The following is a 40,456-nucleotide window of genomic DNA, read 5'->3' on the forward strand; positions in this document are numbered from 1 at the left end:
CCCATGGTCGAACACGATTTCCGCTATACCCTGATGAACCCGCAACACACCCTCACCGAATGCCGCGCCCTCGTTCCGGGCCGCTATCAGGTCACCGGCAATGGTGGCTCGATTCGCATCGGTGACGCGCTGTTGGTCACCCTCAAAGGCAGCAAGGACTTGTCCATGCGCCTGACCGTTGAAACCGTCCGCCACCTGATCAACCCGCCGGGCCAATGGACCGCGATGACCACTGGCCCGGTGTTCGGCGAACTGGCGATCCACACCTGGCAGGTCAATTGCGACAGCTGCGCCAAAGAGCTGAGCTTCGAATTTGCCGTGGACGCCAAACTCGGCAAGGCCGCAGAGAAACCGGCGGCCACCGCGCGCATCGCCGAGCTGGGCTGGAAAGCCGTGGGCGAAAAGCACCTGTGCCCGAAATGCCAGGAGCCTGCGTGATGAAACGGCTTGCCCTGACCGCTATGGTCGGTGTGGGTCTGGTGGGTTGCGCGGCAGAGCCTGTGCAACTGCAACAGAACCGCAGCTACATTCTGGAGTGGATCGGCGAGCGCCCGCTGATGGATTACAGCCATCTGACCGTGACCCTGGGCGATGATGGCCGCGCCTACGGCAACGGCGGCTGCAACCATTGGTTTGCGCCGTATACGCTGGACGGCGACAAGCTGACCTTCGGCAAGATCGGCAAGACCCGCAAACTCTGTGCACCAGCGTTGATGGAGCAGGAACAACGCTTCCTGCAGGCGCTGGAACACGTCGAGCGCTGGGATATCTCGCCGATCGAGCAGATGCGCTTCTGGCCGGCTGAAGGCAAGCCGCTGCGCTGGTGGCTGGAAGAGGGTTGATTGGCTAGTCCGCCGATGCCCTCATCGGAACGCCGCCCGCCTAGCCCTCTCCCAGGGGGAGAGGGGACTGATTGGGGGATATTGGGGAGCTACGCCGACCTGAAGGGTCTTCATCGAATCCATAATCGATCGAATCCCGCTCTTGCGACTGCCTAATCGAGCGGATCTGGTTTTGACGAATTCACAATCGACTCGATCTCTCAGGTCGATGTACCTCGCCAGACACCTCGGTCGGCTCCCTCTCCCTCTGGGAGAGGGCTGGGGTGAGGGTTGCTCTTTAGCGGCAACTCACTTGGTCGCTTGTAACGCCTCCAGCTTCGCCATCACCCCCGCCGCCGTCTGCTCCCCCATCAACTGCTCACGCACCTTGCCTTTGTTGTCGATGATGTACGTCACCGGCAGCGCCTCACTGCGCGGTAACTCAAACAACTCCGCCGGATCCTGCGCCAGCACGGTGAACTTGATGCCCAGTTTTTCACTGGCGTCTTTCAGCTCCACACCTTGCACATTGTCAAAGTTGACCCCGAACACGCCGACGTTCTTGCTCTTCAGCTCGTCAGCCAGATGGTTGAGCTCCGGGATCTCGGTGCGGCACGGGCCGCACCATTCGGCCCAGTAGTTGAGCACCACCCATTGTTTGTCGAGACGTTCGGACGCGACCTTCTGACCGTTCTGGTCAATCCCGTAATCATTGCCGCAGCCCCCCAGCATCAACGCCCCGATTATCGTCAATGCCGCTGCCAATCGCCGTGTCATGTCGTGTTCCTTGAGAAAATTTGAAGGCGCCTGCGACCCATTGCCTCCGAAGGTTCTGGATTGCGCGCTGCACAGTTAGAATAGCCGCCACTTTACGCCAGAAGCGACCCGCCATGACCGATCTGACGCTTTATCACAATCCGCGCTGCTCGAAATCCCGCGGCGCGCTGGAGCTTCTTGAAGCCCGCGGCCTGACCCCGAACGTCGTGCGGTACCTCGAGACCCCGCTGAATGCAGCGCAAATCAAGGCCCTGCTCGGCAAGCTCGGGATCAGCGCACGTCAGTTGCTGCGCACCGGGGAAGATGAATACAAAATGCTTCAACTGGCTGACGAAAGCCTCAGCGAAGCGCAATTGATCGACGCCATTGCCCAGCATCCAAAACTGATGGAGCGACCGATTCTCGAAGTCGGCGACAAAGCGGTGATCGGTCGTCCACCCGAAAATATCCTGGAGTTGTTGCCGTGAGCGCGCCGTACATTCTGGTGCTGTATTACAGCCGCAACGGCTCGACCAACGAGATGGCCCGGCAGATTGCCCGCGGTGTCGAACAGGCTGGCCTCGAAGCGCGCCTGCGCACCGTGCCGGCGATCTCCACCGAGTGCGAAGCCGTGGCCCCGGCCATCCCGGAGGACGGCGCGCTGTACGCAACGCTGGATGATTTGAAGAACTGCGCTGGCCTCGCCCTCGGTAGCCCGACGCGTTTCGGCAACATGGCCGCGCCACTGAAGTACTTCCTCGACGGCACCAGCAACCTGTGGCTGACCGGCGCCCTCGTCGGCAAACCGGCTGGCGTGTTCACCTCCACCGCCAGCCTGCACGGCGGTCAGGAAACCACCCTGCTGTCGATGATGTTGCCGCTGCTGCACCACGGCATGCTCATCACCGGCCTGCCGTACAGCGAGTCGGCGCTGCTGGAAACCCAGGGTGGCGGCACGCCTTACGGTGCCAGTCATCACGCCGGAGCGGACGGCAAAAAAGGCCTTGATCAGCACGAAGTTGCACTGTGCCGTGCGTTGGGTCTGCGGCTGGCCAAAACCGCTCAGAAACTGGTGGGCTGAGATGGCGAAGAAGCCGAAGATTCTGCCGAGTGTCGAGTGGCTTGAGCCACGGGTGAAGGCGATGCGGGTGCTCAGCCTGCTGAGCTTTTTCGCCCTAGCCGGTCTGCTCGCGGCCTACTATCTGCTGTTCGCCGACCTGCACGGCGCGCGGCCATGGGTGATTCTGCTGGTCGAGCTGATCCCGTGGATCATCCTCGCCCCGGCGATGATCATGGGCAGTGCCCGTGGGCATTCGTGGATGTGCTTTGTGGTGAATCTGTATTTCATCAAAGGCGCACTGGCGGCGTATGACCCGAGTCGACAGTGGTTTGGGGTGCTGGAGATGATCGCGAGCCTGGCGGTGTTCTGCTCGGCGCTGTTGTATGTGCGGTGGCGGTATCAGTTGAATCGCAAGCAGGCTGGCGAAGGCGAAGTCTCCGTCGCCTGACAGACCGCCATCGCTGGCAAGCCAGCTCCCACAGGGTCTGTGTTGAAACACAATATTGTGATCAATACAAAAACCTGTGGGAGCTGGCTTGCCAGCGATTGGGGCAACTCGGTATCAATGATTCACTGTGTACGCGAGCATCATCGAAATCTGGCTCATGGCCCGCCCGCCACTCTGCTCATGCCACTGGTTGAACACATCCTGCACGATCGCCAGGTCACGCAAACTGGTCGGCACCTTATCAACGATCTTCTGCGCATTCAGCACCGCGACCACGTCGTAGCTCGGCACAAACGTGTCCTTGCCAACCATGCGCAAAAACCGTGGCGCCGACAGCCCGCCCAGTTGATGACCGTGCTTTTTCAGGTATGTCCACAGGCCGACGATATCGGTCACCGGCCAGTCAGCGATCAACGCGCCGAAACTGCCCTTCTCTTTCTCGACATCGAGGATGAACTGCGCATTGCGCGGCACGCTCTTGAGTTTGCCCAGGTGACGGATAATCCGCGCATCCTGCATCAGGCGTTCAAGGTGTTCGGCGCTCATCAGCACGACTTTTTCCGGGTCGAACTTGAAGAACACCTCTTCGAAGGCCGGCCACTTGGCGTCGACCAGACTGTGTTTGAGGCCGGCGCGAAATACGCGCAGGGCCATGGTCGAGAGGTAACGGTCGTCGCTGATCTTGCGCAGTTGTGCCGGGGTCTTGGGAACGGGCAGATGGGCTTCCAGTTCAGCCGCCGAACCGAAGCGGTTCAGACAGTATTCGTGCAGCCACTTGTAATCGCGCATGCCCTCTCCTATTGAATGAAGCAAGAAACCAATGTGGGAGCGAGCCTGCTCGCGAAGTGGGAGTATCAGTCAACAAATCAGTTGAATGACGCACCGCTTTCGCGAGCAGGCTCGCTCCCACATTTGAAATGGGTTTACAGATTGACGACGTTGACGAAGCGCGAAGCCGCGGTCTCGTCGATCTTCAGGCTGGTGAAGTCGAACAGGTTGCGGTCGGCCAGTTGCGATGGAATCACGTTCTGCAGGCTGCGGAAGATGCTTTCGGTACGGCCCGGGGTCTTGCGCTCCCAGTCCTGAAGCATCTCCTTGACTACCTGACGCTGCAGGTTTTCCTGCGAACCGCAGAGGTTGCACGGGATGATCGGGAATTCCTTGAAGTCCGAGTAAGCCTGAATGTCTTTCTCGTTGCAGTACGCCAGCGGACGGATCACCACGTTGCGGCCGTCATCGGCACGCAGCTTCGGCGGCATGGCCTTGAGGCTGCCGTTGAAGAACATGTTGAGGAAGAACGTCTCGACGATGTCGTCCCGGTGGTGACCGAGGGCCATTTTCGTCGCGCCAATCTCATCGGCAAAGGTATACAGCGTGCCGCGACGCAGGCGCGAGCACAGCGAGCAAGTGGTCTTACCTTCCGGGATCAGTTCCTTGACCACCGAGTAGGTGTCTTTCTCGACGATGTGGTACTCGACGCCCAGCTCTTTCAGATAGGCCGGCAGCACATGCTCGGGGAAGCCCGGCTGCTTCTGGTCCATGTTCACCGCAACGATCTCGAACTTGATCGGGGCAACCTTTTGCAGGTGCAGCAGCACATCGAGCATGGTGTAGCTGTCTTTGCCGCCGGACAGGCAGACCATGACCTTGTCGCCATCTTCAATCATGTTGAAATCGGCGACCGCTTCGCCGGCCAGACGGCGCAGGCGCTTTTGCAGTTTGTTCTGGTTGACCGTAAGAGTGCCCATGACGCGAAATCCGTGAGGTGTGACGAAAGGCCGGCATTTTACGCAAAAACCCCGGGGTTGTGGGCACAGGTTGTCGCGGCCAGCCGACGGCGCGTTAACAGACCCCGAGGCGATTACCCGCACTGTTTACAGCGCGATTTGCTCTAAGCCCCTAATACCTGTACGGGTAAGACCTTTCTATACTGCGACATAAGGTCGCACACATCTGAAGACCTGTATTTGCTCGGCCACCTTGGCCCGTAGGCGCTCCGCTGGGGGGCGATGGCAATAACAAGAGGAGTGACTGGCATGATCCATCACGTAGTGGGACTTTTTACCCACCCCGATCAGGAATGGAAGGAAATCCGTGGCGACCAAGAGGAAAGCATCAGCCACATGTACCTCACCCACACGCTGATTCTGGCGGCGATCCCCGCTGTCTCGGCGTTTATCGGCACGACTCAGGTTGGCTGGGTGATCGGCAACCGCGCACCGGTGATGCTTACCTTTGAAAGCGCACTGTGGATGACGATCATGTCGTACCTGGCCATGCTCGGCGGCGTCGCGGTCATGGGCGCTTTCGTGCACTGGATGGCGCGTACCTATGACGCCAACCCGAGTCTGGCCCGTTGTGTCGCATTTGCCACTTATACCGCGACACCGTTGTTCGTCGGCGGTCTGGCGGCGCTGTATCCGCATATGTGGCTGGGGATGATCGTCGGTACGGCGGCCATCTGCTACACGGTTTATCTGTTGTATGTGGGGCTGCCGACGTTCATGAATATTCCGTCGGACGAGGGCTTCCTGTTTTCCAGCTCGGTGCTGGCGGTGGGTCTGGTGGTGCTGGTCGCCATCATGGCATTCACCGTGATTGTCTGGGGGCTGGGCGTCGGGCCTGTGTATACAAACTGACTCGACAGGCTGATAACAGGCCGCCGCAAGGCGGCCTTGTCGTTTCAAGGATGACCATTCGGCAGCTCGGCGATTCGCAAGTCCACAGGGTTGCGGCATACTCGACGCCTCTGGAGATCCATCAAGCATGCCCGAGCAACTCAATACCCGCGTCGAAGACTGTTACCAACTCGCTGAAGCCTTTTTCAAACGTTCTTTCCCACGCCCTGTCGTCAGTCTCAAGCTGCGCGGGCAAAAAGCCGGTGTCGCGCATCTGCACGAGAATCTGCTGCGCTTCAATCCGCAGCTGTACCGGGAAAACACCGAACACTTCCTCAAGCAGACCGTGGCCCACGAAGTCGCGCACCTGATCGCCCATCAGTTGTTTGGCGAGCGCATTCAGCCCCACGGCGAGGAATGGCAACTGATCATGCGCGGGGTTTACGAACTGCCGCCGGATCGCTGCCACACCTATGCAATCAAGCGCCGCAGCGTGACCCGCTATATCTACAAATGCCCGTGCGCGGACAGCGATTTTCCGTTTTCGGCGCAGCGCCATAGTCTGGTACGGCAGGGACGGCGTTACCTGTGTCGCCGCTGCCGGAACACGTTGGTGTTCAGTGGCGAGATGCGGGTGGAATAGTCAGTTTGTTTCGCCCTGACTGGCCCCATCGCTGGCAAGCCAGCTCCCACAGGTTTAGGTGTCTTACACAGAATCTGTGGACACCTCGAAAACTGTGGGAGCTGGCTTGCCAGCGATGAGGCCAGAACAGGCACTAAAGAATGACTTTGGCCCGGCGCAGCTCTTCAATTTTCGAAGGACTCAACCCCAACTCCCCCAACACCTGATCCGTATGCTGCCCCAACACCGCGCCAACATGCCGCGGCGCCGGCAACGCTTCGGAAAACTTCAACGGACAGGCCATCTGCGCCTGCGTCGTACCATCCTCACGCGGCACCTGCGTCACCAATTCCCGTGCCCGCAACTGCGGATGGCTTACCGCCTCCCCCAGACTCAATACCGGCTCGACACACGCATCAATCCCGGCAAACAACTCGCACAATTCAGCAAAGTCATGTTTTTCAAACTCGACCGTCAGCGCGTATTTCAACGCCCGCTGCTGTTCAGGCTTGGGCGACAGGCCCTGTGCGGCCAACTCCGGCCGCCCCAGCGCCGCACACAATTGCTGCATGAACCCCGGCTCCAGACTGCCCACCGACATCCAGCGTCCATCGCGAGAACGGTAATAATCGTAGAAGCTGCCGCCGTTGAGCATCTGCTCTTCCCACTCTGGCTCTTCGCCGCAAGCCAGATAGCCGGCACCGGCCATTGCATTCAGGCTGAACGCGCAGTCGGTCATGCTTACATCCAGGTGCGTGCCCTGCCCGGTTTGCTGCCGCGCAATCACCGCCGCCAACAAGCCGATCACCCCGTGCAACGAACCACCGGCGACATCCGCCACTTGCATACCCAATGGCAACGGACCGCTATCGGCGCGGCCGGTGTAACTGGCCAGCCCCGCCAGCGCCAAATAGTTGATGTCATGCCCGGCGCGATCCTTGTACGGCCCGGTCTGGCCGTAACCGGTGATCGACACGTAGATCAGCTTCGGGTTGATCGCCTTCAGCGCTTCATAGCCCAGGCCCAAACGCTCCATGACACCGGGGCGAAACTGCTCGAGGACGATGTCGTAATCGGTCAGCAATTGCTTGACCACGTCCAGCGCCTCGGGCTGTTTGAGGTCCAGGGCCAGGCTGCGCTTGTTGCGATTGAGGTAGGCATGACTGGCCGAAACTCCGCCATCATGCGGCGGCAATACCCGCAGCAGGTCCATGCGCGTTGGTGATTCGATGCGCAGCACTTCAGCGCCCATATCCGCCAGCAACAGCGAGGCGAACGGCCCCGGCAGCAATGTAGAGAAATCGAGGATCTTCAGTGAGGCCAGCGGTGCGGACATGGGCGAACTCCTTGGGCGATGCACTCAGCCTAGGCAGCGATACCGCGTACGGCAATCACCGGAAATGTCAGCGGGTGTGACCGTTACGCTCAAATCGCAGGCAAGAAAAAACCCGCCGAAGCGGGTTTTTCCAGGCAAGCAGTACTTACTTCACATTGCTTGGGGTTGGGCCTTCAGCCACACCCAGATCATCTTCAGGACGGGTATCAGCGATACCGCGGCCGCCCGAGGCCAGCTCGGTTTGCAGCTGATCGGTATCCAGCTCCTTGACCCACTTGGCAACCACGATGGTCGCTACAGCGTTACCAACCAGGTTGGTCAGTGCGCGGGCTTCGGACATGAAGCGGTCGATACCGAGGATCAGCGCCAGACCGGCCACCGGCAGGTGACCTACCGCCGACAGAGTGGCAGCCAGCACGATGAAGCCCGAACCGGTCACGCCCGCCGCACCTTTGGAGGACAGCAGCAATACCAGCAGCAGGGTGATCTGGTGAGTGATGTCCATGTGAGTGTCGGTCGCCTGAGCGATGAACACGGCCGCCATGGTCAGGTAGATCGAAGTACCGTCGAGGTTGAACGAGTAACCGGTCGGGATCACCAGACCTACTACGGATTTCTTCGCGCCCAGACGCTCCATCTTGATCAGCATGCGTGGCAATGCCGATTCCGACGAGGACGTGCCCAGTACGATCAACAGTTCTTCACGGATGTAACGCACCAGCTTGAACACGCTGAAACCGTGAGCACGGCAGATCGCACCCAGCACCACCACCACGAACAGGATGCAGGTGATGTAGAAGCAAATCATCAACTGGCCCAGTTGCACCAGCGAGCCGACGCCGTAGGCACCGATGGTGAAGGCCATCGCGCCGAAAGCACCCAGCGGCGCCAGTTTCATGATCATGTTGATGATGTTGAACATCACGTGGGCGAAGCGATCGATCATGTCCAGCAGCGGACGACCGTACGAACCCAGGCGATGCAGGGCGTAGCCGAAGATCACCGAGAACATCAGCACTTGCAGGATGTCACCGGTGGCGAACGCGCCGACGATGGTGTTCGGGATTACATTGAGGAGGAAACCGACAATGCTCTGGTCTTTACTGGCCGTCACATAAGTGGCGATTTTCGAGGCGTCCAGGGTGGTGACGTCGATGTGCATGCCGGCGCCCGGTTGCACAACGTTGACCACGATCAGACCGATCAGCAGGGCAATGGTGGAAACGATTTCGAAGTACAGCAGCGCGTAGCCGCCAGTCTTGCCCACGGATTTCATGTTCTGCATGCCGGCGATGCCGCTGACAACGGTGCAGAAGATGATCGGGGCGATGACCATTTTGATCAGTTTGATGAACCCATCACCCAGCGGCTTGAGGGCCACACCGGTCTGAGGGTAGAAGTGACCAAGCAGGATGCCGATGGCGATGGCAACGATCACCTGGAAATACAGGGATTTGTACAGTGGCTGACGAGTCGTCATTGCAGGTTTCCTCAAGCGTCCCGCGTGGCAACATCCATCTGTTGGCCGCGAAACCTTAATTGCGAACCCTCCTGCACTGGAGGGATTTGTTGTTGGAGCAGCGTTTTCCATCAGGGCCAAACGCACGCTTCTGTGGCTTGTATCGCAAACGTCGTGCCACTTTGGTGCGATTGCCTGCAAGCCTTTTGATATCAGGGATTACACCGTCATGGATGTCACCACTCGGTGACTCAAGTGTGGCGGATTTCCGCCAACTCGCCGCTTCTCGTCCTACAATTTGGCGGAAAACCGCCTTGTAGGCGTGTCCAGCCGCCGGCTACCATCCGGCGCCTGAGGAAGGATCTGCCGCTTATGCGCGAACGCACCATCGCCAGTCATTTCGCCCGTGCCGCCCTCGGTGGCGCGCGCCGCCAAGGGTTCGATTACTCGAGCCTGCTGCTGCAACTGGGCATCAGCCCGGAACTGCTCGACGAGCCGCGCGCACGCATCGCTCCGGAACAATTCACCCGGTTGATTCAGGGCCTGTGGCTGGCGCTGGATGACGAATACCTGGGTTTCGGCAACGCCCCGAGCAAGCCCGGCAGTTTCGCCATGATGTGCCACGCCTCGATTCACTGCCGCAATCTGGAGAAAGCCCTGCAACGGGGTTTATTGTTTTATAGCCTATTCCCCGAAGCCCCGCGCCTGAGCCTGACGCGCGAAGACGAATGGGTGCGCCTGAGCCTCGACGATTCGCAGATGTGCGACCCGGATCACTTTCTCACCGAGAGTTTGCTGGTGATCTGGCATCGCCTCGGCAGTTGGCTGATTGGCCAGCGAATTCGCCTCGAGCAGGCAACTTTCAGCTATCCCCGCCCCGATCACGGCGCTGAATATGACCTGTTGTTCCCCTGCCCGCTGACTTTCGGTACCGAGCAAAGCAGCCTTTTATTCCACAGCCGATATCTGTCTATGCCGCTGTTGCAGGATGAACGCACCCTCAAACACTTCCTCGAACGCTCCCCCGCCGACCTGCTCTCACGCCCGGACGACGGCGACAGCCTGAGCAGCCGCCTGCGCCGTTTGCTCAGTCGCGACACGGCACACTGGCCGGATCTGGAAGCGGTGGCGGCGCACTTGCACATCAGCCCGCAAACGCTGCGCCGGCATTTGCGTGAGGAAGGCAGCAGTTTTCAGGAGTTGAAGGATCAGTTGCGGCGAGATATCGCCATTTATCATTTGGGCCGTGCGGATCTGTCGTTGCAGCAGATTGCCGAGCAGCTCGGATTTTCCGAGCCGTCGGCGTTTCATCGGGCGTTCAAGAAGTGGACCGGGCTGACGCCGGGGGCTTATCGGGCGCAGGAACATTGAGCGTAAAAGATCACAGATCTTCAGCAGTTCCTGCGAATTGGAATGCAAACTGCTGTAGTCGCCGAGACTGCGATCCTTTGACTTCAGATCACCCCGGCAGACCGAGATACTCGTCCCCCGGAACCGGTTTCACAGAACCTGGTTCAACATGCTCGAGAACGCCTCCAAAAGGGGTATCGAGTCCCCCCGCTAATACCGGCTGCAAAGAGATCACCCAAACGGTCCCGTCCTCATGACAGGAAACATACCCGAGTGAATCATCGGGACTGATCGCCATACGAAGTGGCAGCCGTCCTACGGGTATTCTCTGGATGACAGCGCCAGATTGAATATCAATGGTCGAGACGGTATGCGTATGAGGATTACAGCAGTAAGCACGTGTACCGCGATGGTTGACCACGATGCCCCTGGCGAGCCCGGTAACGGGTATAGCCCTGATCAATGCGCCATTGTGAGCATTGACCTGCACGATTTCCTCCGTCGTGCTCACTACAACATCAGCAAAAATGCTGTTCCCGTCAGGACTCATTGCGAGACCGATAGGCGGCGCCTTCAAGCGGAATGCGGCAATTTGCGTCAGTGACCGGGAATCGATGACGACAATCGAGCTGCTGCTTACTACAGCGACATAAATTCTGCTGCCATCGGGATGAACAACAATCTGGTTCGGTGCCTGGCCAACCGTAATGGTTTTTAGCGATTGCAAGTTGCGCACATCTATCACGTTAACAGTGGCGTCATGCGAGTTACTGACAAACGCAAGCGCTTCGTCCTGGCTCAGGGTGACATTGAAGCAGGCTCTACCTACCGGAAAGCTCGCGATGGTCCGCTCGCTCTCCAGGTCGAGGATTTCCATTAGTTGAGTCTGGTAAAAGCCTGCAAAAGCCCGAGTACCGTCGCGACTCAATGCATGCTGACTCGATGAATCCTGACCGTTGATCGGGATATACCGTTCAACCTTGGCTTTTTCAGTGTCGATCACCGCCAGCGATCTCCCGTTAGCAGGCCCCACGTAGGCTCGTCTGCCATCGCTACTGATGGTAATTCCCTGAATCAGAGCGCCGACGGCAATTACGCCCGGTTGCGCATACGCCATGACAGTCAAAGTCTCGGTTGTCGTATGCCCGCCACTGGAGGCCATCAGAGTGTAAACCCCGCCAGCAGTCGCTCCTTTAATGCCCTCGATGATCAGGGTGCCGTCCGGCTGTGTCGAAAATTCGCGGGTACCGCCTGCCCCATCGGCATATTGGCTGCCTACTGGAAGCACTACCGTGATCTTGCCTACAGCTGGCTGCCCTGATCGCGTAAGGCTGAGTTTGACGTCTTTGACGCGTCCGCCAGGAGCGACGTCATACGGTCCGTTACTGAAGGCGACTTGAGTATCAAGTCGGCCAAGATGAACATCTATCAGCTTGGTTGATGACCGATTGAAATTTCCCAAATGATCGAATACCAGGTAGTCCAGCTGTACGTAACGGCTGTCCCCAATGCGCCGAAACGTGTCCTCGAAAAGCGTTCTGGTCACCGGTGCCGAAGCATCGGTGATCTCCCACTCATCCGTCTCATCACCGGTCTGAAAACGAATACGGTTATAGGGGCGTGGGTTGGAAAAGTTAAATCCGAACTCCACACCTTGCGCAGCCCGTGCAGCGTCGACCCCATCCTTCAGCACATCGGGGGGGATTACCAGATCCAGCCCCTGTGGCGCCGGTTCTCCCGGCGAGCGCAGGTAATACAACACGTTCAAATCCCGTGAGTCTTCGCTATGCCCACTGGGACGAGTGACTTTGTAATGAAACCTGGAAACTCCATTGGGCAACCGTCCGTGCGGTACGTACAGACGGATACGTGACTGCTCCTCTCCCTGTACGATGGTTTTTCCTGCAACCGGAGTGGTCTCGCTATTGATGTACAAGTCAACGCGATCATCGACAGCCATTTTCCACGAACGACTCTGGAGCTCCGCCCATGGATCGACCAGGCACTCCAGGCCCTGCGGCTGTTCATCGTAGAGCGATTTGGGAATGCCACCGTCAGCGGGATCGGCGGTTTTCAACGGAGAGATCCATCCTGGAATGATTACGGGATAAAGTACAAACAACTGGTTCAGCGCCGATGACTGGATATCCATCATGTTCTCCCGCAAGTGTGATTCAACCGAGCCCTCTCGGAGGCGCAACCATCACACACCTACCCCGTCCGACTGACAACTGTCACATCTGACAGGTAAGGTCTGATTTCCGACAGACGGTTATCCTCGTTATACCGCCGGAAAATGAATCCTGAACGCCGCCCCACCCATCGGCGAATCACCCAGCGCCAGTTTGGCGTTGTAGCTTTCGATAATGTCCTTGACCACCGCCAACCCGATCCCCTGCCCCGGATGCTGGGCATCCAGCCGCTCGCCACGCTCGAGAATCCGCGCACGCTGATCCGGCGGCACGCCCGGGCCGTCGTCTTCGACGCACAGTTCAATCCCGGCCAGAGTCTCACGCACGCTGATGCGCACCTCGCCCAGGCACAGGCGATAGGCGTTTTCCAGCAAGTTGCCCATCATCTCCAGCAACGCGCCCTGCTCGATCGGCACATAGCAGTGCTCAGGCAGATCGAATGCCACGCGCACATGCTTATCGCGATACACCTTGTCGAGGGTGTCGCAGAGGCTTTTCAGCACCGGTTGCAGGCGCACCTGATGTCGCACCAGTCCGCTTTTGCGCAAGCTGGCCCGTTGCAGTTGATAGCTGATCTGCTGGCTCATGCGTTCGATCTGGCTTTGCAGCACCCAGGCCTGATCGCGCTCTTCGGGACGCTGGGCCATGTCTTCGCTGACACCTTGCAACACCGCCAACGGGGTTTTCAGGCTGTGCGCCAAGTCATCGAGGGAATCGCGATAACGACTGCGCTGCTGGCGCTCGCTGTGCAGCAAACGGTTGAGCGAGCCGGTCAGGCGCAGCAGTTCGCGTGGATGTTGTTCGGTGAGGCTTTCACGGGTGCCGCCTTCGATTTCGTCGAGTTCCTGACTGAGCCGGCGCAAGGCTTTGAGGCCCCAGGTCAGGCCGATCCACAACAGCGCCAGCAACACGAGTAACGCAGCGCCGAAGCCCAGATAGAGATTTTCACGCAGGCCTTCGAGGGTGGTTTCGTACTCGCGCACCGGTTGCAGGGCGACGATGCTGAACGCCGCGCTTTTGCCGCCGAGCAATTTCACTTCAACGTCGTAGACGAAGAATTCCTGGCCGTTGGTTTCACGAATCCGCGCGAACTCGTTACCGAGGCCGTCATAGCGCGGCTTATAGTTGATCTGCTCTTCCTGGGTGGCTTTCGAGCGCCACACCAGATGCCCTTCGCGGTCGTAGATGTAGCCGAGCAAACGGAAGTCGGTGAGATTGAAGCGCTCATCCGGCAGTTGCGTCGGCATCACCAGCCGACCGTTTTCAATGCGCGCGGCCGAGATCAGCGTGGTCACGTCCGAGGCCAGCCGCTGCTCAATGGAATCCTGCAAGGCGAGGCTGAACGCGCCTTGCATCGCCGGCAGCAAGGCAAGCATGAACAATACCGCCAACGTGGTGGCGGCGAGCATCAAGCGAACGCGAAGGGAACGAATCAAGTGCAGCGCTCATTGAACAGGTAGCCGAGGCCGCGCACGGTGTCGATCGGCTTGAACCCGGCCGGGCCTTCGAGTTTTCGGCGCAGACGGCCGACCAGCACTTCGATGACATTTGGATCGCGCTCGTCGTCGTCCGGGTAGAGCTGCTCCATCAAGCGATCCTTGGGCACCACTTGCTGGTGATGGCGCATGAGGTATTCGAGGATGCGGTACTCGTAGGCGGTCAGCGCCAGCGGTTGCTCGTCGAGGCTCGCCTGTTTGCGATTGAGGTCGAGCAGCAGCGGCCCGGCGACGATGGTCGACTGGGTGAAACCGCTGGAGCGGCGCAGCAAGGCGTTCAGGCGCGCGTCGAGTTCTTCGAACTGGAACGGCTTGACCACGTAATCGTCGGCGCCGGCGGCGAGGCCTTCGACCTTGTCCTGCCAGTTGCCGCGCGCGGTGAGGATCAGGATCGGGAAGGTCTTGCCCGCCGCGCGCAATTGGCGAATCAGGTCGAGACCGCCCATGCCCGGCAGGCCGAGATCGATCACCGCCAGGTCGAAGTTGAACTGTCCGGTCTGGTACAGCGCCTCTTCGGCATTGGCCACGGACTCGACCACGTGGCCACTTTCCGTCAGGCGGGTTTGCAGGTGATGGCGCAACAGCGCTTCATCTTCGACGACCAACAGTTTCATAACACTCTCCCGGATAAATCAGAATCTCCAGTCACACACCTGTGGGAGCGAGCCTGCTCGCGAAGGCGATGGTTCAATCGACATCTCATCGACTGAACCGGCACTTTCGCGAGCAGGCTCGCTCCCACATTGAACCTGCTGGCAACTCCTTAGAAATTGTAGTTAGCCGACAGGTAAGTCTGCGCGCTGCTGGTCAAATCCAGCGAACCTTGCTTGCTGCCACCGCGTTCGCTCATCTCGGTGCTGGCATTGCTGCGCAGGTAACGGTAACCGAGTTCGACCGAAGTGTTTTGCGATACTTGTTGCAACACACCGAGCTGACCACCGACGGCGTAACCGATATCACTGTCGCGGCTAAAGCCTGGCGATTCCTGAGTCAGCTTGGTCAAACCCGCCGTCGCGCCACCGAACAACTTGGTGCTGCCGCCTACCGGGTAGAACAGATCGTAGCTGCCCAGCAGGTTTTCCTGACGCAGTTTAATGCCATTGTGCGAGCCCGACACGTTGTCGTAGGTGGCGTAGTAGCGACCCTGGCTGTTTTGCTGACCGAGGCGTACGCCGTAGGTGTTGTTACCGTCGATGGCGCCGGTGGCGTTCGGGTGGTCGAGGTTGTTGTTCAGTGCGTGGGACTTGTCAATCTTGTCGCTGGTCTGGCCGAAGGATAGGCCGGCGAAATTCGAAGTGGTGTCAGCCTGGGCCGCGATACTGGCGCTCATTACGGTCAATGCCAGCAACAGTTTGTTAAAAGTCATGGGTATTTCCTCTTTCACAGTGCTGTTTGGGTATGGCGCAAGGTTACTGACCTCCCCCTGTACCGCCCCTGAACCGTCTCTGAACCTGACCTGAACCAAATGAACTAGGCTGTTTTGACCCTTTATTGTCAGGAGACCCGACCATGCGCCTGTTCCTCGCCCTTACTTTGCTGGCTGTCAGCAGCCTCACTCAGGCTGCGATCAAGACTGAAGAAATCCCCTATCAGAGCGCCGACGGCACGAAACTGATCGGCTACTACGCCTACGACGACGCCATCCAAGGCAAACGCCCGGGTGTCGTCGTGGTGCACGAATGGTGGGGCCTGAACGATTACGCCAAACGCCGCGCACGCGATCTCGCCGCACTTGGCTACAGCGCGTTGGCGATCGACATGTACGGCGAAGGCAAGAACACCGAGCATCCGAAAGACGCGATGGCGTTCATGCAGGCGGCGACTCAGGATGCGGCGGCTTCCAGCAAGCGCTTTGAGGCCGGGCTGAATTTGCTGAAGAAGCAGGCGCAGACCGACGTCAACAAAATCGCCGCCATCGGTTACTGCTTCGGCGGCGGCGTGGTGCTCAACGCCGCGCGACAAGGAGAGCCGCTGGCAGGTGTGGTGAGTTTCCACGGCGCGCTGGCGACCAAGACCCCGGCGACACCCGGCAGTGTGAAGGCGAAGATTCTGGTCGAACACGGTGCGCTGGACAGCATGGTCACTCCAGACAATGTCACGGCGTTCAAGACGGAAATGGACAAGGCTGGCGCTGACTATAAGTTCGTCAGCCTCGACGGCGCCAAGCACGGATTTACCAATCCGGATGCCGATCGCCTGAGCCATGGCGAGCACGGTGGCCCGGACATCGGGTACAACAAGGCAGCGGATGAAAAATCCTGGGCGGACATGAAAGCGTTCTTGCAGAAAATCTTTAGCTGACCCCTCCGCACCTGATCGTTCCCACGCTCCGCGTGGGAACGCAGCCCGGGAGGCTCTGCGTCCCAAAGCGAACGCAGAGCGTCCATTGAGGCATTCCCACGCAGAGCGTGGGAACGATCATCTCGACCTTGTCTCGACTAACCGGCAAAATGCCCGCCATGAATCTCACCCCCGCCCTCCCCGCCTGCTGCACCGCGCTCGACAGCCACTGGCCGTTGCCGACGGTGTTGCCTGATACCGTGCTGCTCAGCACCCATTTCGATCCGGCACAACTGCTCGGCGATGATTTCCAGCGCAGCGCCGTCGTTGCCCCGCCAAGCATTCAGCGCTCGGTGGCCAAACGTCAGGCGGAATTCCTCGCCGGGCGGATTTGCGCCCGTGCAGCGTTGCAGCAACTGGAAGGCAGCAGCGTTGTGCCAGCGATTGGTGAAGACCGCGCGCCGATATGGCCCGCGCATATCTGCGGCTCAATCACGCACAGCACCGGACGCGCGGCAGCGATTGTCGCCAACAAAAGGCACTGGCGCGGTTTGGGCATGGATCTGGAAAACCTGCTCGACACCGAACGTGCCGAGCGGCTGGCTGGGGAGATTCTGACGCCACCTGAAATGCAACGCATGACGGCCGCCTCGCGGGATCAGTTGGCGCTGTGGGTGACGCTGACGTTTTCGGTGAAGGAAAGTCTGTTCAAAGCGCTGTACCCGATTGTGCAGAAGCGCTTTTATTTCGAGCACGCTGAAGTGCTGGAGTGGACTGAAGCGGGTCAAGTGAGGTTACGGCTGTTGGCGGACTTGTCGGCCGAGTGGCGTAACGGCGTTGAACTGGAGGCGCAGTTCGGGGTGCGGGATGGGCAGTTGTTGAGTCTGGTCAGCATCAAAGCCTGAAGATTTGTGTTGCGGGCGCTCGCGCTTTCGCGAGCAGGCTCACTCCTACATTTGAAATGCGTTCCCCTGTAGGAGTGAGCCTGCTCGCGATGAGGCCTGCCGAACCAACACAAGACTCAACGGCGTTCCTGATTCCTCGGCCAACTCAGGCTAAAGCAAGCCCCACCCAGACTCTTGCTCTTGCCAATGATCGCCCGGCCGTCATGCCAGTGAATGATCCGTCGCACAATCGACAAGCCCAGGCCATGCCCGCCCGACGCCCGCGTACGGCTGTCATCCAGGCGTAGAAACGGCGTGAAAATCCGCTCCCACGCTACTTCCGGCACGCCCGGGCCGTCATCTTCGACATCCACGCGACAGCGCAATTGCCCGACCTGATAACTCACCGTCACCTTCGAGCGTGCGTGGCGCATGGCGTTGCTCACCAGATTCTGCAATGCCCGGTGCAGATAACGCGGCTCGGCCTCGACCCAGGCATCATCGTTATCGGCGGCAGACAGGCACAATCCCCGCTGCACGGTGACTTCGGCGCGCAACGGCGCCAGCTCTTCAATCACCTGATTGACCAGCGCATCCAGATCGATGCGCTGGAACGTCAGCGCCGGCGAACCCTGCTCCAGTCGCGCATAGGTGAGCATTTCATCGACCAGCTTATCGAGGTCTTCGATGTCGTGATCCATGCCTTCGCGGTATTTCTCCAGCGCTTGCGGGGTGGTCGCCGAGCCAATCATTTCCAGACCGAAACGCAGACGCGCCACCGGCGTGCGAAGTTCATGAGAGACCGCACGCACCAGTTCGCGCTGGATTGCCAGTAGCTGCTGCAAGTGCTCGGCCATGCCGTTGAACGCCGCCGCCAGACGCCCGACCGAGTCGGCACCGCGCGCCGGCACACGAGTTTCCAGGCTGCCCTTGGCAATGCGCGTGGCCGCCGCTTCGAGGCCGCGTAAACGGCGTTCGAGCTGGCGCACCAACAGATAAACAATGAGGCCGATCAGGGTCAGGCCGAGTGCCGCAATCAGCACCAGCCATTCCGGCGGATACGGGTTCATCTGATACAGCGGCCCGATTTCCAGCACCCACGGCGTGCCGACCATGCCGGCAAACACGCGGATCGAATCGCCGCCCTTGCCCAGCGCCATCACCGTGTCGCCTTCGGCCACGCGGCGGCTCTGGTCTTCGTCCATGTCGGCGTCATTCACCGTGACCAGGCGCAAATCGAAACCGAAGCCCTTCTCGTCCTTTATCTGTGCGAGGCGCTTGGGTTGCTCGGCGACCGGCACGCGCACCAGTTCATCGGCCAGCAGGTAAATGGTTGCGCGGGCCAGTTGCTCGCTGATTTGCTGAACTTCACCCACCAGTACGAGCTGTTCCTTGTCGCTGACCATCCGGTAAACCTTCGCTGCGTGCGGACCGGTCTGCTCGACCAACGCCTGCCCCCGTTGCACGCGGGTGCGCTGGGTCAGATCGAGATCGGTCTCGGCGAACTTCTTCAGCGCCAGCGGAATCCCCAGCAAACGCTCCCACACCAGCAACGCGCGATGGCGCTCGGTTTCATTCATCGGTTGCAGGTTGCCGGCCATCAGCGAGAACGTGCCGTGTGCCAGCCGCTCGCGATACTGCTCGCTGCGCACCTGATTGAGCAGATTCAGCGCCAGCACGCCGAGCACCGCCACCAGAATCAGCGCTGCGCACATGCCGCCGTAGATACGCAGGAAGATCGAGTTCACAGCGGCAGATCTACGCAGGCTTCAGGAACGAACAGATAACCTTTGCTGCGAATGGTCTTGATCAGGCGTGGATGGTCGGGGTCGTCGCCGATTTTCGGGCGGATGCGCGAGATGCGCACATCAATCGAACGGTCCTGACCGTCATAGCCGATGCCGCGCAGTGCAGTGAAGATTTCTTCGCGGGACAGAATCCGCCCGGCGTTGGACACCAGCAGCCAGAGCAGATCGAATTCGGCGCTGGTCAGCTCGATGCCGTTGTCGCTCAGCCACGCTTCGCGCAAGGCGTTGTCGACCACCAGCGGGCCAAATTGCAGACGGCGGGATTTTTCGGCGAGCGGTTCAGGTGTATCGCTACGGCGCAGCAACGCTTGAATGCGCGCCAGCAACAGCCGTGGGCGCACCGGTTTGCACACGTAATCGTCGGCACCGAGGTCGAGGCCCTGAATCTGATCGGCATCGTCAGTGCGTGCGGTGAGCATCAGAATCGGCCCGTCATACTGATTGCGCACCTTGCGACAGATGCTCAGGCCATCTTCGCCCGGCAGCATCAGATCGAGGATCACCAGATCCGGCTGCTCCTTGATGATCCGCGCCGCCGCCAGCGCCCCGTTGCCTTCGATATTCACGCGCAGTCCATTGGCTTGCAGGTAGTCGCGCGTCAATTCGGCCAGCCGCTGGTCATCCTCGACGATCAATACCTCAAAGGCTTGTTGCTCCACCGGTGACCTCTGCTTTCTATTGTTATTAATAAAAGGAAGGCGATTGCCCGGACACACAATCCCCTGTAGGAGCTGTCGAGTGAAACGAGGCTGCGATCTTTTGATCTTGCTTTTCAAGATCAGGATCAAAAGATCGCAGCCTTCGGCAGCTCCTACAGGGGTACGCGATATTCAGCGTGATCCTCCCGTCCTTTTGTCATGTTTCTGGAGGATAAGAATGCCTGCGCATGGGCCGATTGTATAAACGGCGTCCAGCCAGAACACAAGTCGGTAAATGCGTTCGGACAAGGCAGTTTTTTGTGATAGGGTTCGCGCCCTTAAAAATCCGCTGAAGCGTTTTTCCCGGTGAAAAAACAGTGACAGACGGTCTAGCTCAGCAGGTTCGCGGCCTACACGCGAATTCCGGATTTCTTACACAATTTACGCACAGGTTTATCCACAGCTAGTACGTTGCAAGCACCCGTGAAACGCATTATCTTGTAGCACGGCGCAGGGAGAGACCCCACATATAGGGTTTTCCGCTTAAACGCCCAACCACATTTCAGACCTGAAACTCAAGCGATTTATTGCCTGTTTCCGGTTGAACCCAGCAAGTTTTTCAAAGCCCAAACCGCACTTGCGGATGGCACCGTTTTTTACCTCGCAGCGGCGAGAACGGTACGGGTGTTGCAGTCATTACTGTCACCCGGGAAGGAATCCGGCTCGAGCCCTGGCTCGTAGCCAAAAACTTCGGCAAGGATGCGGCTTCATCAGCCTTTTTTCCTACTGTCCCGAAGTTGTTATACCCGACGCCCGTCGGCTGTAGTGCTTCTGGACAGAACGGTGGGCACCATGATGGTGCCCAAACAAACATAGAGAATGTGGAGACCACCCCCCATGCAAACCGACACAACTCGCGAGAACCCGCAGGGCACCTTGCCGCAGGCCGCTGATTCGAATTCGGATCTGGCAGCCACCGCGCCTGGTCAACTGCGCGTGATCAAGCGCAATGGCACTGTCGTTCCTTACACCGATGACAAGATCACCGTCGCTATCACCAAAGCGTTCCTCGCAGTTGAAGGCGGCACCGCTGCCGCTTCGTCGCGAATCCATGACACCGTTGCCCGTCTGACCGAACAGGTCACCGCGACCTTCAAGCGTCGCATGCCGTCGGGTGGCACCATCCACATCGAAGAAATCCAGGACCAGGTCGAACTGGCCCTGATGCGTGCCGGTGAGCAGAAAGTCGCTCGCGACTACGTGATCTACCGTGACGGTCGTTCGAAAGAACGTGCTGCCCACGCGCCGGCCGAAGAAGCGGTCAACGCTCACCCGTCGATCCGCATTACCCGTGCCGACGGCAGCCTGGCGCCGCTCGACATGGGCCGCCTGAACACCATCGTCACCGAGGCCTGCGAAGGTCTGGAAGAAGTCGACGGCGACCTGATCCAGCGCGAAACCCTGAAAAACCTGTACGACGGCGTGGCCCTGACCGACGTCAACACCGCCCTGGTGATGACCGCCCGTACCCTGGTCGAGCGTGAGCCGAACTACTCGTTCGTGACTGCCCGCCTGCTGATGGACACCCTGCGTGCCGAAGGTCTGGGTTTCCTCGGTGTGGCCGAAAGCGCCACTCACCACGAAATGGCCGACCTGTACGCCAAGGCACTGCCGGCTTACATCGCCAAAGGTATCGAGTTCGAACTGCTGAACCCTGTGCTGGCTTCCTTCGACCTGGAAAAACTGGGCAAGGCGATCAACCACGAGCGTGATCAGCAATTCACCTACCTGGGCCTGCAAACCCTGTACGACCGTTACTTCATCCACAAGGATGGCGTGCGTTTCGAACTGCCGCAGATCTTCTTCATGCGCGTGGCCATGGGCCTGGCGATCGAAGAGAAGCAGAAAGAAGACCGTGCGATCGAGTTCTACAACCTGCTGTCTTCCTTCGACTACATGTCGTCGACCCCGACCCTGTTCAACGCCGGTACCCTGCGTCCACAGCTGTCGAGCTGCTACCTGACCACCGTGCCGGATGACCTGTCGGGCATCTACCACGCGATCCACGACAACGCCATGTTGTCGAAATTCGCCGGTGGCCTGGGCAACGACTGGACGCCTGTTCGCGCTCTGGGTTCGTACATCAAGGGCACCAACGGCAAGTCGCAAGGCGTTGTGCCGTTCCTCAAAGTGGTGAACGACACCGCTGTAGCCGTTAACCAGGGTGGCAAGCGCAAAGGCGCTGTCTGTGCCTACCTGGAAACCTGGCACATGGACATCGAAGAGTTCATCGAACTGCGCAAGAACACCGGTGATGATCGTCGTCGTACCCACGACATGAACACCGCCAACTGGATCCCTGACCTGTTCATGAAGCGTGTTTTCGATGACGGCAAGTGGACCCTGTTCTCGCCATCCGAAGTACCGGACCTGCACGACCTGACCGGCAAAGCCTTCGAAGAGCGCTACGAGTACTACGAAGCGCTGACCGAATACCCAGGCAAGGTCAAACTGTTCAAGACCATCCAGGCCAAAGACCTGTGGCGCAAAATGCTCTCCATGCTGTTTGAAACCGGCCACCCATGGCTGACCTTCAAAGACCCGTGCAACCTGCGCAGCCCGCAGCAGCACGTCGGCGTGGTTCACAGCTCGAACCTGTGCACCGAAATCACCTTGAACACCAACAAGGACGAGATCGCCGTTTGCAACCTGGGCTCGATCAACCTGCCGAACCACATCGTTGACGGCAAGCTGGACACCGCCAAGCTGCAACGTACCGTGAACACCGCTGTACGCATGCTCGATAACGTGATCGACATCAACTACTACTCGGTGCCACAAGCGAAGAACTCCAACTTCAAGCACCGTCCGGTCGGTCTGGGCATCATGGGCTTCCAGGACGCGCTGTACCTGCAGCACATCCCTTACGGTTCCGACGCTGCCGTCGAGTTCGCCGACAAGTCGATGGAAGCGGTCAGCTACTACGCGATCCAGGCGTCCTGCGACCTGGCTGACGAGCGTGGCGCGTACGAGACATTCCAGGGTTCGCTGTGGTCCAAAGGCATCCTGCCGCTGGATTCGCAACAGATCCTGATCGAAGCCCGTGGCCAGAAGTACATCGATGTCGACCTGAACGAAACCCTCGACTGGGCACCGGTTCGCGCCCGTGTACAGAAAGGTATTCGTAACTCGAACATCATGGCCATCGCACCGACCGCGACCATCGCCAACATCACCGGCGTCTCGCAGTCGATCGAACCGACCTACCAGAACCTGTATGTGAAATCGAACCTGTCGGGCGAATTCACCGTGATCAACCCGTACCTGGTTCGCGACCTGAAAGCTCGCGGTCTGTGGGACTCGGTCATGATCAACGACCTGAAGTACTACGACGGTTCGGTTCAGCAGATCGAGCGCATCCCGCAAGAACTCAAAGAGCTTTATGCGACCGCGTTCGAAGTGGACACCAAGTGGATCGTTGACGCCGCCAGCCGTCGTCAGAAGTGGATCGACCAGGCCCAGTCGCTGAACCTGTACATCGCCGGCGCATCGGGCAAGAAGCTCGACGTGACCTACCGCATGGCCTGGTACCGTGGCCTGAAAACCACTTACTACCTCCGTGCCCTGGCCGCGACCAGCACCGAGAAGTCGACCATCAACACCGGCAAGCTGAACGCTGTTTCCAGCGGCGGCAACCACGGCGACGATTCGGTTCTGGCAGCACCTGCCGGTCCTGCTCCAGTGCCAAAGGCTTGCGCGATCGACGAGCCGGATTGCGAAGCTTGCCAATAAGCTGAGCTGAATCAGGCGTTGCGAGACGCCTGATTCTTCCAGGCAAAATAAACCCCCCGACAGACTTCTGGTGTGTCGGGGGTTTTCTTTTGGGCGCCGTTTACCTTCGGCAGCGCTTACAGAAGTTGAGTACATCTGGCAGAGGCTGCCTGGCTCTCAGGTCGCCTTCGCGAGCAAGCTCGCTCCCACAGTGGGATTGGGAGTGTGCAATCGGAGATTGGTCGGAGTGAGTCGCTGTAAGAGCGAACCGCCAGCCGCAGCACCCGAAGCAACGGATATACACCCAATCAAAACAGCCCCCCCCCAAAAAAAGCCCAACAAAAAAGCCCCTCAAAAGAGGGGCTTCCTTGCACAAGCAGATACCAGAATCAGGTCATCTGAATGATGGTCTGCATGATGGTGCTCTGAGTCGAGATGGTCTTGGCGTTCGCCTGATAGTTGCTCTGGCCCTTGATCAGGTCTACCAGCTCGTTGGTCAGATTAACGTTCGACTCTTCCAGCGAGTTGGAAACCACCTCACCCAACGTACCGGTTTTCGGCGCATCGTAGCCCGGAATACCCGAAGCGAAAGTCTCCTTCCAGCTAGTGCCGCCGACTGCCTGCAAGCCTTGTTCGTTGGTGAAACTCGCCAGTGCGACCTGGCCAATAGCCTTGCTCTGGTTGTTGCTGAAGTTGGCGAACAGCGTACCGGTGCCGTCGATGGTCAGGTTGGTGATCTGGCCAGTGGCGTAACCATCCTGCGTCGGGATCGAACGCGCAGTGTCAGCGTTGTACTGGGTGGTCTGAGCCATCGAAATGGTGATACCTGCCGGGTTCGCGGCCGCACCATTAGCCTTGAACGTACCATTGACGACATTACCCGGCACCCAACCCGTGAGCTTCAGGTCACTGCTGATCACCGGGCCAGGCAGGGTGCTGACCTGCGTCAGCTTGCCAGCGGAGTCAAAGGTCATGGTGGAAGGCACCGGCGCAGTGACTTTTGGATCACTGCCCGTTGCATCCGGGTTACGACCGTCCACCAGGGTATAGACCTTCCAGGTGTTGGCACCGGTTTTCACCACGTACTGATCCATGGGGTGCATGTTGCCCTGGCTGTCATAGATCGGCGTGCTGAACGATTTGGTGTAGGTCGCGAGGTTGCTCGGATCGAACTTGCCGGCGGCCACTGTGTCGTCGATCACTGGCGCAGTCGAGTTCAGGTTGATGGTCGAGGTCACCAGCGAGGTGGACTTAGGCGCCAGGTTTGAAGTGTCGATCTTGAGGTCGGTCAACACACCATTGACGATCTTACCGTTGGCATCCACACCATAACCTTGCAGACGCGAGGTGTAGTCGGTGTTGGTAATGTAACCGGCGTTGTCGACCTTGAACGTACCGGCACGGGTGTAGGACACCGAGCCATTGTTGCTCATGGTGAAGAAACCGGAACCGTTGATGCCCATGTCCAACACGTTGCCGGTGTTGTTGATGTCACCTTGGGTGAACTGCTGGGAAACGTTGGCCAGACGCACACCATTGCCGATCACTTTGCTGCCGCTGCCCAGGCGAGTCGACGAGTAAACGTCTTCGAATTCTGCACGGGACGATTTGAAACCGGCGGTCGCGACGTTGGCGATGTTGTTGCCGGTCACGTCCAGTTGTTTGTTGGCTGCATAGAGACCGCTAAGGCCGATATTGAAAGACATATTCCACTCCTTTGTGCCGGTTAGTCGGCTCTATATACCAATGGTTTGTACTTTGGACAGGGCAACGGTGCCCTTGCCGGACAGGTTGAGCATCAGCTCGCCGCCGGTCTGGCTGATCGTCACGCTGGTGACGGTGGCCGGCAGGTAGGTCGCCATGTCGGTCGAGGTGCCATTGATCGATGCGTTGGCCTTGACGGTATAGGTACCGGTCTTGACCAGATTGCCGTCCTTGTCCTTGCCGTCCCAGGTGAAGCTCGCGCTGCCTGCGGCGCGACTGCCCAGATCGATGGTGCGAACCACCGTGCCGCTGCTGTCGGTGATGCTGACGGTGCCGCCGGCAATCGACGACGGAACGGTGACCGAGCCGGTCATGCCTTTGCTCGGATCGTCGAGCTGAACCGAGTTGGTCTGCACGATCACATTGCGGCCCACCAGCGACGAAGCCTGCAACGCCTGCGAGGAGTTGTAGTTGCCGGCCAGCGAGCTGACAGTGCTGTTGAGGGTGGTGATCCCCTCAAGGCTGCTGAACTGTGCCAACTGCGCAACGAAGGCACTGTTGTCCTGCGGATCAAGCGGGTTCTGGTTTTTCAGCTGGGTGACCAGCAATTGCAGGAACGCATCCTTGCCCAGTGCCTGGCCGCCGGTGGCGCTGTTGGTCGCCGAAGCAATGCCACCGGTGGTCGAACTGGTCTTTTTCGACGAGTTCGCCAGGATGTCATTCATGCTCAGGCTGCTGGTGGTATCGGAAACACTCATGGCAGTCGCCCCTTATTACTGACCGAGGGTCAGTACCTTCTGCATCATGGTTTTGGCGGTGTTCATCATTTCGGCGTTGGTCTGGAACGAGCGGCTCGCGGAAATCATGTCAGCCATTTCTTCCACCACGTTGACGTTCGGGTAGTAGACGTAGCCTTTGGCGTCGGCCGCCGGATGGTTCGGCTCGTAGCGCGCTTCGAGGTTGCTCTGGTCTTCGACCACACCGAGCACCTGTACGCCCTGACCGGCCGCGTCCTGGCTCTGGAACAGTGAATTGCTGCCGCTGTTCTGGCCGCCCTGGAACATGGTGGCGAACACCGGGTGACGGGCGCGATAGGTCTGGTCGATGCTCGACGAGACGGTTTCGGCGTTGGCGATGTTCGACGCCACGGTGTTCAGACGCGTGGTTTGTGCGCTCATGCCGCTGCCGGCAATGTTGAAAACGCTGGACAGGGACATGGATTACTCTCCGCGCAGGGCTGACACCAGCCCTTTGAATTTGCTGTTGAGCAGGGTGAAGCTGGCCTGGAAGCCGACGGCGTTTTCCGCGTAGTTCGACTGTTCCAGTTGAGCGTCCACGGTGTTCTGGTCGATCGACGGTTGCATCGGCGTGCGATACATCAGCGATTCGTCGCCATTGCCCAGGCCTTCAGCTTCGATGTGACGGCTGTTGGTCATGTTCAGGGCGATGGTGCCGTTAGCGTTTTTCTGGGTCTGTGCTTCAAGCACTTTGGAGAAATCCAGATCCCGAGCCTTGTAGTTCGGGGTGTCGGCGTTGGCGATGTTGTTGGCCAGCACTTCGGCACGCTGGGCGCGGAAGCCCAATGCCTTTTCGTGAATGCCGAGCGCTTTATCGAAGCTGATGCTCATGTCGGGAACCTTCAGGTGACCGGTTTTTCGTAACTGAGCTTTAGCAAGCGCCGTGCCAAACGGCAAAACACCCATAAACCGGGGCTTTGCGGGGCATCGGCAAAGCGGCAATGCCAGAAAAGCGGCAACCGGTATCCGCCGGATGCCGCTTTTCTGCCGCTTGCCGTCCTTGCCAGGTCAACGCAGATCCCCTGTGGGAGCGAGCCTGCTCGCGAAGGCGGCGTGTCAGTCGCCAACTGTTTTACTGACAGACCGCTTTCGCGAGCAGGCTCGCTCCCACAGGGGGGGGTGTGGTGTTCGTGGGAAATAAAATAATTGGGGCATAAAAAAACGGGAGGCCTTAAGGCTTCCCGTTTTTTTGTATTACCGCTGCAATCATTTAGCCTGGTAAATAATCCCCGGGCTGCACTGCACCATCTGGTAATGATCCGGCAAACCGTTCAACGCTTCGGAAGCGCCAAGGAACAGATAACCGCCCGGCTTCAACGTGCTGTGAATGCGCAACAGGATGTCTTTCTTCACTTCGGCAGAGAAGTAGATCAACACGTTGCGGCAGAACACGATGTCGAACTTGCCCAGCGCGGCATAGCTGTCGAGCAGGTTGAACGAACGGAACTCTACCCGGTTCTTGATCGGCGCCTTGATCACCCAGCGGCCCGGCCCTTTCGGGTCGAAGTAACGCTGCAGGCGTTCCGGCGACAAACCACGACCGATGGCCAGACTGTCGTACTCGCCGGTCTTGCAGTTGGTCAGCATAAGGCCGGACAGATCAGTGGCAACAATCTGCACGCCCATCTTCAGTTGACCAAGGTTGGTCCGCTCGAACTCGTCGATCGACATCGACAGCGAGTACGGTTCCTGGCCCGACGAGCACGCCGCTGACCAGATCCGCAAGCGCTGGTTGGGGCTGGCCTTGATCGCTTCAGGCAGCACCTTGTTCTTCAAGACTTCAAACGGATAGGTGTCACGAAACCACAGGGTTTCGTTGGTCGTCATGGCATCGACCACCTGCTCGCGCAAACCGCTGCGCGGCTGGGTCTGGATGCGCTGAACCAGCTCACCCAGGGATTTGATGCCTTGCTGCTCCATCAGTTTGTTGAGACGGCTCGAGACCAGGTACTGCTTGTTTTCACCGAGCAGAATGCCACAGGCTTTTTCCAGGAAGACCCGGAACTGTTCGAAATCCAAATTACCCGTAGACAATGATGCCGCCTCTTAAATCGTGTTGACCGCCAGGAGCAAAACGCTCCTAGCTGATATCTGCTGCTTTGATCCGGTCGACTACCCGGGATGCGAGGTCATCAGGACGGAATTTGGCCAAAAAGTCATCTGCACCGACTTTCTTGACCATCGCCTGATTGAATACCCCCGACAACGAAGTATGCAGGATGATATGAAGCTTTTGCATGCGTGCGTCGCCGCGGATTTCCGCCGTCAGGGTGTACCCGTCCATCTCCGGCATCTCGATGTCGGAAATCATCATCAGGAACTCTTCTTCCGGCTTCTTGCCCTCATCGACCAGCTTGCGCAGGTAATCCAGCGCCTGTTTGCCGTCGTTCAGCGCCACCACTTCGACCCCGATTGTCTGCAGACAACGCGTGACCTGCTTGCGCGCCACCGACGAGTCATCGACCGTCAAGACACGCAATGACAGTGCCTTGGTCTGGGTCTCGACATCGACCACGCCCACCGAAATCGCTTCCGGTGTCGGCGCAACTTCCGCCAGCACTTTCTCGACGTCGATGATTTCGACTAACTGATTGTCCACCCGAGTCACAGCGGTCAGGTAGTGATCGCGACCCGTGCCCTTGGGCGGTGGATGAATCTCTTCCCAGTTCATGTTGACGATGCGCTCCACCGAGCGGACCAGGAAACCCTGGGTCTTGGTGTTGTACTCCGTGATGATCACGAACGGGTTGTTCTTGTCCTTCAACGCTCCGGAACCGGTGGCCATTGCCAGATCAAGGATCGGAATGGTCGCCCCCCGGATATTTGCCACCCCGCACACGACAGGACTGGACTTGGGCATCAACGTCAGCGACGGGCACTGCAACACTTCCCGCACCTTGAACACGTTGATTCCGTAGAGCTGCTGACCGTCAAGACGGAACAACAACAGCTCCAGGCGATTCTGCCCCACCAGTTGCGTGCGCTGGTTCACCGAATCCATTACACCAGCCATGCCCAGACTCCTACACCAACGCCAAGTGTTGTTGCGACGCACATTCATTGCTAAACGGCACGGCGCTTGCTTTTTAACTCGTATGAACGCTCAAACGACATTTTTCCGACACCTGACCTCCCGCGCTCGCAAAAGCCTTTGCGCGATGTCCGCCGTCTGCTGCTTTTTCGCTGGCAGCCCTGCCATTGCTGATGCGGTTACCTTGCCTGACATGCTTATCGGCGTCACTCAGGGCTTTCTTGAGTTCACCGTAGAAGACTATCTGGCCACCAGTCAAACGGAAGGCCGCTACGAGATCGAAGTAAACCAGCTCGACCCCCGTATGCGCATGCCTATGTGCGACAAGGAATTGACAGCGACTTTGGAGAGTCCGGCACGTCCGCTGGGCCGGGTTACCGTGAAGGTCCGTTGTGAGGGCGCCTCGCCCTGGACTGTGTTCGTGCCCGCTCAAGTCCGCCTGTTTCGCGAGATTGTGACAACCACCCGACCGCTGAAACGTGCAGGGATCATCGAACCACAGGACGTGACCCTGCGTGAACGCGACGTGAGCACGATCAACCAAGGCTTTCTGACCTCGGTAGACGAAGCGATCGGGCAGAAATTAACCCGACCAACGGTAGCCGATCAGGTCATTACTCTGGTCCATCTGGAACAGGCGGAAGTCATTCGCAAGGGTGATCAAGTGGTCATCACTGCCCGCAGCGGCACACTCGCCGTGCGCATGCCCGGTGAAGCGCTGGCCAATGGCGGTTTGAAAGAACAGATCCGGGTGAAAAACCTCAACTCGCAAAGGGTCATCAAGGCGCAAGTCACCGCGCCCGGCCAAGTGGAAGTGGCGATGTAGAAAACTGGCGCTGACCCCGGCTGTTCCCTAAACTGTGCCGCAGCAGGACACGCGCCGGCGCATGCAAGGCTCATTGTAAATGTGCCTAAAGTTTTCCAGGGGATGGCCGAAAACATGGCAAGCGTCCAAATTCCCAGAGGTTTTTATCATGGTCATCGATTTCAGCCGTTTGAACAGCTCCTCGTCACTTACGGGCAGTACACGTACCAGCAACGCCAAGGAAACCGCCGAAACCGGTACCTCCGCGCCGCTGAATACCCAGGCCGAACCGGCCAGTACCGCAAAAAGCGGGGAATCGGTACACCTCAGCAATGAGGCTCAACAGTTGCAGAAGGTCACTGACAAGCTGCGCGATCAACCTGCTGTCGACAAAGCCCGTGTGGCCGAGTTGAAAGCCGCGATTGCCGATGGCAGCTATAAAGTCGACAGCAACCGTGTAGCCAGCAAACTGCTCAACTTCGAAGCCCAGCGCTAGGCTTTTGCCGGCGCCAGGCTTTTGGACGCTTAAAACCCAAGGCCAGCCATGCACGACACTAATTTATTGCAATTGATCAACGACGACTTTGCTCCAGCTCAACAATTGCTGGAGTTGCTGCAAACCGAATCCCTCGCGTTGCACGGTCGCGACATGCCCTTGCTGGAAGAAATTCTGGCGCATAAACAGGCATTGATCATTCTGCTTGAACAGCATGGCCGCAAACGCAGCGAAATCCTCGCCAGCCTCAACTTGCCGACAGACCGCAGCGGTCTGGAGCAACTGGCTGGCCAGTCGAGCATTGGCGAGCAGTTGTTGGCGCAAGGCGATGCATTGACCGATCTGATTGCTCAATGCCAGGCCGCCAACGTCAAGAACGGCCAGTCGATCCAGATCCAGCAGGCCGCCACGGCCAATCAGCTGAAGATCCTCACCGGCGGTGAAGCGCCGGCGCTGTATAACGCCAGCGGTACATTTGCCAAACCCGCCACACCGCGTCCGCTCAGCCAGGCATGAGCCGTTGATGCGCCAGCTCTATCAACCCGCGAAACATGCTGGCAAAATGCTGGCTAGTCGTCATATTTTGTCTGGAGATTGATAAACCGTGTCCAACGCCCTCAGCGCGGATGATGCTCCGCAGCCCCCTAAGGTGCTTACCACGCCACTGGAAATCTCCAGCAACCTGCGCCAGCTGCAAGAAAGCCACGATCCGCTGATCATCACCTTTCATGAGCGCAGCCAGCGCTTCCAGAGCTATCTGATCAAAGTCGACCGCGACAGCGCTACGATCGCACTGGACGAGATGATCCCGCGTGATGGCGAACGCTTCCTGCAGGCCGGTGAGCCATTCAAGGTTGAAGGTTTTCATGAAGGCGTGCGCATCGCCTGGGAATGCACCGGCACGCTGAATATCGAAGAGTCCGAGGGTGATCGTTTCTACACCGGCGCACTGCCGACTGAAGTGGTTTACCACCAGCGCCGCAATGCCTTCCGTGCGGCACTAAAACTGACCGATCTGGTCAGCGTTGAACTGGGCGGCGAAAAACTCAAGGCGCCAATCAACGGCAAACTGCTGGATATCTCCGCGACCGGCTGCAAGCTGCGTTTCGAAGGTGATATCACCGACCGCCTGCAATTGGGCCAGGTTTATGACCGCTTGATCGCCCCGCCGCTGTTCGGCAACCAGCCGATCTCCGTCGAATTGCGCTATCTGCATTTCGAAGAAAAACTCAACATCACCTTTGCCGGTCTGCGTTTCCACAACATCAGTGGCCAGGCTGCGCGCAACGTTGAGCGTTTCGTGTATCAGTTGCAACGTGAAGCACGCCGTTTCGACAAAGACGATCTCTGATTCGCACGGCCAATAAAAAGGGCAGTCCTTGGCGGGACTGCCCTTTTTTATGCGCGATGTTTTTTGTTCAGTTCAGGGTCTACCGCCGCTGAGATCAGGCGCGGGTTTATCGGTATCCGATTCGACTTCTGCCGCAGGCTCTGACGGAGTATCAGCTTCAGGCTCGGGACTCGCCGGCGTCTGCACCGGATCCTGCACCATCTGCTCCTGCACCACCTGCTCGTCTACCCGAGGATCGAGGGCCGCCACCAGCGGTGAGCTGGACATGCTGTCCGGCATGGCCACGTGATGCAGCGGCGCGTCGTCGACCTGATGCAGATTGGTCACCGCTTTCGGCCGGATCCGCCACACCAGCACCAACGCGAAGAAGCTGAAGAACGCATACAGGCTCTGGCTGCCAAACAGCTTCATCAACACGCCCGCAAGCAACGGTCCGATGCTCGCACCGACACCATAAGTCACCAGCAGCATCGCGGTCAGCGACACGCGACGATCGCCTTCGACGTGGTCGTTGGAGAATGCCACTGCCAGTGGGTACAGACAGAACTGCACCAGTGAACACAGGAAACCAACCCCGAACAACACCTCCAGCGGAACCTGCGGCAGCACGGCCAACGGCAACGCCGCCACCGCCAAAAACCCGGCAAAGCAGCGAATCAGCAGCGCCCGGTCATAACGATCGGACAACCAGCCCAACGGCCACTGCACCAATAAACCGGCAAAGATGCAGCTACCCATGAACAGACCAACCTGCTCGGTCGATAGCCCTTGTTGCGAGGCGTACAGCGGTGCCAGACCGTAAAACGAGCCGATGATCAAACCGGCACCCAGCACCGTACTCAACGACTGCGGTACGCGCTTGATAAAGAAGCGTGGCTCCATCGGCGCCGGATGCAGTGGCGCCGGGTGAATCCGCCGCGTCAATGCCACGGGCACCAGACACAGGGCGAAACACAGCGCGACCAGCATCAGCAGTTCCAGCCCCAGGCCCGGATGCATGACCAGAATCAGTTGGCCGAGGACCAGGCCCAGGTACGAAGCGATCATGTAGCCGCTGAACACCAGGCCACGCTGATTGGCGTCCGCCTGTTCGTTGAGCCAGCTCTCGATCACCATGTATTGGCACATCATGCCCAGACCGACGATGGTCCGCAGCACCAGCCACGCCGGCAGCCAATCGACCAGACCGTGGCCAAGCACCGCCGCCCCGACGATCCCGGCACAGGCCGAATAAGCACGGATGTGCCCGACCCGGGCAATCAGTCGGTGACCGATCTTGCCACCCAGCACCAGACCGAAATAGTTGGCCGCCATCAGCGCGCCGACCCAGAGGCCGTCGACATTGTCAGCGGCCAGACGCAATGCCAGATAAGTGGATAGAAGGCCCGAGCCGATCAACATCATCAGCGAGGCGAAATACAGTGCTCGAAAGGATTTCCAGATTTGGCGCATCGGCGTTCCGAGCGGCTCCTTGCAGTAAATATCGGGCTACCAGAACGATAGCCCGATGGCGGCGGTACGTCAGGCCTGGGCTGCTAGAACACGTCGTTCCCAGGGAGTGATTTCATCAAGGAAGCTGGTCAACTCCATGGTCTTCGAAGCGATGTAGCCTTCGATGAACTCCTGTCCGAACAGTTCCCTCGCCAATTGGCTACGTTTCAGACGTTCGAGCGCGGCGTGCAAGGTACACGGCAGCGCAAGATTGTCCGGCACCGCGAACTCGCCCTGAATCGCTTCGCTCGGTTCCAGCTCATTCTCGATCCCGTGCAAACCGGCAGCCAGACTGGCGGCGATCGCCAGATACGGATTCGCATCGGCGCCCGGCAAACGGTTTTCCACCCGGCGGGCAACCGGCGAACTGGCCGGAATTCGCAGGCCGGCCGCCCGGTTGTCGTGCGACCAGCAGGCGTTGTTCGGTGATGCGTACGGATGGCACAGGCGCTGATAGGAATTCACATTAGGTGCAAACAGTGCGGTGAAATCGGCCATGCCCGCCTGCTGGCCACCGATGAAGTGGCGAAACACCGCGGTTGGCTCGCCGTGCGCATCACTGAAGACATTCTTGCCGCTAGCGGTCTCGACGATGCTCTGATGAATGTGCATCGAACTGCCTGGCGTGTGTGCCAGCGGCTTGGCCATGCACACCACGGTCAGGCCGTGCTTGAGCGCGACTTCCTTGAGCAGGTGCTTGAACAGGAACGTCTGATCGGCCAGCAGCAGTGGATCACCGTGCAGCAGATTGATCTCGAACTGGCTGACGCCCATCTCGTGCATGAAGGTATCGCGCGGCAGACCGAGTGCCGCCATGCACTTATAGACTTCGTTGAAGAACGGCCGCAGACCGTTATTGGAACTGACGCTGAACGCCGATTGGCCATCCTCGCGACGCCCGTCAAGGCCTACTGGCGGACGGAACGGCTGGGTCGGATCGGTATTCGGCGCGAAGACAAAGAATTCCAGCTCGGTCGCCACCACCGGCGCCAGGCCGCGCGCGGCATAACGGGCAATGACTTTCTTGAGCTGACCGCGAGTCGACAGGTTGGAGCTCTCGCCGCTCAACTCATCGGCACCGCAAATCGCCAGGGCACGCGGGTCGTCACTCCATGGCAAACGATGGATCTGGGTCGGGTCAGCAATCAGGGCGAGATCGCCGTCGTCGCTGCCGTAAAACCGTGCTGCCGGGTAACCACCCATGATGCATTGCAACAGCACGCCACGGGCCAGTTGCAGACGCCGCCCTTCGAGGAAACCCTCAGCGGTCATCACTTTGCCGCGCGGCACGCCATTCAAATCCGGCGTAACACACTCAATCTCATCAATGCCGGTCAATCGCTGCGCGAGTGAACGCTGGCCATCGGTTGTCATGACGCAATCCTTGTTATTGTGCGAGCCGCGAACGGCGACCCGCACAAAATAGGCTCCGGCTGTTCGGAATATCAAGCAGCGTCAAACAAAAACCTGTGTCACGGCAGATATAGGCTGAACACCCCGCCGCCAAGCGGTCCGCCGTTGCGGATTTCGGTGCGTCCTTCGACACCATTGCGCTGATGCAGCGCCGCGATACGATTGGCGAAATACAAACCGAGCCCGGTGCTGCCACTGCTGTGATTGATGCCCTGTACATAATCGGCCTGGCGCTCGAGCATCTCGGCCGGATAACCGTCGCCGTCGTCGTTGATACTCAGCACCAGTTGCCCGGCCTCGTCACTGACGGTGATCAGCAGCGATTCGCGGGCGTAACGAATGGCGTTATTGATGCAGTTGCCCAGCACCGAAGCAATCAGCTCACGGTCGAAGAAGCCCAACGGGCTCAGCGGATCGACTTCATAGGTGGCGATGATCCCGCGACTGGCAAACACCTCCTGATGCGCCGCCAGTTGTGCCTCGATAAAGTCATCGAGTTCGTGATAGGCCGGTTGCAGCGGCATCTGGTTGACGCCGAGCTTGTACAGCCCGAGCAGTTGCACCAGCATGCCGTTGAGATGGGCAAACTCGAAGTCGATCACGCCTTGCTCCGCGCCTAGCCGTTGCGCCTCAGGCAACCGCGCCAGCCATTGGCTGTGGGCCTGCATGAGCATGGCCAGCGAGTTCTTCATGTCGTGGACGGTGGAGGCGATCACCGTAGAAAAATCCAGAGCTTGCTCGTCGTGGTTCATTCGCCAAACGCCTTGCTTTTCAGCTTCTGATAACGCGCAAAACGCGCGTCGGTGTCGGGCATCAGGCCAACCATTTTCAGGCAGGCCCGACATTCTTCCAGTTCCGCCGACGGCACACTGGTGTCGGTGCCGTGGAGCAGCGACTGGGCCATGTTCAGCGCGATACTGATGTTCTTCGGTTGCATCTTCAGCGCCTTGCGGAACACATCACGGGCCTCCACCAGGTTGCCGGTCTTGTACACGCGCACGCCCTGACGGTTGAGGTCAGCAGCAGCGTTGCTGGAACTGAGGATAGTCGGGTCATCAGTGAGCTTGGCGATGTCTTTCATTACTGCCGGATCGTCACCGTAGATCTCCGCGCAGCTCTTGAGCATCGAGGTGCCCGCCTCGGCCTGTCCGAGCATCTGCAATTGCTTGGCGACCAACAGCGCAGCTTCCGGACTCATGAACTGCTCCATGCCGTCGAGGCGCATCAGCGCTTGCTCGGTGAGCTTGTCAGCGGTCTCGGCATCGTTGAGCAGCAGGCTGGTGGCTTTCATCAGACGCGCGCGAATCTGCAGGCCGGGGTCGCTCGGGTTTTCTTTGGCCACCGCACTGAGCGTGGTGTTGATCTCCAGGCGTGTGCGCGTGTCGAGCCCGCGCTCACTGCCTTTGCTGATCAGCGCGTGAGCCAGGCCGAGATTACTTTCCGGATCCTTGAAGCGCGACTGCGCGCCTTGCGCTACGGCCTGACGATAGGCGCGGGACGCGGTGTCGAAGTCTTCGTTGGCCATCGCCAGTTTGCCCAGCAACGCCTGCCGACGCACCGCCAAGGGAGACAGGCGAATCGCCTCCTCCAGCACCCGTTGCGCACCTTTGCTATCGCCTTCGGCGACCAGTACATCGGCCATGCCGTCGTACAGCGCCGGCATCATCGGGAACACCTTCAGGGCCTTTTCATAAACGCCCTTGGCTTGCGCCACTTGGCCACGCTTGAACAGCAATTTGCCAAGTCCGGCAAATGCCCATGGCAACGGCCGGTCAGCAATGATGCTGTCATAGAGTCGTTCCAGCGCTTCGTTCTGATTCATCTCGCGCAGCGCATCGGCGCGATAACGCAGGCACAGCGGTGAATAGCGAATGTCCTGCTTGCACAGGGCGATGCAGGCGTTAAGCACCTCGACCGGCTTGCCGCGATCGAGGGCTTGTAGAATCGGTTTGAGCAACGTCTTGCGCTGTTCCAGACGCTCCAGGCGCTGGGCCAGGCCGGAGCGGTTGAACGGCTTGGTCAGGTACGCATCCGGTTCGTGCTCCAGAGCACTGAGCACCATCGCCTGACTGGTCTCGGCCGTCACCATGACAAACACCGCTTCATGGCTGATGAGCTTTTCCGACATCAGATCTTCGAGCACCTGCTGGCCGTTCTTCTTGCCATCGCCGAGATGGAAATCCTGCAGGATGAAATCGTAGGACTTCTGCGCGCACATCTTCAGCGCCTGCTCACCGGTATCGGCCGTGTCGACGTCCTTGACCCCGAGCTCACGCAGCATCGAACGCACGGAACTGCGGAAATCCGAGAAATCATCGACGATCAGAAAACTTTTTTGGTGATACGACAGCATCGAAGATTTCCAGGCAATTGAAGTGAGGGCAATTTCAGGCGCGCAGATGATAGCTGGCGGCAAAATGCTATCAAGCGATTTCGCGCGACTTTTAAGTCACCGAATGGGTTATCGGCCAGAAGTGCGGTTCCCTGAAGCCAGCGCTTCAAGATTCCTCTGCGAGCATTTACCCTGCGCGCCAAGACAACTTCCCACTACAAGGCTTACATCGTGTACATCAAAGGACGCTACATCGTGTCCGCTTGCGCTCTGCTGTTTGTTCAGCAGGCAATGGCGGCTGGAATGGATTGCACAAAAGCGGCGAATGCCGCCGAAAACACTGTTTGCGCGGGCAAAGGACTTTATGAACAAGATGTACAGATGGGCTCTGTTTATCGAGCATTAATAAAGGCGTCCGCCCAGGTACAGCCCGAACTGAAACGTACTCAACGACTGTGGTTAAAGGCTCGCAATGAATGCGCCGACGATGTCTCGTGCCTGAATCAGCGTTATGACGAGCGCCTGAAAGTCCTTCAGGCACTGTTGACGGACGCGCTTGCCTACCCACCGGATGACCTCGATACGCAAGTGATGCATGAACTGAGCAACAGCATTCAAGCAGCGAGCAAGGATAATCCGGAGTTTGCCCTGGAGCGTACGCTTGAAGCCTTTGGCATCCGCGCGGGCAAGACCTCGTTCTCTGGAGACGTCGACAAGGATGATCCAAGCGACACGCACTTTCCGAAATCGAAGCCCGCAGGTCTCACGCCAGACGAGTGGCAGGCGCTGAGGACGTCGGACATTTCCGGCGCTGCCGATTTCGGTCACTCCACGTACACCCTGCTGGACATGGACGACGATGGTCAGCGCGACCTTATCGTCGATACCTACACCGGCGGCACAGGTCTGTTTACCTACACGGAGACCTGGCGGCGAACCGGCGAGCGTTTCATCAAGAGAAGCCCGGCCGCGGAAAGTTCGTTGTTCCACACCAATGACCGCGGCGCCAACCAATCAGCAAAATGGATAAGTATCCGTGGAAAAGTGTATGCGGCTTATCGCAGTGGTGCCTACGGAGTTGATCAGCTTTACTTGCTAAACCCGCTCAGAATCAACAATCGGGTACCGACGATAGCGGTTCATTACCGTTACGACCTGAAGGTGCCCACCCTTCAACATAAGGAAGACGGCACCACCACTTACGAGTTGGAGCCCGCTCTGCAACAGACACTTGACCGGGCGATAAGCAAAGCGACGCAGGCGGGAGAAGTCAGTTCAGCGAACACGCCGCTCTGCCCTGTCCCGGCCAGTGGCGCAGGAGAAAACGACTATTACAGCTATGGCATGGCGCCCTACACCCTCGAAGTTGTCACGAATCTGGGGGTTGTCATTGGCAATGATTGTTATATCGGCGCGTTGATCAACTGGTTCGGCAGCTACTACGAAAAGGAAGGATTGTCGGCACAACTGGTATTGCGCAAACCGGATGCCGAAGCCACTGGGCTTAGTTATGTTGTGAATGGCAAACGCCATGTCAGCGCCGTGAGCGCAGCACTGGGTAAAGTTGAAACGGACGACGGCGCGTAGCATGACTTCTCGCGCTCAAGGTTAGCGACGGTTGGGGCAGGTAATACGTTGGTGAACGTATTACCTGTCGCGAGCTGAAACTTTCCTGCGGGCAAAACAAAACCCCAACTGCTTTCGCAATTGGGGTTTCGGAATTTAATCTTGACGATGACCTACTCTCACATGGGGAAACCCCACACTACCATCGGCGATGCATCGTTTCACTGCTGAGTTCGGGATGGGATCAGGTGGTTCCAACGCTCTATGGTCGTCAAGAAATTCGGGTACTGAGTCGTGGCCAAATGGCCTCGCTTCAGCAAATTGGGTATGTGATAGCTTTCGGTGTTTGTGAACATCGAACTTTCGGTTCGTTTCGTCTTCACACACCGCAATCTGGTCTCTTCGACGCAAATTGCTTGGGTGTTATATGGTCAAGCCTCACGGGCAATTAGTATTGGTTAGCTCAACGCCTCACAGCGCTTACACACCCAACCTATCAACGTCGTAGTCTTCGACGGCCCTTCAGGGAACTCAAGGTTCCAGTGAGATCTCATCTTGAGGCAAGTTTCCCGCTTAGATGCTTTCAGCGGTTATCTTTCCCGAACATAGCTACCCGGCAATGCCACTGGCGTGACAACCGGAACACCAGAGGTTCGTCCACTCCGGTCCTCTCGTACTAGGAGCAGCCCCTCTCAAATCTCAAACGTCCACGGCAGATAGGGACCGAACTGTCTCACGACGTTCTAAACCCAGCTCGCGTACCACTTTAAATGGCGAACAGCCATACCCTTGGGACCGGCTTCAGCCCCAGGATGTGATGAGCCGACATCGAGGTGCCAAACACCGCCGTCGATATGAACTCTTGGGCGGTATCAGCCTGTTATCCCCGGAGTACCTTTTATCCGTTGAGCGATGGCCCTTCCATACAGAACCACCGGATCACTAAGACCTACTTTCGTACCTGCTCGACGTGTCTGTCTCGCAGTCAAGCGCGCTTTTGCCTTTATACTCTACGACCGATTTCCGACCGGTCTGAGCGCACCTTCGTACTCCTCCGTTACTCTTTAGGAGGAGACCGCCCCAGTCAAACTACCCACCATACACTGTCCTCGATCCGGATAACGGACCTGAGTTAGAACCTCAAAGTTGCCAGGGTGGTATTTCAAGGATGGCTCCACGCGAACTGGCGTCCACGCTTCAAAGCCTCCCACCTATCCTACACAAGCAAATTCAAAGTCCAGTGCAAAGCTATAGTAAAGGTTCACGGGGTCTTTCCGTCTAGCCGCGGATACACTGCATCTTCACAGCGATTTCAATTTCACTGAGTCTCGGGTGGAGACAGCGCCGCCATCGTTACGCCATTCGTGCAGGTCGGAACTTACCCGACAAGGAATTTCGCTACCTTAGGACCGTTATAGTTACGGCCGCCGTTTACCGGGGCTTCGATCAAGAGCTTCGCGTTAGCTAACCCCATCAATTAACCTTCCGGCACCGGGCAGGCGTCACACCCTATACGTCCACTTTCGTGTTTGCAGAGTGCTGTGTTTTTAATAAACAGTCGCAGCGGCCTGGTATCTTCGACCGGCATGAGCTTACGGAGCAAGTCCTTCACCCTCACCGGCGCACCTTCTCCCGAAGTTACGGTGCCATTTTGCCTAGTTCCTTCACCCGAGTTCTCTCAAGCGCCTTGGTATTCTCTACCCAACCACCTGTGTCGGTTTGGGGTACGGTTCCTGGTTACCTGAAGCTTAGAAGCTTTTCTTGGAAGCATGGCATCAACCACTTCGTGTTCTAAAAGAACACTCGTCATCAGCTCTCGGCCTTAAGATCCCGGATTTACCTAAGATCTCAGCCTACCACCTTAAACTTGGACAACCAACGCCAAGCTGGCCTAGCCTTCTCCGTCCCTCCATCGCAATAACCAGAAGTAC

Annotated in this window: 37 protein-coding genes and 2 rRNA genes (1 of these 39 only partly in view); 16 read left to right on the forward strand and 23 right to left on the reverse strand. The window is 58.5% G+C overall.

Annotated features, from left to right (window positions below):
• Positions 1-3: 3 nt before the first annotated feature.
• Together ACOYXH_RS17855 and ACOYXH_RS17860 are read left to right on the forward strand one after the other, a co-directional pair.
• The gene (locus ACOYXH_RS17855) at positions 4-438 is read left to right on the forward strand and encodes a hypothetical protein (protein WP_095051061.1); all 435 of its coding nucleotides are present in this window, start codon (positions 4-6) and stop codon (positions 436-438) included.
• Positions 438-842: an META domain-containing protein gene (locus ACOYXH_RS17860; protein ID WP_093442194.1), complete on the forward strand. Its 405-nt coding sequence runs from the start codon at positions 438-440 to the stop codon at positions 840-842. Before ACOYXH_RS17855 ends, ACOYXH_RS17860 begins: the two co-directional genes overlap by 1 nt.
• A gap of 288 nt (positions 843-1,130) precedes the next feature.
• On the opposite strand, the gene ACOYXH_RS17865 is transcribed toward ACOYXH_RS17860, so the two are convergent.
• Positions 1,131-1,598 carry a TlpA disulfide reductase family protein gene (locus tag ACOYXH_RS17865; protein ID WP_007917494.1) on the reverse strand — a complete coding sequence of 156 codons (468 nt, stop codon included), beginning with the start codon at positions 1,596-1,598 and terminating at the stop codon, positions 1,131-1,133.
• Between the two features lie 113 nt (positions 1,599-1,711).
• On the opposite strand from ACOYXH_RS17865, the gene arsC reads away from it, so the two are divergent.
• Genes arsC through ACOYXH_RS17880 form a run of 3 tightly spaced genes read left to right on the forward strand, consistent with a single transcriptional unit; the run spans position 1,712 to position 3,085 of the window.
• On the forward strand, positions 1,712-2,065 hold the full coding sequence (gene arsC, locus ACOYXH_RS17870; protein ID WP_093442189.1) for an arsenate reductase (glutaredoxin): 354 nt from the start codon (positions 1,712-1,714) through the stop codon (positions 2,063-2,065).
• A complete protein-coding gene (gene wrbA, locus ACOYXH_RS17875; RefSeq protein WP_095125223.1) occupies positions 2,062-2,658 on the forward strand; it encodes an NAD(P)H:quinone oxidoreductase in 597 nt (198 codons plus the stop codon). Before arsC ends, wrbA begins: the two co-directional genes overlap by 4 nt.
• 1 nt (position 2,659) lies before the next feature.
• Entirely contained in the window at positions 2,660-3,085 is a 426-nt protein-coding gene (locus tag ACOYXH_RS17880) for a DUF2069 domain-containing protein (protein WP_220556853.1), read from the forward strand.
• Positions 3,086-3,199: 114 nt separating this feature from the next.
• On the opposite strand, the gene ACOYXH_RS17885 is transcribed toward ACOYXH_RS17880, so the two are convergent.
• Both ACOYXH_RS17885 and ttcA read right to left on the reverse strand, forming a co-directional pair.
• Positions 3,200-3,874 carry a DNA-3-methyladenine glycosylase I gene (locus ACOYXH_RS17885; RefSeq protein WP_460409854.1) on the reverse strand — a complete coding sequence of 225 codons (675 nt, stop codon included), beginning with the start codon at positions 3,872-3,874 and terminating at the stop codon, positions 3,200-3,202.
• A 134-nt stretch (positions 3,875-4,008) separates the two neighbouring features.
• A complete protein-coding gene (gene ttcA, locus ACOYXH_RS17890) occupies positions 4,009-4,833 on the reverse strand; it encodes a tRNA 2-thiocytidine(32) synthetase TtcA (protein ID WP_093442168.1) in 825 nt (274 codons plus the stop codon).
• Between the two features lie 288 nt (positions 4,834-5,121).
• On the opposite strand from ttcA, the gene ACOYXH_RS17895 reads away from it, so the two are divergent.
• Both ACOYXH_RS17895 and ACOYXH_RS17900 read left to right on the forward strand, forming a co-directional pair.
• Positions 5,122-5,724 carry a Yip1 family protein gene (locus ACOYXH_RS17895; protein ID WP_016773629.1) on the forward strand — a complete coding sequence of 201 codons (603 nt, stop codon included), beginning with the start codon at positions 5,122-5,124 and terminating at the stop codon, positions 5,722-5,724.
• Between the two features lie 127 nt (positions 5,725-5,851).
• Positions 5,852-6,346 carry a SprT family zinc-dependent metalloprotease gene (locus tag ACOYXH_RS17900; RefSeq protein WP_095051057.1) on the forward strand — a complete coding sequence of 165 codons (495 nt, stop codon included), beginning with the start codon at positions 5,852-5,854 and terminating at the stop codon, positions 6,344-6,346.
• Positions 6,347-6,479: 133 nt separating this feature from the next.
• Here ACOYXH_RS17900 and ACOYXH_RS17905 read toward each other — a convergent pair whose 3' ends face one another.
• Complete coding sequence (locus ACOYXH_RS17905; RefSeq protein WP_095051056.1) at positions 6,480-7,661, reverse strand: CaiB/BaiF CoA transferase family protein; 1,182 nt, start codon at positions 7,659-7,661, stop codon at positions 6,480-6,482.
• Positions 7,662-7,806: 145 nt separating this feature from the next.
• Positions 7,807-9,141 (reverse strand): dicarboxylate/amino acid:cation symporter, encoded by a 1,335-nt coding sequence (locus tag ACOYXH_RS17910; protein WP_095123044.1) that lies wholly within the window; start codon positions 9,139-9,141, stop codon positions 7,807-7,809.
• Positions 9,142-9,492: 351 nt separating this feature from the next.
• Here ACOYXH_RS17910 and ACOYXH_RS17915 point away from each other — a divergent pair, with 351 nt between their 5' ends.
• Entirely contained in the window at positions 9,493-10,491 is a 999-nt protein-coding gene (locus ACOYXH_RS17915) for an AraC family transcriptional regulator (protein ID WP_258708683.1), read from the forward strand.
• A gap of 88 nt (positions 10,492-10,579) precedes the next feature.
• On the opposite strand, the gene ACOYXH_RS17920 is transcribed toward ACOYXH_RS17915, so the two are convergent.
• From ACOYXH_RS17920 to ACOYXH_RS17935, 4 genes are all read right to left on the reverse strand, one after another.
• A complete protein-coding gene (locus tag ACOYXH_RS17920) occupies positions 10,580-12,622 on the reverse strand; it encodes a YncE family protein (RefSeq protein ID WP_460065628.1) in 2,043 nt (680 codons plus the stop codon).
• 129 nt (positions 12,623-12,751) lie between these two features.
• The gene (locus ACOYXH_RS17925) at positions 12,752-14,098 is read right to left on the reverse strand and encodes an ATP-binding protein (protein WP_095051103.1); all 1,347 of its coding nucleotides are present in this window, start codon (positions 14,096-14,098) and stop codon (positions 12,752-12,754) included.
• Positions 14,095-14,772 carry a response regulator transcription factor gene (locus ACOYXH_RS17930; RefSeq protein ID WP_093442145.1) on the reverse strand — a complete coding sequence of 226 codons (678 nt, stop codon included), beginning with the start codon at positions 14,770-14,772 and terminating at the stop codon, positions 14,095-14,097. Before ACOYXH_RS17930 ends, ACOYXH_RS17925 begins: the two co-directional genes overlap by 4 nt.
• A 149-nt stretch (positions 14,773-14,921) precedes the next feature.
• A complete protein-coding gene (locus tag ACOYXH_RS17935; protein WP_095051104.1) occupies positions 14,922-15,524 on the reverse strand; it encodes a porin family protein in 603 nt (200 codons plus the stop codon).
• A gap of 143 nt (positions 15,525-15,667) precedes the next feature.
• Between ACOYXH_RS17935 and ACOYXH_RS17940 the strand changes: the two genes are divergently transcribed.
• Entirely contained in the window at positions 15,668-16,459 is a 792-nt protein-coding gene (locus tag ACOYXH_RS17940; RefSeq protein WP_095051105.1) for a dienelactone hydrolase family protein, read from the forward strand.
• A 158-nt stretch (positions 16,460-16,617) separates the two neighbouring features.
• Entirely contained in the window at positions 16,618-17,343 is a 726-nt protein-coding gene (locus ACOYXH_RS17945; RefSeq protein ID WP_095051116.1) for a 4'-phosphopantetheinyl transferase family protein, read from the forward strand.
• Positions 17,344-17,459: 116 nt separating this feature from the next.
• Here the strand turns inward: ACOYXH_RS17945 and ACOYXH_RS17950 are convergent, their stop codons facing one another.
• Both ACOYXH_RS17950 and ACOYXH_RS17955 read right to left on the reverse strand, forming a co-directional pair.
• Complete coding sequence (locus ACOYXH_RS17950; protein WP_095051106.1) at positions 17,460-19,070, reverse strand: ATP-binding protein; 1,611 nt, start codon at positions 19,068-19,070, stop codon at positions 17,460-17,462.
• Positions 19,067-19,789 carry a response regulator gene (locus tag ACOYXH_RS17955; protein ID WP_095051107.1) on the reverse strand — a complete coding sequence of 241 codons (723 nt, stop codon included), beginning with the start codon at positions 19,787-19,789 and terminating at the stop codon, positions 19,067-19,069. Before ACOYXH_RS17955 ends, ACOYXH_RS17950 begins: the two co-directional genes overlap by 4 nt.
• A gap of 876 nt (positions 19,790-20,665) precedes the next feature.
• Between ACOYXH_RS17955 and ACOYXH_RS17960 the strand changes: the two genes are divergently transcribed.
• Positions 20,666-23,560, forward strand: a complete 2,895-nt coding sequence (locus tag ACOYXH_RS17960; protein WP_095051108.1) for a ribonucleoside-diphosphate reductase subunit alpha — start codon at positions 20,666-20,668, stop codon at positions 23,558-23,560.
• A 368-nt stretch (positions 23,561-23,928) separates the two neighbouring features.
• On the opposite strand, the gene flgE is transcribed toward ACOYXH_RS17960, so the two are convergent.
• From flgE to ACOYXH_RS17990, 6 genes are all read right to left on the reverse strand, one after another.
• Positions 23,929-25,245: a flagellar hook protein FlgE gene (gene flgE / locus ACOYXH_RS17965; protein WP_095051109.1), complete on the reverse strand. Its 1,317-nt coding sequence runs from the start codon at positions 25,243-25,245 to the stop codon at positions 23,929-23,931.
• A 30-nt stretch (positions 25,246-25,275) separates the two neighbouring features.
• Positions 25,276-26,001, reverse strand: coding sequence for a flagellar hook assembly protein FlgD (flgD, locus tag ACOYXH_RS17970; protein WP_095051110.1), 726 nt, complete (start codon positions 25,999-26,001; stop codon positions 25,276-25,278).
• 15 nt (positions 26,002-26,016) lie between these two features.
• Complete coding sequence (flgC, locus tag ACOYXH_RS17975; RefSeq protein ID WP_003227217.1) at positions 26,017-26,460, reverse strand: flagellar basal body rod protein FlgC; 444 nt, start codon at positions 26,458-26,460, stop codon at positions 26,017-26,019.
• Between the two features lie 3 nt (positions 26,461-26,463).
• Entirely contained in the window at positions 26,464-26,871 is a 408-nt protein-coding gene (flgB, locus tag ACOYXH_RS17980; RefSeq protein ID WP_007917581.1) for a flagellar basal body rod protein FlgB, read from the reverse strand.
• A 375-nt stretch (positions 26,872-27,246) separates the two neighbouring features.
• Positions 27,247-28,074, reverse strand: coding sequence for a protein-glutamate O-methyltransferase CheR (cheR, locus tag ACOYXH_RS17985; RefSeq protein WP_016983976.1), 828 nt, complete (start codon positions 28,072-28,074; stop codon positions 27,247-27,249).
• 46 nt (positions 28,075-28,120) lie between these two features.
• Positions 28,121-29,053 (reverse strand): chemotaxis protein CheV, encoded by a 933-nt coding sequence (locus tag ACOYXH_RS17990; RefSeq protein WP_007917585.1) that lies wholly within the window; start codon positions 29,051-29,053, stop codon positions 28,121-28,123.
• A gap of 82 nt (positions 29,054-29,135) precedes the next feature.
• On the opposite strand from ACOYXH_RS17990, the gene flgA reads away from it, so the two are divergent.
• The 4 genes from flgA to ACOYXH_RS18010 all read left to right on the forward strand — a co-directional run bounded on the left by flgA (position 29,136) and on the right by ACOYXH_RS18010 (position 31,723).
• Positions 29,136-29,897 (forward strand): flagellar basal body P-ring formation chaperone FlgA, encoded by a 762-nt coding sequence (gene flgA / locus ACOYXH_RS17995; RefSeq protein ID WP_026000512.1) that lies wholly within the window; start codon positions 29,136-29,138, stop codon positions 29,895-29,897.
• 148 nt (positions 29,898-30,045) lie between these two features.
• Complete coding sequence (gene flgM / locus ACOYXH_RS18000; RefSeq protein ID WP_077574151.1) at positions 30,046-30,372, forward strand: flagellar biosynthesis anti-sigma factor FlgM; 327 nt, start codon at positions 30,046-30,048, stop codon at positions 30,370-30,372.
• A gap of 48 nt (positions 30,373-30,420) precedes the next feature.
• Positions 30,421-30,888 carry a flagella synthesis protein FlgN gene (locus tag ACOYXH_RS18005; protein ID WP_095051111.1) on the forward strand — a complete coding sequence of 156 codons (468 nt, stop codon included), beginning with the start codon at positions 30,421-30,423 and terminating at the stop codon, positions 30,886-30,888.
• 88 nt (positions 30,889-30,976) lie between these two features.
• Positions 30,977-31,723 carry a flagellar brake protein gene (locus ACOYXH_RS18010; RefSeq protein ID WP_093442101.1) on the forward strand — a complete coding sequence of 249 codons (747 nt, stop codon included), beginning with the start codon at positions 30,977-30,979 and terminating at the stop codon, positions 31,721-31,723.
• A 72-nt stretch (positions 31,724-31,795) separates the two neighbouring features.
• Here the strand turns inward: ACOYXH_RS18010 and ACOYXH_RS18015 are convergent, their stop codons facing one another.
• The 4 genes from ACOYXH_RS18015 to ACOYXH_RS18030 form a co-directional block, all read right to left on the reverse strand.
• Complete coding sequence (locus ACOYXH_RS18015) at positions 31,796-33,175, reverse strand: MFS transporter (protein WP_095051112.1); 1,380 nt, start codon at positions 33,173-33,175, stop codon at positions 31,796-31,798.
• Between the two features lie 69 nt (positions 33,176-33,244).
• On the reverse strand, positions 33,245-34,486 hold the full coding sequence (locus ACOYXH_RS18020) for a glutamine synthetase family protein (RefSeq protein WP_460410884.1): 1,242 nt from the start codon (positions 34,484-34,486) through the stop codon (positions 33,245-33,247).
• A 200-nt stretch (positions 34,487-34,686) separates the two neighbouring features.
• Positions 34,687-35,379, reverse strand: a complete 693-nt coding sequence (locus tag ACOYXH_RS18025; RefSeq protein ID WP_093442086.1) for a sensor histidine kinase — start codon at positions 35,377-35,379, stop codon at positions 34,687-34,689.
• Positions 35,376-36,980 carry a tetratricopeptide repeat-containing response regulator gene (locus tag ACOYXH_RS18030; RefSeq protein ID WP_220556856.1) on the reverse strand — a complete coding sequence of 535 codons (1,605 nt, stop codon included), beginning with the start codon at positions 36,978-36,980 and terminating at the stop codon, positions 35,376-35,378. Before ACOYXH_RS18030 ends, ACOYXH_RS18025 begins: the two co-directional genes overlap by 4 nt.
• 210 nt (positions 36,981-37,190) lie before the next feature.
• Here ACOYXH_RS18030 and ACOYXH_RS18035 point away from each other — a divergent pair, with 210 nt between their 5' ends.
• Positions 37,191-38,546: a lysozyme inhibitor LprI family protein gene (locus ACOYXH_RS18035; RefSeq protein WP_460409855.1), complete on the forward strand. Its 1,356-nt coding sequence runs from the start codon at positions 37,191-37,193 to the stop codon at positions 38,544-38,546.
• A 139-nt stretch (positions 38,547-38,685) separates the two neighbouring features.
• Here ACOYXH_RS18035 and rrf read toward each other — a convergent pair.
• Together rrf and ACOYXH_RS18045 are read right to left on the reverse strand one after the other, a co-directional pair.
• Positions 38,686-38,801: ribosomal RNA gene (gene rrf, locus ACOYXH_RS18040) — 5S ribosomal RNA — on the reverse strand.
• A gap of 151 nt (positions 38,802-38,952) precedes the next feature.
• Positions 38,953-40,456: ribosomal RNA gene (locus ACOYXH_RS18045) — 23S ribosomal RNA — on the reverse strand (it continues 1,390 nt past the right edge of the window).

This window comes from Pseudomonas sp. Mb7 (assembly GCF_054790525.1).

Excerpts from the sequence above, each read along its gene's own strand:
- flgB (WP_007917581.1), bottom strand. The coding sequence starts at position 26,871 with ATGAGCATCAGCTTCGATAAAGCGCTCGGCATTCACGAAAAGGCATTG.
- ACOYXH_RS17885 (WP_460409854.1), bottom strand. The coding sequence starts at position 3,874 with ATGCGCGATTACAAGTGGCTGCACGAATACTGTCTGAACCGCTTCGGT.
- flgE (WP_095051109.1), bottom strand. The coding sequence starts at position 25,245 with ATGTCTTTCAATATCGGCCTTAGCGGTCTCTATGCAGCCAACAAACAA.
- ACOYXH_RS17915 (WP_258708683.1), top strand. The coding sequence starts at position 9,493 with ATGCGCGAACGCACCATCGCCAGTCATTTCGCCCGTGCCGCCCTCGGT.
- ACOYXH_RS18020 (WP_460410884.1), bottom strand. The coding sequence starts at position 34,486 with ATGACCGCTGAGGGTTTCCTCGAAGGGCGGCGTCTGCAACTGGCCCGT.
- ACOYXH_RS17940 (WP_095051105.1), top strand. The coding sequence starts at position 15,668 with ATGCGCCTGTTCCTCGCCCTTACTTTGCTGGCTGTCAGCAGCCTCACT.
- ACOYXH_RS17910 (WP_095123044.1), bottom strand. The coding sequence starts at position 9,141 with ATGACGACTCGTCAGCCACTGTACAAATCCCTGTATTTCCAGGTGATC.
- flgD (WP_095051110.1), bottom strand. The coding sequence starts at position 26,001 with ATGAGTGTTTCCGATACCACCAGCAGCCTGAGCATGAATGACATCCTG.
- ttcA (WP_093442168.1), bottom strand. The coding sequence starts at position 4,833 with ATGGGCACTCTTACGGTCAACCAGAACAAACTGCAAAAGCGCCTGCGC.
- ACOYXH_RS17865 (WP_007917494.1), bottom strand. The coding sequence starts at position 1,598 with ATGACACGGCGATTGGCAGCGGCATTGACGATAATCGGGGCGTTGATG.
- ACOYXH_RS17920 (WP_460065628.1), bottom strand. The coding sequence starts at position 12,622 with ATGGATATCCAGTCATCGGCGCTGAACCAGTTGTTTGTACTTTATCCC.
- flgC (WP_003227217.1), bottom strand. The coding sequence starts at position 26,460 with ATGTCCCTGTCCAGCGTTTTCAACATTGCCGGCAGCGGCATGAGCGCA.
- ACOYXH_RS17880 (WP_220556853.1), top strand. The coding sequence starts at position 2,660 with ATGGCGAAGAAGCCGAAGATTCTGCCGAGTGTCGAGTGGCTTGAGCCA.
- ACOYXH_RS18015 (WP_095051112.1), bottom strand. The coding sequence starts at position 33,175 with ATGCGCCAAATCTGGAAATCCTTTCGAGCACTGTATTTCGCCTCGCTG.
- ACOYXH_RS18005 (WP_095051111.1), top strand. The coding sequence starts at position 30,421 with ATGCACGACACTAATTTATTGCAATTGATCAACGACGACTTTGCTCCA.
- ACOYXH_RS17935 (WP_095051104.1), bottom strand. The coding sequence starts at position 15,524 with ATGACTTTTAACAAACTGTTGCTGGCATTGACCGTAATGAGCGCCAGT.
- flgA (WP_026000512.1), top strand. The coding sequence starts at position 29,136 with ATGAACGCTCAAACGACATTTTTCCGACACCTGACCTCCCGCGCTCGC.
- ACOYXH_RS18030 (WP_220556856.1), bottom strand. The coding sequence starts at position 36,980 with ATGCTGTCGTATCACCAAAAAAGTTTTCTGATCGTCGATGATTTCTCG.
- arsC (WP_093442189.1), top strand. The coding sequence starts at position 1,712 with ATGACCGATCTGACGCTTTATCACAATCCGCGCTGCTCGAAATCCCGC.
- ACOYXH_RS17930 (WP_093442145.1), bottom strand. The coding sequence starts at position 14,772 with ATGAAACTGTTGGTCGTCGAAGATGAAGCGCTGTTGCGCCATCACCTG.
- flgM (WP_077574151.1), top strand. The coding sequence starts at position 30,046 with ATGGTCATCGATTTCAGCCGTTTGAACAGCTCCTCGTCACTTACGGGC.
- ACOYXH_RS17960 (WP_095051108.1), top strand. The coding sequence starts at position 20,666 with ATGCAAACCGACACAACTCGCGAGAACCCGCAGGGCACCTTGCCGCAG.
- ACOYXH_RS17990 (WP_007917585.1), bottom strand. The coding sequence starts at position 29,053 with ATGGCTGGTGTAATGGATTCGGTGAACCAGCGCACGCAACTGGTGGGG.
- ACOYXH_RS17945 (WP_095051116.1), top strand. The coding sequence starts at position 16,618 with ATGAATCTCACCCCCGCCCTCCCCGCCTGCTGCACCGCGCTCGACAGC.
- ACOYXH_RS17895 (WP_016773629.1), top strand. The coding sequence starts at position 5,122 with ATGATCCATCACGTAGTGGGACTTTTTACCCACCCCGATCAGGAATGG.
- ACOYXH_RS17855 (WP_095051061.1), top strand. The coding sequence starts at position 4 with ATGGTCGAACACGATTTCCGCTATACCCTGATGAACCCGCAACACACC.
- ACOYXH_RS17900 (WP_095051057.1), top strand. The coding sequence starts at position 5,852 with ATGCCCGAGCAACTCAATACCCGCGTCGAAGACTGTTACCAACTCGCT.
- ACOYXH_RS18025 (WP_093442086.1), bottom strand. The coding sequence starts at position 35,379 with ATGAACCACGACGAGCAAGCTCTGGATTTTTCTACGGTGATCGCCTCC.
- ACOYXH_RS17860 (WP_093442194.1), top strand. The coding sequence starts at position 438 with ATGAAACGGCTTGCCCTGACCGCTATGGTCGGTGTGGGTCTGGTGGGT.
- ACOYXH_RS17905 (WP_095051056.1), bottom strand. The coding sequence starts at position 7,661 with ATGTCCGCACCGCTGGCCTCACTGAAGATCCTCGATTTCTCTACATTG.